The 55529-nt window shown below is 71.6% G+C and carries 52 protein-coding genes and 4 pseudogenes (2 of these 56 cut by a window edge); 20 read left to right on the plus strand and 36 right to left on the minus strand.

Annotated elements, in window-relative coordinates; translation table 11 throughout:
• On the plus strand, positions 1-167 hold the 3' portion of the coding sequence (locus tag GA0070606_RS27085; protein ID WP_091105849.1) for a hypothetical protein. 268 nt of this gene lie to the left of the window's left edge; only the last 167 of its 435 coding nucleotides appear in the window; its start codon lies off the left edge, out of view; its stop codon occupies positions 165-167.
• Between the two features lie 86 nt (positions 168-253).
• Here the strand turns inward: GA0070606_RS27085 and GA0070606_RS27090 are convergent.
• Positions 254-1054 (minus strand): annotated as a pseudogene (locus GA0070606_RS27090) (transposase).
• A 413-nt stretch (positions 1055-1467) separates the two neighbouring features.
• Between GA0070606_RS27090 and GA0070606_RS27095 the strand changes: the two are divergent.
• Complete coding sequence (locus tag GA0070606_RS27095; RefSeq protein WP_091105852.1) at positions 1468-2289, plus strand: APH(3'') family aminoglycoside O-phosphotransferase; 822 nt, start codon at positions 1468-1470, stop codon at positions 2287-2289.
• A 355-nt stretch (positions 2290-2644) separates the two neighbouring features.
• Here GA0070606_RS27095 and GA0070606_RS27100 read toward each other — a convergent pair whose 3' ends face one another.
• The 4 genes from GA0070606_RS27100 to GA0070606_RS32210 form a co-directional block, all read right to left on the minus strand.
• Positions 2645-3262 carry a transposase gene (locus GA0070606_RS27100; protein WP_176737434.1) on the minus strand — a complete coding sequence of 206 codons (618 nt, stop codon included), beginning with the start codon at positions 3260-3262 and terminating at the stop codon, positions 2645-2647.
• A complete protein-coding gene (locus GA0070606_RS33790) occupies positions 3226-3711 on the minus strand; it encodes a winged helix-turn-helix domain-containing protein (protein ID WP_342672176.1) in 486 nt (161 codons plus the stop codon). The genes GA0070606_RS27100 and GA0070606_RS33790 overlap by 37 nt, the downstream gene beginning before the upstream one ends.
• A 166-nt stretch (positions 3712-3877) precedes the next feature.
• Positions 3878-4294 carry a hypothetical protein gene (locus tag GA0070606_RS27110; RefSeq protein WP_245724823.1) on the minus strand — a complete coding sequence of 139 codons (417 nt, stop codon included), beginning with the start codon at positions 4292-4294 and terminating at the stop codon, positions 3878-3880.
• Positions 4295-4358: 64 nt separating this feature from the next.
• Positions 4359-4634 carry a hypothetical protein gene (locus GA0070606_RS32210; protein ID WP_141721852.1) on the minus strand — a complete coding sequence of 92 codons (276 nt, stop codon included), beginning with the start codon at positions 4632-4634 and terminating at the stop codon, positions 4359-4361.
• Positions 4635-4695: 61 nt separating this feature from the next.
• Between GA0070606_RS32210 and GA0070606_RS27115 the strand changes: the two genes are divergently transcribed.
• A complete protein-coding gene (locus GA0070606_RS27115; RefSeq protein ID WP_141721854.1) occupies positions 4696-5820 on the plus strand; it encodes a hypothetical protein in 1125 nt (374 codons plus the stop codon).
• 213 nt (positions 5821-6033) lie between these two features.
• Here GA0070606_RS27115 and GA0070606_RS27125 read toward each other — a convergent pair.
• From GA0070606_RS27125 to GA0070606_RS27185, 13 genes and pseudogenes are all read right to left on the minus strand, one after another.
• A pseudogene (locus tag GA0070606_RS27125) lies at positions 6034-6452 on the minus strand (helix-turn-helix domain-containing protein); the annotation flags it as partial.
• Positions 6453-6492: 40 nt separating this feature from the next.
• Positions 6493-7416 (minus strand): LysR family transcriptional regulator, encoded by a 924-nt coding sequence (locus GA0070606_RS27130; RefSeq protein ID WP_091105863.1) that lies wholly within the window; start codon positions 7414-7416, stop codon positions 6493-6495.
• 43 nt (positions 7417-7459) lie between these two features.
• On the minus strand, positions 7460-8482 hold the full coding sequence (locus GA0070606_RS27135; protein WP_245724824.1) for a YeiH family protein: 1023 nt from the start codon (positions 8480-8482) through the stop codon (positions 7460-7462).
• Between the two features lie 893 nt (positions 8483-9375).
• A complete protein-coding gene (locus GA0070606_RS27140) occupies positions 9376-10386 on the minus strand; it encodes an LLM class flavin-dependent oxidoreductase (RefSeq protein WP_176737435.1) in 1011 nt (336 codons plus the stop codon).
• A complete protein-coding gene (locus GA0070606_RS27145; protein WP_091105867.1) occupies positions 10383-10709 on the minus strand; it encodes a TIGR04076 family protein in 327 nt (108 codons plus the stop codon). The genes GA0070606_RS27140 and GA0070606_RS27145 overlap by 4 nt, the downstream gene beginning before the upstream one ends.
• Positions 10706-11083 carry a nuclear transport factor 2 family protein gene (locus GA0070606_RS27150; RefSeq protein WP_091105870.1) on the minus strand — a complete coding sequence of 126 codons (378 nt, stop codon included), beginning with the start codon at positions 11081-11083 and terminating at the stop codon, positions 10706-10708. The genes GA0070606_RS27145 and GA0070606_RS27150 overlap by 4 nt, the downstream gene beginning before the upstream one ends.
• 44 nt (positions 11084-11127) lie before the next feature.
• Entirely contained in the window at positions 11128-12774 is a 1647-nt protein-coding gene (locus tag GA0070606_RS27155) for a DUF885 domain-containing protein (RefSeq protein ID WP_091105872.1), read from the minus strand.
• The gene (locus GA0070606_RS27160; protein ID WP_091105874.1) at positions 12771-14009 is read right to left on the minus strand and encodes an amidohydrolase family protein; all 1239 of its coding nucleotides are present in this window, start codon (positions 14007-14009) and stop codon (positions 12771-12773) included. The genes GA0070606_RS27155 and GA0070606_RS27160 overlap by 4 nt, the downstream gene beginning before the upstream one ends.
• A 10-nt stretch (positions 14010-14019) precedes the next feature.
• Positions 14020-15003 (minus strand): ABC transporter ATP-binding protein, encoded by a 984-nt coding sequence (locus tag GA0070606_RS27165; RefSeq protein WP_091105878.1) that lies wholly within the window; start codon positions 15001-15003, stop codon positions 14020-14022.
• The gene (locus tag GA0070606_RS27170; protein ID WP_091105881.1) at positions 15000-15977 is read right to left on the minus strand and encodes an ABC transporter ATP-binding protein; all 978 of its coding nucleotides are present in this window, start codon (positions 15975-15977) and stop codon (positions 15000-15002) included. The genes GA0070606_RS27165 and GA0070606_RS27170 overlap by 4 nt, the downstream gene beginning before the upstream one ends.
• A 3-nt stretch (positions 15978-15980) precedes the next feature.
• Positions 15981-16898, minus strand: a complete 918-nt coding sequence (locus tag GA0070606_RS27175) for an ABC transporter permease (RefSeq protein WP_091105884.1) — start codon at positions 16896-16898, stop codon at positions 15981-15983.
• Positions 16895-17983: an ABC transporter permease gene (locus GA0070606_RS27180; RefSeq protein WP_218106063.1), complete on the minus strand. Its 1089-nt coding sequence runs from the start codon at positions 17981-17983 to the stop codon at positions 16895-16897. Before GA0070606_RS27180 ends, GA0070606_RS27175 begins: the two co-directional genes overlap by 4 nt.
• A 7-nt stretch (positions 17984-17990) precedes the next feature.
• Positions 17991-19598: an ABC transporter substrate-binding protein gene (locus tag GA0070606_RS27185; RefSeq protein ID WP_091105886.1), complete on the minus strand. Its 1608-nt coding sequence runs from the start codon at positions 19596-19598 to the stop codon at positions 17991-17993.
• Between the two features lie 300 nt (positions 19599-19898).
• Here GA0070606_RS27185 and GA0070606_RS27190 point away from each other — a divergent pair, with 300 nt between their 5' ends.
• The 7 genes and pseudogenes from GA0070606_RS27190 (at position 19899) to GA0070606_RS27220 (ending at position 27168) form a co-directional block, all read left to right on the plus strand.
• Positions 19899-20435: a helix-turn-helix domain-containing protein gene (locus GA0070606_RS27190; protein WP_089000224.1), complete on the plus strand. Its 537-nt coding sequence runs from the start codon at positions 19899-19901 to the stop codon at positions 20433-20435.
• Between the two features lie 73 nt (positions 20436-20508).
• A complete protein-coding gene (locus GA0070606_RS27195) occupies positions 20509-21429 on the plus strand; it encodes a dihydrodipicolinate synthase family protein (protein WP_091105888.1) in 921 nt (306 codons plus the stop codon).
• Positions 21426-22613 carry an NAD(P)/FAD-dependent oxidoreductase gene (locus tag GA0070606_RS27200; RefSeq protein ID WP_091105891.1) on the plus strand — a complete coding sequence of 396 codons (1188 nt, stop codon included), beginning with the start codon at positions 21426-21428 and terminating at the stop codon, positions 22611-22613. The genes GA0070606_RS27195 and GA0070606_RS27200 overlap by 4 nt, the downstream gene beginning before the upstream one ends.
• 43 nt (positions 22614-22656) lie before the next feature.
• Positions 22657-22917: a (2Fe-2S)-binding protein gene (locus GA0070606_RS27205; protein ID WP_091105895.1), complete on the plus strand. Its 261-nt coding sequence runs from the start codon at positions 22657-22659 to the stop codon at positions 22915-22917.
• Positions 22914-24380, plus strand: a complete 1467-nt coding sequence (locus tag GA0070606_RS27210; protein ID WP_091105899.1) for an FAD/NAD(P)-dependent oxidoreductase — start codon at positions 22914-22916, stop codon at positions 24378-24380. The genes GA0070606_RS27205 and GA0070606_RS27210 overlap by 4 nt, the downstream gene beginning before the upstream one ends.
• Positions 24381-24414: 34 nt before the next feature.
• Positions 24415-24705: pseudogene (locus GA0070606_RS27215) on the plus strand (transposase); the annotation flags it as partial.
• Positions 24706-24858: 153 nt separating this feature from the next.
• Positions 24859-27168, plus strand: coding sequence for an ATP-binding protein (locus tag GA0070606_RS27220; RefSeq protein WP_176737436.1), 2310 nt, complete (start codon positions 24859-24861; stop codon positions 27166-27168).
• A gap of 6 nt (positions 27169-27174) precedes the next feature.
• On the opposite strand, the gene GA0070606_RS27225 is transcribed toward GA0070606_RS27220, so the two are convergent.
• Positions 27175-28143 (minus strand): TauD/TfdA family dioxygenase, encoded by a 969-nt coding sequence (locus GA0070606_RS27225; RefSeq protein ID WP_218106064.1) that lies wholly within the window; start codon positions 28141-28143, stop codon positions 27175-27177.
• Positions 28144-28167: 24 nt separating this feature from the next.
• Complete coding sequence (locus GA0070606_RS27230; protein WP_091105908.1) at positions 28168-28530, minus strand: cupin domain-containing protein; 363 nt, start codon at positions 28528-28530, stop codon at positions 28168-28170.
• A 99-nt stretch (positions 28531-28629) separates the two neighbouring features.
• Between GA0070606_RS27230 and GA0070606_RS27235 the strand changes: the two genes are divergently transcribed.
• Positions 28630-29673 carry a pyridoxal-phosphate dependent enzyme gene (locus GA0070606_RS27235; RefSeq protein WP_091105910.1) on the plus strand — a complete coding sequence of 348 codons (1044 nt, stop codon included), beginning with the start codon at positions 28630-28632 and terminating at the stop codon, positions 29671-29673.
• A 146-nt stretch (positions 29674-29819) separates the two neighbouring features.
• On the opposite strand, the gene fxlM is transcribed toward GA0070606_RS27235, so the two are convergent.
• Genes fxlM through GA0070606_RS27250 form a run of 3 tightly spaced genes read right to left on the minus strand, consistent with a single transcriptional unit; the run spans position 29820 to position 32433 of the window.
• Complete coding sequence (gene fxlM, locus GA0070606_RS27240) at positions 29820-31058, minus strand: methyltransferase, FxLD system (protein ID WP_091105914.1); 1239 nt, start codon at positions 31056-31058, stop codon at positions 29820-29822.
• A gap of 34 nt (positions 31059-31092) precedes the next feature.
• Positions 31093-32118 (minus strand): protein-L-isoaspartate O-methyltransferase family protein, encoded by a 1026-nt coding sequence (locus GA0070606_RS27245; RefSeq protein WP_091105916.1) that lies wholly within the window; start codon positions 32116-32118, stop codon positions 31093-31095.
• Between the two features lie 9 nt (positions 32119-32127).
• Positions 32128-32433 (minus strand): hypothetical protein, encoded by a 306-nt coding sequence (locus GA0070606_RS27250; protein WP_091105919.1) that lies wholly within the window; start codon positions 32431-32433, stop codon positions 32128-32130.
• 258 nt (positions 32434-32691) lie between these two features.
• On the opposite strand from GA0070606_RS27250, the gene GA0070606_RS27255 reads away from it, so the two are divergent.
• Positions 32692-33954: a phospholipase D-like domain-containing protein gene (locus GA0070606_RS27255; RefSeq protein WP_091105922.1), complete on the plus strand. Its 1263-nt coding sequence runs from the start codon at positions 32692-32694 to the stop codon at positions 33952-33954.
• A gap of 341 nt (positions 33955-34295) precedes the next feature.
• Here GA0070606_RS27255 and GA0070606_RS27260 read toward each other — a convergent pair whose 3' ends face one another.
• Entirely contained in the window at positions 34296-35489 is a 1194-nt protein-coding gene (locus GA0070606_RS27260) for a DUF418 domain-containing protein (protein ID WP_245724825.1), read from the minus strand.
• Positions 35486-35851 carry a hypothetical protein gene (locus tag GA0070606_RS32220; protein ID WP_141721856.1) on the minus strand — a complete coding sequence of 122 codons (366 nt, stop codon included), beginning with the start codon at positions 35849-35851 and terminating at the stop codon, positions 35486-35488. The genes GA0070606_RS27260 and GA0070606_RS32220 overlap by 4 nt, the downstream gene beginning before the upstream one ends.
• A 101-nt stretch (positions 35852-35952) precedes the next feature.
• Between GA0070606_RS32220 and GA0070606_RS27265 the strand changes: the two genes are divergently transcribed.
• Positions 35953-36840, plus strand: a complete 888-nt coding sequence (locus GA0070606_RS27265; RefSeq protein ID WP_091105926.1) for a TetR/AcrR family transcriptional regulator C-terminal domain-containing protein — start codon at positions 35953-35955, stop codon at positions 36838-36840.
• A gap of 365 nt (positions 36841-37205) precedes the next feature.
• Here GA0070606_RS27265 and GA0070606_RS27270 read toward each other — a convergent pair whose 3' ends face one another.
• Positions 37206-37751, minus strand: coding sequence for a glycosyl-4,4'-diaponeurosporenoate acyltransferase CrtO family protein (locus tag GA0070606_RS27270; RefSeq protein ID WP_091105929.1), 546 nt, complete (start codon positions 37749-37751; stop codon positions 37206-37208).
• Positions 37752-37768: 17 nt separating this feature from the next.
• The gene (locus GA0070606_RS27275; RefSeq protein WP_091105931.1) at positions 37769-39145 is read right to left on the minus strand and encodes a CoA transferase; all 1377 of its coding nucleotides are present in this window, start codon (positions 39143-39145) and stop codon (positions 37769-37771) included.
• Positions 39146-39277: 132 nt separating this feature from the next.
• On the opposite strand from GA0070606_RS27275, the gene GA0070606_RS27280 reads away from it, so the two are divergent.
• The gene (locus tag GA0070606_RS27280) at positions 39278-39802 is read left to right on the plus strand and encodes an HAD domain-containing protein (RefSeq protein WP_091105934.1); all 525 of its coding nucleotides are present in this window, start codon (positions 39278-39280) and stop codon (positions 39800-39802) included.
• 104 nt (positions 39803-39906) lie between these two features.
• Here the strand turns inward: GA0070606_RS27280 and GA0070606_RS27285 are convergent, their stop codons facing one another.
• Entirely contained in the window at positions 39907-40989 is a 1083-nt protein-coding gene (locus tag GA0070606_RS27285) for a bifunctional NAD(P)H-dependent oxidoreductase/GNAT family N-acetyltransferase (RefSeq protein ID WP_091105937.1), read from the minus strand.
• A 56-nt stretch (positions 40990-41045) separates the two neighbouring features.
• Between GA0070606_RS27285 and GA0070606_RS27290 the strand changes: the two genes are divergently transcribed.
• On the plus strand, positions 41046-41495 hold the full coding sequence (locus tag GA0070606_RS27290; RefSeq protein WP_091105942.1) for a MarR family winged helix-turn-helix transcriptional regulator: 450 nt from the start codon (positions 41046-41048) through the stop codon (positions 41493-41495).
• A gap of 90 nt (positions 41496-41585) precedes the next feature.
• Positions 41586-42248: an HAD family hydrolase gene (locus GA0070606_RS27295; protein ID WP_091105944.1), complete on the plus strand. Its 663-nt coding sequence runs from the start codon at positions 41586-41588 to the stop codon at positions 42246-42248.
• On the opposite strand, the pseudogene GA0070606_RS27300 reads toward GA0070606_RS27295, so the two are convergent.
• The 3 genes and pseudogenes from GA0070606_RS27300 to GA0070606_RS27310 form a co-directional block, all read right to left on the minus strand.
• Positions 42232-42742: pseudogene (locus GA0070606_RS27300) on the minus strand (transposase). The gene GA0070606_RS27295 and the pseudogene GA0070606_RS27300 sit on opposite strands and share 17 nt — an antisense overlap.
• Before the next feature lie 34 nt (positions 42743-42776).
• Positions 42777-43451, minus strand: coding sequence for a response regulator (locus GA0070606_RS27305; protein ID WP_091105946.1), 675 nt, complete (start codon positions 43449-43451; stop codon positions 42777-42779).
• Positions 43448-44788 (minus strand): sensor histidine kinase, encoded by a 1341-nt coding sequence (locus GA0070606_RS27310; protein WP_245724826.1) that lies wholly within the window; start codon positions 44786-44788, stop codon positions 43448-43450. Before GA0070606_RS27310 ends, GA0070606_RS27305 begins: the two co-directional genes overlap by 4 nt.
• A 206-nt stretch (positions 44789-44994) precedes the next feature.
• Here GA0070606_RS27310 and GA0070606_RS27315 point away from each other — a divergent pair, with 206 nt between their 5' ends.
• Both GA0070606_RS27315 and GA0070606_RS27320 read left to right on the plus strand, forming a co-directional pair.
• On the plus strand, positions 44995-45699 hold the full coding sequence (locus GA0070606_RS27315; RefSeq protein WP_091105951.1) for an ABC transporter ATP-binding protein: 705 nt from the start codon (positions 44995-44997) through the stop codon (positions 45697-45699).
• 29 nt (positions 45700-45728) lie between these two features.
• Positions 45729-48056, plus strand: a complete 2328-nt coding sequence (locus tag GA0070606_RS27320) for an ABC transporter permease (protein ID WP_245724827.1) — start codon at positions 45729-45731, stop codon at positions 48054-48056.
• 80 nt (positions 48057-48136) lie between these two features.
• Here GA0070606_RS27320 and GA0070606_RS27325 read toward each other — a convergent pair whose 3' ends face one another.
• From GA0070606_RS27325 to GA0070606_RS27345, 5 genes are all read right to left on the minus strand, one after another.
• Positions 48137-49051 (minus strand): nitroreductase family protein, encoded by a 915-nt coding sequence (locus tag GA0070606_RS27325; RefSeq protein WP_091105957.1) that lies wholly within the window; start codon positions 49049-49051, stop codon positions 48137-48139.
• Positions 49048-50217: a hypothetical protein gene (locus GA0070606_RS27330; protein ID WP_091105960.1), complete on the minus strand. Its 1170-nt coding sequence runs from the start codon at positions 50215-50217 to the stop codon at positions 49048-49050. The genes GA0070606_RS27325 and GA0070606_RS27330 overlap by 4 nt, the downstream gene beginning before the upstream one ends.
• Positions 50214-50660: a DUF4188 domain-containing protein gene (locus GA0070606_RS27335; protein WP_091105963.1), complete on the minus strand. Its 447-nt coding sequence runs from the start codon at positions 50658-50660 to the stop codon at positions 50214-50216. The genes GA0070606_RS27330 and GA0070606_RS27335 overlap by 4 nt, the downstream gene beginning before the upstream one ends.
• Positions 50657-52195, minus strand: coding sequence for a phenylacetate--CoA ligase family protein (locus tag GA0070606_RS27340; RefSeq protein ID WP_176737585.1), 1539 nt, complete (start codon positions 52193-52195; stop codon positions 50657-50659). The genes GA0070606_RS27335 and GA0070606_RS27340 overlap by 4 nt, the downstream gene beginning before the upstream one ends.
• Before the next feature lie 160 nt (positions 52196-52355).
• Positions 52356-53063, minus strand: a complete 708-nt coding sequence (locus GA0070606_RS27345) for a TetR/AcrR family transcriptional regulator (protein WP_091105966.1) — start codon at positions 53061-53063, stop codon at positions 52356-52358.
• A gap of 100 nt (positions 53064-53163) precedes the next feature.
• Between GA0070606_RS27345 and GA0070606_RS27350 the strand changes: the two genes are divergently transcribed.
• Both GA0070606_RS27350 and GA0070606_RS27355 read left to right on the plus strand, forming a co-directional pair.
• The gene (locus GA0070606_RS27350; protein ID WP_091105969.1) at positions 53164-54147 is read left to right on the plus strand and encodes an NAD(P)-dependent alcohol dehydrogenase; all 984 of its coding nucleotides are present in this window, start codon (positions 53164-53166) and stop codon (positions 54145-54147) included.
• Positions 54148-54622: 475 nt separating this feature from the next.
• Positions 54623-55529, plus strand: partial view of a winged helix DNA-binding domain-containing protein gene (locus GA0070606_RS27355; RefSeq protein WP_091105971.1) — the 5' portion only. The gene runs 188 nt beyond the window's last position; the window shows 907 of its 1095 coding nt (coding positions 1-907); it begins with the start codon at positions 54623-54625; its stop codon lies off the right edge, out of view.

Genomic DNA, 55529 nt, shown 5'->3' on the forward strand with positions numbered 1-55529 from the left:
CGGTCAACACAGAGTTCGAAGGCCGCCCGCTGGAGCGGGTCAAGATCACGGTCAGTCTCGCTGAGTTCTGCGAGGAGCACCACTCCCGTATGCCGAACCAGTATTGGCGCGACCCGCTTCCTCGTGCTCGCGAGTACGTGAGCCGGTACATCCCACCGTGGGCGTAGCGCCTCCAGTGCTCGCCTGTTGGTGGAAGCAAGCGCGTCACCTGATCTCACTAACGGTCTGCTGCACCGATAGGTGACAGTCGTAGTCACGCGGCCTGACTGGCCGGTGGGGTCATGATGGTCTCGTACTCGATAGGGGTCAACCGGGACAGGGATCGTTGGCGTCGGCGGCGGTGGTAGGTCCGTTCGACCCAGGTCACGATCGCGGTCCTCAGCTGCTGCCGGGTCGTCCAGGTTCGGCGGTCGAGGACGTTGTTCTGCAGCAGGCCGACCGGCCGTGCCGCCCTTGCCCCGACGCTTGCGCTTGCTGAACGCGCTCCACCAGCCCATGCCAGAGCAGATTCTCCAAGCGGTGCGCTCGACCATCGGCTGGCCGGCAGCGCGGGCCTCGTCGGCCAGGAACCGGTACCCGAACTCCGGGTCGTCGCGATGGGCGTCGAAAAAAGTGTCCGTCCGATACGCCTCAGCCAGTTCGGCGTCGGTGACACGGTGGGCACGCCACCGGTAGTAGGGCTGACGAGCGATGTTCAGTACCCGGCACGTCACCGCCACGGGGATCCCGTCGGCGGCCAGCTCGCTCACGAGCGGGTAGAACCTTTTCCCGGCAGATGCGCCTGCGACAAGTAGGCAGCAGCCCGCCGCAGGACCTCGTTCTCCTGCTCCAACAACCTGATGCGCTTACGCGCCTCCCGCAGCTCCGCCGACTCGCTGCCGGCCGCCCCGCGGGCCGAGCCGGCGTCGACGTCGGCCTGGCGCAGCCACTTGAACAACGTCATCGGGTGCACCCCGAAGTCCTTCGCGATCTGCTCGACCGTCACGCCTGGCTCGCGGTCACGGGCCACCCGCACGACGTCATCGCGGAACTCTCGGGGATAGGGCTTGGGCACAGCGACATCCTTCCAGCCCGCCCGCAGGGCAAGCCATCTCAGATGTCATCTATCGGTGCAGCAGACCCCTCGTCGGTGCGTTGCTTGTTCCATACCCGTCGCCCGGTGTAGCGGGGTCAGCGCTGATCCACGCTTCGTTCGAAGCGGTGATCAGGTGCGATGGCCGGATCTCGGGACATCCGGACATCCGGTTCTTGGTTCGGTGGCAGCCGGGGTGTCGTGGGAACAGGAGGTGGATCGTCGTGAGCGGCGGCGTCTGCCGAGAAGGGCGACCAGCGGTGGTGACAGCGCGGAGTCGGCCGGCCAAGGATGCCGTTTCGTCGGGATCGCGCCCTGCCGCACACCGGATACGAGGCAGAGGCGGGGATCGCGCTGCCATGAGCCCGGTGCGCCGGGCTCGCTAGAGTGGTCGTATGAGCGATCACCCCGACCCTCACGCCGGATCGCCGGCGCTACTCGGCCTGTGTGGCGGTGACTGGTTGCCTGTAGCAGCAGGCGAGTCGGGAGCAGCAGTCTTTCGTAGCGCGGACGCCACCCGGTACGCCAAGTGCGTACCCGCTGCGGACGTAGCCGACCTGAAGGCCGAGCGCGACCGGATCGTCTGGGCGAGCGGTCAGGGCGTGCCGGGCGCTCGGGTGCTCGACTGGCATCTAGGTGACGCGGGCGCGTGCCTGGTAACGAGTGCCGTACCCGGCGTACCTGCCGATCAGGTGCCCGCTGAAGACCTGCGGGCCGCTTGGAAACGCATCGGGGACGCGGTCCGCCACCTGCACGAGGTGCCCGTATCACAGTGTCCATTCCGCCGGGACCTGGACACGATGGTCGCCGTGGCGCGCGACGTGGTCGCCCGTGACGCCGTCAACCCGGACTTCCTCCCCGTCGAGCAGCAGCAGACGCCCGGCACCGAGCTGCTAGCCCGCCTCACCCGGCAGATTCCGCGGCGACGGGAGCAGGAGGTCGCCGACACGGTCGTCTGCCACGGGGACCTATGCCTGCCCAACATCATCTTGGACCCGCAAACGCTGGACGTGGCGGGCTTCATCGACCTGGGTCGCCTCGGGCTGGCCGACCGCTACGCCGACCTGGCGCTGCTGCTCGCCAACGCGCGAGAGACATGGTTGGACGAGGAGCGGGCGCGGGCCGCGGACGCGGCGTTCGCCGAAAGCTATGGCATTGCCCTCGACCACGACCGCCTGCGCTTCTACCTCCATCTCGACCCGCTCACCTGGGGCTGAGCGGCCGTAGGGATCACCGGGCGGGCCAGACGCCCGACCGGCTGATCCGAACGGAACCGCCCTCAGCGTGATCTCGTCCGGGTGCGCGGGGGCCGTCTACCAGCGCATTCAGGAGCACGCCACGGTCGAGGATGGACGCCGGGTCTGTCGCGAGCCGCTCTGTCCGTGGATGATGGAGGAATTTCGCCTGGGCGGGCGCGACGTCAAAGGCAATACGTACCGCAGCGGTGAAAGAACTGGAACGTCGTGGTCTCGTGCATCGTCCCAATCCCAGGAGCGTCCTGCTGATTCTGGCAGATCGATCTTGTGGCTCGCCTCGCCGGAGGAACTCATCGCCATTACAGATATTGAATGGTCAGGTTGAGTCGTCGAGGGTCAGGCCGGTGTGGGTCAGGAAGCCGTCGAGTAGGTCAGGGCGGTATTGGATGCGCTTGAGTCGGTTGCGGATGATCGTCAGGAGGTGGTCGACGCCGTGGACGGCGAGGTTTCCGATGCTGCGTTTGAGGTGGGACCAGACCTGCTCGGTGGGGTTGAGGTCGGGGGCGTAGGCGGGCAGGCGGATCACGTTCAGCCAGTCTCGGGCGGCGATCATCTGCCGCATGGCGGCGCTGATGTGGGTGTTGAGGTTGTCCCAGACGAGCACGATCGGCCCGCCGAGTTGCTGGTGGGCGGCGTCGAGCAGGCTGATGTAGTCGCGTTCGCCGAAGCTGCGTCGTTCGTTCTTGCGGCCACGGTGGGTGATGGTGCGGTAGATCAGCCGGGGACGCTGGCCGGGTTTGTAGCAGGCCAGGCCGGCGATCGAGACTCGCCCGGATCCCTTGCCCGACACCGGGATCTGTGGAGTGTGGCCGCGTCGGCCCCAGGTGCGGGCCTTCGGTGGGCGCAGCGTCTGACCGGCCTCGTCCTCGAAGCAGATCCACGCCTGCCGCTGCGCCGCTACCGTTTTCCCGCCGGCCACACCTCCCGCCGCCACGTCGCGACCGCGGCCTCGTCGCGTTCGACGGGCCGATGCGACGGGACCTGCACCGACCAGCCGATGCGGTGCAGCAGGTACGACGTGCCGCGCAGCGTGTAGCGGGTACGGAACATCCGCGCGATCAGGTCCGACACCCGAGCCAGGGTCCACCGCTGATCATCACCGAAGCCGTGCGCCGCCGGCCCCTCGTCCAACGCGTCGGCCAGCCGCCGCAGCCGAGCCTCATCCAGCCGGCAGCGAGATCCACCAGGCCCTTTCGACGCGAGGGCGTCTTCGCCACCGTCCCGCCACCGCTTGCGCCACCCGTACACCGCAGTCTGCGACACCCGCAGCCTGGCCGCGACCTCCGGCACCGACACCCGTCGCAGCGAACCACCCCGCCGCCTGCCGCCGCACCGCCTCACGCTTGGCCCGCCCCCGCGCGGACAACCCACCTCCATCGGCATACCTCATCACCCCGGCCTACAACGATCACCGGCGAAGATCACGCCGACACGCCGAGCCACAGTGGACGAACTCGCCCCCGTAAAGATCTGTGGTGGGCGGTCGTCCTTCCGCCTCCCGCAGTCGGTGGAGCGCCGGCTGGCGCGCAGGCTGGGAGAAGGCCCAGAGTCAGCTGGATCTGCGAAGACCCTCGGTAATGGCCGCGCGCAGTTGCTCACCATATGCACCTGCCGGCAAGACATCGACATGCGCGGCCGCCTGCTCGAAGGCGGCGTGCGCGGCGGCCGTGTTGCCCAGCCGCTCGTTGGCCATCGCCACACCCACATGCAGCGAGGGGTAGAAGGCGGCGACCCTGTCATCGCCGACGGCGTCGGCATGCCGCAGCGCCTCCTGATTCCACCGCAGGATCTCCTCGGGGTCGTCCTGCTGCCGGGCCAGATAGTGCGCCGCGACGCACGCCTCGTAGTCGTCCGTACGCCGCGCCCAGGCCTGTTCGAACAACGCCTGCGCGTCAGCCGGCCGCCCCTCCGCCTCTGCCCGCATCCCGTCCTGGCACAGCTGCAGCACCTGATTACCAATATCCATCATCACTCCCACTGATCGCCGACTGGCTGGCCCGACGATCTTCGAGGCTCAACCAGGTCGAGGGTCAAGCAGGCGCGACAAAACGGACGCCTCGACGGGTGTCTTGAGCATTCAGCCCGGCCCACTCGACAACCACCCGACCGACACCGGCCTGGCCTTTCAACTCAGCTGAACCTAACCTTTCAAGATCTGTAGCCGTTCCGTCGGTCTCGGCCTTACCGTTCACACCGGTACGGAAAATCCGGGTCGCCGCATCGCCGCCGCGGTCTGAGGAAACGAACGACATCAATTCGACGGGTGTGGGCGCGGCGCCCGCCTCTTGCCTGCCGTGGTCCAGCATGTTCTACCTTGTACGTGACGCGAGCATTGTGGACCTTCGGGTCTCCTGCTAGGGTGCCCGGATGCAGGCCGCCCTGTATTTTCCGTTCATCAACGTTCCACCGACCGCTTGGTGGACTCGAACTCTGCTGTACTGGGATCGTGTCGGCACCATCGTTCCGCGGTCGTACTGGCATGATCCTGACAGGCTCGGCCGGTTCACCCTCGAGCTCGTTCGCGAGGGCTTAGTCGACCAGTTTCGCCCTGAATGGGCGGGCAGATCCCTCGGAGATAACTTCGCGCGCTATCTAGATCGGCTGGGCGCGGAGGAAATTGATGAACGCCGACGGCGCCTTCGTAATGGCCAAGTCGTCTTCGTTCACCGAGACAAGTGGCTCATGTACGCTTCAGGGCTGCGCGAGGTTCGGCAAATGGGTCTAGCCCTGGGCGGCGACCATTTCATGCATCGCGGCGATGAGTGGGTAGCGCTCGAGCAGTTGACGGCCAACGAGTTCATGGCTGCGCTCACATTGGCACTCTGTCAAAGGGCCAGCGCCGCTGGCGAGGGCTCCGGGAGGGGCGCAATGCCGACGGGGACCTGGGTGCCGACGACTGACTTGGTCGAAGCTGTCCAAGTTATGCTCTCCGGGCTTGAACCCAAAGCGGCGTGCGGTGAAAGTCGGAAAATGAATCTCCGGGTTCGAGGCGAGGTTGCCGCAGCAGAGATCCGAACGGAGTTGCTGAGCGAACTACTGCCGGTGCCGACCACCCCACTCGATGTTAACCAGATTGTCGCCTTCCGCAGAAGGCATGGCGACCTTCTGCCAAACCTTCGTCGGCACCTGGAGTCGAAGATCGACGAAGCGCTCACTGTTGAAGATGAAGTTCTCCGGTTCCGCCTGCTGGACCGCATAAGGGATGAACTGGAGGATCGAATTGCAGAAGCGGAAGCGTACCTGCGCGAGCTTCCATTGAAGTCCGTATCCCGATCCTCAATTCTCAAACTGTTGAAATTCGTGCCGTTCTTGAAGGATCCGATCGAAGCGGGCCAGGATGCTGCGGAGAGCTTCCGGTCCAATCCGAATTTCGAATCCGAACCGCTTGCGTACCTCGCCTTCGCGCGGGCCACTTTCGCGTCCGCGCGACGCTTCACTCCCAAGCAAGAGGGAGATGTTCCCTTCGTTGAAGCGATCTCGGGTATGGCTTGACCAGGTAAGCGCGAGGTGCAGGCACGCCTGGTAGCGCCAGAACGCCACCCGCGACACCGACCGCCGTCACGGTCGCCGCGAGATCCGCACTCTCAAGATCCTGACGATCTCCACCGCCGCGGCGCGCTGCGCACCGCCGGAATCACCAGCATCGCCGCCGGCACCCGCCACCACGCCCGCGACAGCACCCGCCCACTGGCACTCCTCGGCGTCACCTGACAACTTTGCCCGGGCCCGGTTGGTGGCCGGGTAGTCGGCGAGCTTGCGCACGCTCCAATGCGTGAAGGGACGACCCAGCGTCCTCGGTCGGGTCGTGGCCGTCGCGACGATGAACTGCCGGTCATCATCGGTGATCAGGCGGGGAGGCCTCCCGCCCCCTGAGGGTCCAGAGCGCGTAGTCCGATCTCGTTGAACCGGTGGATCACATCCCGGACGGTGTCCTTGTGCACAGCGACCAGGCGGGCGATCGCCGGCACCGGGGTACCCGACGCCGACGCCACGACGATCAACGCTCGGCGGACCCGGATCGATTCGTGCTTGCCACGCCGCACGATCTGCTGCAGCCTGCGGCCTCCGACGTCCACCACGACGGCGCCCTCGGCGGCGAAGCCCGCCAAGTTCACCTCTCGCATGTCCGCGCAAGCCTTCCCGCTGGGAAACTGGCCGAACCCGCTATCGCCGGGTGGCAGGAGCGGCGGCGATCGCCAGCAGTTCCGTCGCGAGGGCGGTCGGGCTACGACCCAGCCACAGGGCGTGCAGCGGGCGTGTCAGCGGGAGGCCCTCGACGCGGAGCTCGACCAGTTCTCCCGCTGCCACGGCGGGCGCGGCCGCACGCGAGCTGACCACACCGATGCCACCCCCGGCACGGACCGTGGAGAGGATCGTGGTGGTCGAGCCGAGGCTGATGGCATGCGGCAGCGACGGTGCGAAGCCGAAGGCGCACTCGACCGCGTTCAGGAACGTGTCGCGGGTGCCGGAGCCGGGCTCGCGCAGCAACAGGGGCTGATCGGCGAGGTCGGTCGGCCGCAACGCGCGCCAGGCGTGCGCGGCGAGCGGGTAGTCGGCGGCGACGACCAGGGCGAGCCGGTCGTCGCCCACGAGGCGGGCGCCCAGGTCGGGCGGAATGTCGGGTGACTCGACGAACCCCACGTCCACCGCGCCCGAGCGGACGGCCTCGACGACGCCGTGGCTGTTCGCGACGTCGGCCGAGATGCCCAGTTCGGGATGGATGCGGCGCAGCGTCAGCAGCCAGGTGGGCAGCAGGTACTCGGCGACGGTGAGGCTCGCCGAGATACGCAGTCGCGCCTGCCGGTCGGCGCGCAGCGTCAGAACTCCGTCGGCCAGGTTCTGCGCGGCGTCGATGACGGTACGCGACCAGGCGACGACCGTCTCACCAGCGGGCGTGAGAAGGCTGCCGCGCCGCGTACGCACCAGCAGCGGTACGCCGAGCCGGCGCTCCAGCCTGGCAAGCCGAGCACTGGCGCTTGGCTGGGTGATCCCGTGGGCCCGCGCCGCGCGTCCGACGCTCCCCGTCTCGGCGACGGACAGCAGCAGGTCGAGCGCCGGCAGGTCGCTTATCCAGGGAGGCAGTGGCATCCCGCGCAGTCTGTCACAGGCAGCTCGCCGTACCGCCCTCTCGTCAGCGGGTCAGCAGATGTTGCGACGCCAGGCTGGTCGAGCTGACCGCGACCCAGAGCATCAGGCCAAGCAGCAGCGGCCGGGCACCGGTGCGCCGCAGGGCGACCACGTCGGTGGAGAGACCGACGGCGGCGAGGGCGATCGCGATGAGCAGCAGCGCCACCTGGTGCACGGCGGCCTGGACGGCGGCGGGGATGAGCCCACCCGTGTTCAGCGCGGCCACGACGAGGAACGCGACCAGAAACCAGGGCACGAGAGAGACCGCGAGCCGGACCCTCGACGTCTCCGGCCGGACCTCGCGGCGGTGGTTCAGGATCGCGAGGACCAGGACGATCGGGATGATCATCAGGGTACGGGCGAGCTTGACGACCACCGCGTATTCCGTGGCGTCCTGGTGGTACGCGCTCGCCGCGGCGACCACCGAGCTCGTGTCGTTGACGGCGGTGCCCGCGAAGAGACCGAACGCGTGCGCGCTCATCCCCAGCGCGTGCCCGAGCGGCGGAAAGATCAGCACGGCGGCCACGTTGAAGAGGAAGATCGTCGAGATCGCGTACGCCACGTCGTTGCTCTTCGCCCGGATCACCGGGGTCGTCGCCGCGATGGCGGAGGCGCCGCAGATGCCGGTGCCGACACCGATCAGGGTGCGCAGATCGCGGGGAACGCCGAGCACCCGGCCCGCCAACCAGGCCAACAGCAGGCACGGCCCGAGCGTGCCCAGCATCACCGGCAACGATCCCGCGCTCACCGACAGCACCTCGGCGAGCGACAACTGAGCGCCGAGCAACACGACTGACACCTGAAGCAGCGAGCCCCTGGCCAGGTGCAGCCCCGGCGCCATCGCCTCGGACCGGCGCCGCGCAAGCGGGCTCAGCAGGACCCCGGCCACAACGGCGAAGACGGGCGCGCCGACCACGGGGACCAACGTGCCGGCTACCGTCGCGGCAAGCCCCAGCGACACCGCCGCGCCGAGCCCGGCGGCTCTGGGTGCGCGGCGACGGCCGGGCAGGTCAGCGAGAACGATCACCCTCTCAGGCTTCGCGTACGCTGCGCCTCCCGGTAGTGAGCATTCCCGGACTTCCGTCATAGCCAACGCCTATGGCTTGCCTCGCTTGCCGACGGGTCACGTCCGCGCGAGTGGTGTGAGGAGACGGCCATCGCGGGATCCGGTTTGACGTCGGGTGGCGATCGGGGGCGGCTCTGGGTTGTCGGTGTCCTGTTGGTCGTTGTAAATGGTGATCAGGCGGGCTGCGGCGAGGAGTTCCAGCCCATGTAGCGGCTCTGGCCCCGGCGCGTCGACGAAGCTGACGCTGGCCGGCCGCTACACCGGGAGCAACACGCTGCCTGTGGAGTTCACGCTCGGCGACAGCACCCGCGGCGTGCAGGTCTCCGGCGTCGCCGGGGCGGCGTCGACACAGTGCCGCCGGTCAAGACGCCGGCCGAACCGGCCACCACGACGCGGGACAACGTGAGGAACGATGGACTGCGGAGCAACTCTCGGCCGCACCACCGGCACGATGGGGAGGAAGATGATCAGGGGGACGACGACTGAGAGTCTTCGGAACGGCTGGATCGACATCGCCGTCGGCTGCCGGCCCGTCCAGCGGTAACGGCGTTACGGTCGTCCGGTGGTTCCGTTTTCGAGAGCCGCGCGGGTTGTTCCAGGTGACGAAAGAGGCCGTCTGCGGTTGCCCACCGACCGCGGTCCCGTCCCATCTCGCTGGCGGGGGAACGGAGAAGCCCGTGGCGGGGGCGGGCCGGTTATGCCCACCCCCGCCACGGCGTCACCCCCGCCACGGCGTCACCCCCGCCACGGCGTCACCCCCGCCACGGCGTCACCCCCGCCACGGCGTCACCCCCGCCACGGCGTCACCCCCGCCACGGCGTCACCCCCGCCACGGCGTCACCCCCGCCACGGCGTCACCCCCGCAGCAGCGGCAGCACCCGGCGGCCGAGCAGGTCGACACCGCCCGCCGGGTTCAGACCGTGCGGGGTGCCGAACTCCACCCGGGTGGCCCCGGCATCGAACACCGCCGCGGCCTGCGCCGCGACGTGTTCCGGGGTGCCGGAGAAGGCGAACAGGTCGAGCAGGTCCCCGCCGATCAGCGCGCCGGCGAGGTCGTGTTCATGGCGGGCGACGTGCTGCTGGATCCGCGACAGCAGCTCCGGATCGATGTCGACGTTCGGGTCGAGGGCGGCGACCACGGCGAGGTACATGGCCACCTCCGTACGGGCCACCCGACGGGCCAGCGCGCCGTCCTCGTCCACCACGGTCACGGCGCCGAGCACCACGCCGACCTGGTCACCGGCCCGACCGGCGGGCGCGGCGTCGTCCAGCCAGGCCCGCATCGTCTTGGCCATCGCCGGGTTGGCCGAACCGCCGACCTTGATCTCCGAGGCGAACGCGGCGGCCGTCCGGGCGGTCTGCTGACCCCACGTCCCCACCAGGACGGGCACGTCGGCGCGGACCGGGGTGTAGCGCAGGGCGGTACCGGGCGCCACGGTGAACTCCCGGCCCTGGAAGCCCCCGTCGTCGCGGGACAACAGCAGCCGGACCACGTCGACGGTTTCGGTGATCCGCCGCAGCGGCCGGGCCTGCGGCACCGCGATCTGATCCAGCCAGGTGCCTCGGGCCAGCCCGAGGTAGGCCCGCCCGTTCGACGCCAGGTCCAGCGCCGCGACCTGCCCGGCGATCTCCACCGGGTGCATGGTGAACGGGTTGAGGCAGGCCGACCCGAGCCGGATCCGTCGGGTGTGCCGCGCGGCCACCAGCAGCGGGAAGAACGGCGGCTGGTACATCAGGTCACCGAAGACCGACAGCACGTCGAAGCCGTGCCTTTCGGCGAGCTCGGCCAGCGCGGCGTACTCGTCGGCGCTCTTGTCGGACTGGAGTCCGATGCCGACCAGCCGGCGTCCTTCGTCGGTGCTCACGTGAGTTCTCCAGTCGGGATCTGTCGCCGGGCGGTCCGCTCGATCCGCAGGATGACCCGCTCGTCCGGATCCGGGCAGGCCACGTGGCAGTCCCGGGCCAGCCAGTCCTCCGGCGGCAACGGACGTTGCTTGGCCGGCAGCAGCGGTAGGCACGCCGCGAGGGCGTAGAGGCAGAAGTGCCGGCCGGTGGGGATGGTGAGCCGGCTCGACTCGGTCAGGTCGATGTGGTCGCCCGGCTGGAGGCCGCAGACGGAGCGGCCCTCGATCCGTTCCACCACGACCCGCAGGTCGTACAGGTCGGTGACCGGTTCCTCGGCGCTCATCGAAGGGCCTCAGCGTGATGGTGCACGATCCGCCAGCCCTGTTCGTCGCGGCGCAGCACGTCCGTCACCCGGAAACAGTCGTCCGGCTGCCCGGCCGCGTACCGGGCCCGCAGCACGTAGCGGACCAGGCCCGTGTCCTCCCACGCCTCGGCCCGGAACTGCTCGGGGGCGACCGAGATCGGGGGCGCGGCCGGTCCCCGGGCCGCCGCCCGGCGGGACCGCAGGTCGTCCAGGGCGGCCAGGCCGTCGAGCAGGTCGGGTGCGTCGGACTCCCAGATCGTCAGGTCGGGGTGCAGCCGGACGTCGAACGCCGCCCGGTCGCCCAACGACCGGTACATGTCGGTGATGGCGGCGGTGAGATCGTCAACGGTCATCGGGGCTCGCTTCCGGTCGGGGCGGACAGGGGTGTCGGGGTGGATCAGGAGAGTTCGGCGAGGCGGGCGCGCAGCGGATCGAGTCCCATCGGCCCGAGCCGCAGGGCCCGCTCGTGGAACCGCTTGCGGTCGAACCCGGCGCCCTCGCGGCGCTCGACCTCCCGGCGGGCCTGCTGCCACAGCCGCGCCCCGGCCTTGAAGGCCAACGCCTGCGCCGGCCAGCCGAGGTAGCGGTCGACCTCGAACCGCGCCGTCGCCGCGTCCAGTCCGGCAACCCGGACCAGGAAGTCCACGGCCAGCTCGGGGGTCCACCGGCGCGCGTCGGTGACGCCGTTCCCGGCCGGGATCGGCACGTCCAGGTGCAGGCCGAGGTCGATGACCACCCGGGCCGCGCGCCACATCTGCCCGTCGAGCATGCCGAGCCGCTCGGCGGGGCCGGCGTAGAGGCCGAGTTCGTCGGCGAGGCGTTCGGCGTAGTGCGCCCAGCCCTCGGCGTAGCCGTGCACCTGGCACAGCGACCGCTGCCACGGGTGCAGCTCGGCGGTGGTGAGGGTGATCGCGTGCTGGAGGTGGTGCCCGGGCAGCCCCTCGTGGCAGAGCGTGCCGACGTGCCGCCACACCGGCACCGTCGACTCGCCGGGGGGCGTCGACCACCAGATCCCGCCCGGCCGGGTCAACCCGGCGTCGGGCGGGGTGTAGTACATGACGCCGGAGGCGGCGGGGCTGATCCGGCACACCACGCGGCGGGTGGCGGCCGGGATGTCGAAGTGCGCACCGTCCAGGGCGTCGGTGAGCCGCTCGGTGCGCTCGCGCAGCCACCGCTCCAGGTCGGGCCCGACCGGCACCCGGCCGGCGGGGTCGGCGTCCAGCGCGGTCCGCGCCGACGCCACGTCCGGGTGGCCCAGCTCGGCGGCGACCGCCCGCTGCTCGGCGGCGGTGCGGGCCAGCTCCTCCCAGCCGTACGCGTACAGCTCGTCCAGGTCGACGGTCGCGCCGAGGAAGCTGCGCGCGGTGACGGCGTACAGGTCGCGGCCGACGCCGTCGACCTCGCTCGCCCGGGGCGCCAGCTCGGTACGCAGGAACGCGGCGAAGTCCGCCGTCGCGGCGGCGGCCGAGCGGGCCCCGGCGGCCAGCTCGCCGGTCAGCGGCCCGTCCGGACACCCGGCCACCAGCCGGCCGTAGAAGTCGTCGGAGGTGACCCAGGCGGTGCACTGGTCGGCGACCGCCAGCACCTGCCGGCGGGCGACGAGCTGCCCCCGCTGGGCCGACCAGCGCAGCGTCTCGGCGTACTGGCCGAGGGCCGTGGGCACCCGGCGCAGGTGCGCGGCGAGGACCGCCCAGTCCCGCTCGCTGTCGCGTGGCAGGTTGTCGAAGACCTGCCGGACCAGGTGCACCGGCGTCGCCAGCGGGGCGAGCAGCCGGGTGGTGAAGCCCGCGTCGTAGAGGTCGACCTCGCTGGCCAGCCGGTCGGTCAGCGCGCCGGCGAGGGCCCGCTGGGCCGTGCCGTCGACAGCGGCGCCGGCCGCCGCCGCGGCGGTGCGGCGGGCCAGCTCCGCGCGGGCGGCGAAGCCGTCGGGGGAGAGGTCCGCGAAGTGCGACTCGGGCGTACGCCCCGCCGCCTCGGCGGCCTCCGGATCCAGCCCGGCGAGCACGTCGAGGTACCTGTCGGCGACCTCGACGATCGTGGTCATCGCGCGTCCCGCAGGCGGCCGTGGTCGTCGCGGTACGACACCCCGCCCTTGAGTACGGCGTGCAGGGTGCGCAGCGCGGACACCGAGCGGGTGGGGTCGTCGCGCAGGACCAGCAGGTCGGCGTGCTTGCCGACCTCGACGCTGCCGAGCGTGTCGGCCTGACCCAGCCACTGTGCGGGGCGGATGGTGGCGGACTTCAGCGCGTCGGCGACGGGCATCCCGGCGTCCACCATGAACTCCAGCTCCCGCACGGTGGCGGTCGTCTCGTCGTAGCCGGCGTGCGGCGGCATGTCGCTGCCCAGCGCGATCGGCACGCCGTTGCGGATGGCGTGCTGGAGGCTCTCCCAGTGCCGGGGCCCGGCCGACAGGGCGCGGTCCATCAGCCAGCCCGGCACGCCGGCGTCGCGGAAGAACTGCTCGCAGCGGCTGACCACGATGGTCGGCACGTACCAGACGCCGCGCTCGGCCATCAGCCGGGTCACCTCGTCGGTCAGCTCGTAGCCGTGCTCGACGCAGTCCAGGCCGAGTTCCACGGCACGGCGCACCGACTCGGCCGGGCCGGCGTGCGCGGTGACCTTGCGGCCCCAGTCGTGCGCCACCCGGATGACGGCCGCCAGCTCGTCGTCGAGCAGTTGGGGGGTGTCGATCGACTCGAACTCGCCGGCGATGCCGCCGGAGATGCACACCTTGATCAGGTCGGCGCCGGCGCGGATCTGCTGCCGGGTGAGCCGGCGGAACCCGTCCGCCCCGTCGGCCTCCAGGGCGTCGGCCTCCCAGCCGTGCCCGCCGGTGCAGCAGAGGGCGTGCCCGGCGGTGAAGATCCGTGGGCCGTCCACCGCGCCGCGCTCGATGCCCTTGCGCAGGGCGAAGTCGGCGTAGCGGCTCTCGCCGACGAGCCGGGCGGTGGTGACCCCGGAGTGCAGGGTCCGGCGCGCCGAGTCGGCCATCAGCAGCACCAGCTCGGCCAGGTTCGACCGGTGCACCTCGTCGCCGAAGTGGCCGGGCAGCCCGAGCGAGAGGTGCACGTGCATGTTGGTCAGGCCGGGCATGACGTGGTCGCCGTGCAGGTCGACCACCCGGGCGTCGCCCGCCTCGGTGAGGACGTCGTCGACCGGCCCGACGGCGCGGATCGTGCCGTCGGCGCCGACCCAGATGCCCTGGTCGCGCTGGAGGTCGTCCCGGACGCCGTCGTAGAGCGCGAGGTTGACCAGGACCTGTTCGGTGGGGATGTGCATGCGGAGTCCTCTACGCGGCGGGCACGGTGGTCGGCGCCACCGTGGGGTCGTTGAGCCAGCAGGCGGCGGTGCGGCCGCCGAGGTCGAGCGTGGGCGGCTGCTCGCCGCACGGCGCGAAGGCGTGCGGGCAGCGCGGCCGGAAGCGGCATCCGACCGGCGCGCTCGCCGGGTCGGGCACCTCCCCGGCGAGCGTCCTGGGCAGCTGCGGCTGCGCCGAGATCTGCGGCACCGCGTCGATCAGCGCCCGGCTGTACGGGTGCCGGGGTGCGCGCCACAGCTCGCGGGTGGGCGCGGTCTCGACGATGCGGCCCAGGTACATCACGGCCGTGACGTCGGCGATCTCGTGTACCAGGGAGAGGTCGTGCGAGATGAACAGCATGCCCATGTCCAGGTCCCGGACCAGCCCGACGAGCAGGTTGACCACCTGCGCCTGGGAGGAGGCGTCCAGCGCGGTGACCGGCTCGTCCGCGATGATCATCCGGGGTTCCGGCGCCAGCGCCCGGGCGATGGCGAGCCGCTGCCGCTGGCCGCCGGAGAACTGGTGCGGGTACCGCTCCGCGGCCCCGGCCGGCATGCCGACCCGGTCCAGCAGGTCGGCGACCCTCGCCCGGCGGGCGGCGCCGGTCACCGTGTCCGGCACCCCGTCGAGGAGCTGGGCGCCGATGGTGCGCCGGGGGTTCAGCGACGCGTACGGATTCTGGAAGACCATCTGGAGCCCGACCTCCGGCAGCGGCCGGCGCCGCCAGCCGAGCGGGGTGATCGGGCGGCCGGCGAACCGGATCGTCCCGGCGCTCGGCGCGGCCAGCCCGACCGCCACCCGGGCCAGCGACGACTTGCCGCAGCCGGACTCGCCGACCAGGCCGACGATCTGGCCGGGCGCCACCTCCAGGCTCACCCCGGCCACGGCCCGGACCGGCCCCCGGCCGCGCGGCTTGTACTCGACCTCGACGTCGCTGATCTCGAGCAGGTTGCCCGACCCGACCGGCTCGTTCATGCCGCCACCTCCAGGTGCGGACGGACCACGCAGGCCACCGACCGGTCGGTGCCGGCGGGGGACAGCGGGGGAGGCGCGGTGCCGCAGGACGGCTCGGCGTACCCGCACCGGGGTTGGAACGGACATCCGGGCGGGGCCTGCCCCGGCGCGGGCGGCCCGCCCGGGATGGGACGCAGCGTGCCGACGGACTGGGTGCCGTGCGGGCGGGCGCCGAGCAGCGCGGCCGTGTACGGGTGGCGCGGCGCGGTGAGCAGCGCCCCGGTGGGGCCGGTCTCCACCACGCGCCCGGCGTAGAAGACGTAGCCGCGGGTGGTGAGTGCGCTGAGCACCCCGAGGTCGTGGGTGATGAACGCGACGGCCAGCCCGGTCTCGGCGCGCAACTGCTCCAGCAGCGCCAGGATGCCGGCCTGCACCGTCACGTCGAGCGCGGTGGTCGGCTCGTCGGCGATCAGCAGCCGGGGGCGGGCGGCGAGGGCGATCGCGATGGCGGCCCGCTGCCGCATGCCGCCGGAGAACTGGTGCGGGTACGCCCGTACCGCCCGCTGCGGGTCGGGGATGCGGACCTGCTCGAGCAGCTCCACCGCCCGCCGGTCGGCCGCCCGCCGGTCCAGGCCCAGGTGGACCTGCATGTGTTCGGTGAGCTGCCGGCCGATCGTGAGCATCGGGTGCAGCGCGGCGGTGGGGTCCTGGAAGACCATCGCGATGCCGGCGCCGCGTACCTTCTGCCAGCGCTTCGTGTCCAGGCCGAGCAGCTCGGTGCCGGCGAAGCGGGCCGACCCGGTGACCTTGGCGCCGGCGGGCAGCAGCCCGAGCAGGGTCTGCGCGGTGAGGCTCTTGCCGCACCCGCTCTCCCCGGCGATGCCGACCATCTCGCCCTCGTCGACGGTGAACGACACGTCGTGCAGGATCGGCAGCGGCCCCGTGGGGCCGGGCAGGGTGACGGCCAGGGAGTCGACCTCGAGCAGGGGTGCCATCTCTCAACGTCCCTTCGCGTAGCGGGGGTCGATCCGGTCGCGCAGGGCGTCGCCGAGCACGTTGAAGGCCATCACCACGGTGAGGATGGCCAGACCGGGGAACACGCTGACCCACCACATGGAGAGGTCCTGCGAGCCGAGCGCCACCATCGAGCCCCACTCGGCGGCCGGCGGGCGGGGGCCGAGGCCGAGGAAGGACAGCGCCGACAGCAGCAGCACGGCGTTGCCGAGTTCCAGGGTGGCCAGCACGATGGCCGGGCCCACGCTGTTGGGCAGGACGTCGCGGCGCAGCGCGCGCAGCGGCCCGATGCCGAGCAGCCGGGCGGCGCTGAGGTAGTCCTCGCCGCGCATGGTCAGCACGGCGCTGCGGATGACCCGGGCGTAGACCGGCCAGGACACGATGACCAGCGCGAGGACGGCGTTGCGGGTGCTGGGCCCGAACGCGGCGGTCACCGCCATCGCCAGGATGATCTGCGGGAACGCGAAGACCAGGTCCGTCAGGCGCATCAGCGCCTCGTCGACGAACCGGCCCACGTAGCCTGCGACCAGGCCGAGCAGGCCGCCGATCAGCAGGGCGAGCGAGACGATGGCGAGCGCGAGCGGGATCGACAGGCGGGCGCCGTGGACCACCCGGCTAAACACGTCCCGGCCGAGGGAGTCGGTGCCGAACCAGTGCGTGCCCGACGGCGGGGCATACGCGTCCGGGCTCTGTGCCAACGGGTCGTACGGCGCGACGACCGGGGCGAACAGCGCCACCAGCAGCCACCCGCCGAGGATGACCAGGGCCGCCACGGCGATCGGCTGCCGCCAGATGGGCCGCCCCGTGGAGCGACCGCGCAGCCGGCCCAGGAACCGGCGTCGAGCCAGCGCGTCGGTCGCCTTCGGGTCGGGCGCCACGGGATCGGGTGCGAGTGTGGTCATGACAGCCGGATCCTCGGGTCGATGAGCCCGTACAGCAGGTCGACGGCGAGGTTGACCAGCGTGTAGACCAGCGCCACGAACAGGCTGACGCCGAGGATCGCGGGCAGGTCCAGCGCCGTCGCGCTGCGGTACGCGTACTGGCCGAGGCCCGGCCAGCCGAAGATGTTCTCCACCAGCACCGTGCCGGAGAGCAGCGAGGCGAAGGCCAGACCGGAGACGGTGATCACCGGGACCAGCCCGGCCCTCAACAGGTGCCGGCGGAACACCACCCGGGCGGGCAGGCCCTTGGCGTACGCGGCCCGGATGTAGTCCTGCTGGAGCACCTCCAGCATCGACGAGCGGACGAACCGGACGAGCATCGCCACGGTCAGGCTGGTCAGCACGAGCACCGGCAGGACCAGGTGCTGGGCGGCGTCCCAGGCGACGTCCCACTGGCCGGCGAGGGCGGCGTCGACGGTGTACATCCCGGTCACCGTCGGCGGCGGGCTGAAGTCGGTCGACAGCCGTCCGCCGCTGGGCGCCAGGCCGAGCTGGTAGAAGAACACGTAGAGCACGACGAGCGACAGCCAGAACGGCGGGGTGGACAGGCCGAGCAGCGCGCCGACGCGGATCAGCTGGTCGGTGATCCGGCCGTTGCGGACGGCGGCGAGCATGCCGATCCCGGTGCCGATCAGCAGCGCCAGCACCATGGTGGGGATGGCCAGTTCCATGGTGGCCGGCACGTACTGCAACAGGTCGTCGGTCACGGTGCGGCCGGTCTGCTGGGAGATGCCGAGGTCGCCCGTCAGCAGGTTGCCCAGGTACTGGAGGTACTGCACGTACAGCGGCTGGTCCAGGCCCCACTTCTCGCGGAACGCGGCCACCGTCGCGGGGTCGTTGAGCGCCTGGTCGGAGAGGTTGGCCGTGACCGGGTCGCCGGGCACCACGGTGACCAGGCCGAACGTCACGATCGTGACGCCCAGCAGCAGGCCTGCCGTGATCGCCACCCGCTTGGCCAGGAACACCAGCAGCGACCGGTGCGGCCGAGGCCGGGACGCGGTCGTGGTGACCCCGCCCGGCTCGGCGTCGTCGACTGTCGTCGTCATGAGATGGTTACTCCCGGCCGACGGCGGCCAGGTCGACCTGCCAGCCCGCGGCGGTGTAGTCGGTGCCGGTCAGGTCGCCGCTCGCCACCACGGTGGAGGAGTTGCTGGCCAGGACGATGTACGGCGAGGCGGCGTTCATCGCCCGCTGCCACTCCTGCATGGCGGTGGCCCGGGCGGCCAGGTCGAGGGTCTCGGTGACCTTCTTGCCGGCGGCCACGACGGCCGGGTCGGCCCGCTCCACCGTCCAGCCCGAGCGCAGCGCGGTGGCCTGGCCGGGGGACATGTTGTTGATCAGCGAGTCGGCGACCGGGTAGTTCAGGCTCTGCGGGGTGAACCCGAGCGCCATCTTGCCCGTACGCATCTCGTCGAGGAACGTGGTCAGCGGCTGCGGGGTCAGCTCCAGCTTGATGCCGGCCTCGGCGGCGTCGCCCTGCACCTTCGTCGCCACCGTGCCCAGGTCGACCCCCTTGTAGGTGATGGCCGGGTAGTTGAACTTGACGGTGGGGTTGGTCAGCCCCGCCTCCGCGAGCAACGCCTTGGCCTTCGCCACGTCACGCTTGGACTGCTCGGAGGCCGGCAGCGCGCCCGGGTAGGCGGGGGCCACCAGCCCGGCGCCGGGGGCGGCGCCCTTGCCGTACAGCCCGGCGATGCCCTCGTAGTCGATGGCGGCGCGCAGCGCCTGGTTGAACTTCGCGTTCGAGGTCACCGGAGAGACGGCCGGGTCGGCGTTGAGGAAGAGGAAGTAGACGGTGTCCTGCATGGCGGAGGTCTTCAGGCTGCCCGGCAGCCCTTCCAGCAACTTGCCGGAGATGTCCAGCGCGATCTCGGAGCCGCCGGCCCGCTGCATGGTCAGCTTCTGGGTCTGCACGTCCATGTTGCGCAGCACGACCCGGCCGAACTCTGGCTTGGTGCCCCAGTAGTTGGGGTTGGCCTCCAGCACCACCTGCGCCGACGGGTCGTACGACTTGAGCACGTACGGGCCGCTGCCGATGGAGTTCTTGTCGAGGTACTGCTGCGCGGTGTCGCTCTTCGCGGCGTCGGCGGCGTCCGTCGCGCCGTTCTCCTTGGCGACCTTGGAGTTGACCACGCCGGTCGAGGGCATCGCGAGGACCACGGGGATGTTCGGGTCGGCGGTCGCCGAGGTGACCACCACGGTCCGCTCGTCGGTCTTGGCGACCGTGAGGCCGCTGACCATGACCGCCGGGCTGGCCTTGACGTTCTTCAGCCGGTTGAGGGAGAAGACCACGTCGTCGGCGGTCAGCGGGCTGCCGTCGGAGAACTTCACCCCCTCGCGGAGCTTGAAGGTGAAGGTCTTCGCGTCGGCGGAGGCCTCGTACGACTCGGCCAGCGCCGGGACGGGCTTGCTGACGTCCGAGCCCTTGAAGGTCAGCAGGGTGTCGTAGAGGGAGTGCACGGCGGTGAGGCCGGTCGCCTCGTAGATCCGGCCGGGGTCGAGCGTCTTGAGGACGAACGAGGTGTTGATGGTGAGGGTCTTGGCCGTACCACCGTTACCGTTTCCTCCGCTGCCGCCCGCGCTGCACGCGGTGCTGGAGGCTGTGACCAGCGCCGCCAGAGCGATTGCTCCGACGCGGAGCCGGCGAGGGGACACCGACATGCTGTTCCTACCTTCGTGTGGGCCGGCCCGCACGGGACGGGCTCTGGGGGTTGTCGCGCCGACGTCGCCGGTGACGCCGAGGCCGGGGGCCGGTGCCAACCGATGGCGGCTCGCGGGGCTTCGCCCGTAGACCGTCATGAGGTTGGATGTATCCGGACGGGACTCCTGTCCGGTTCGTGCCCCGACGTCGCTTGTCTAGTTACGCCAAACACGTTCGCCTTGTGTTTGACCATGCTAGACAGGGGCGTATAGTTGCGTCAAACATTTCTAGCCACACTGTTTTGGAACGAGGAAAGACGCATGCTCGGTGACCAGCTCCGCGACCTGCGCCAGCAGCACTCCCTCACGCTGCGCCAGCTCGCGGCCGCGGCCGACGTCTCGCCCGCCCTGCTCAGCCAGATCGAGAACGGCGCCACAGACCCCAGCCTGGCCACCCTGCGTAAGCTCGCCAAGGTCTTCGACACCTCCATCGCGGCGCTGTTCTCCGAGCCGGACGCCCCGCTGGTACACATCAGCCGGCCCGGCTCGCGGTCCCGGCTCGCCGCGCCCCCCGGGCAGATCGCCTATGACCGGCTCACCCCGGGGCGGGGCGACCTGGAGGTGCTCGAAGCCGAGCTGGCGCCGGGCGACGCCAGCTCCACCGAGCCGTGGGCACACCCCTCGACCGAGTGCGCCATCGCCGTCACCGGCGAGGTGGTGGCCGAGATCGGCGGCGAGAAGTACGTGCTGAAGACCGGCGAGGCGATCACCTTCGACTCCCGGCTGCCCCACCTCTACCGCAACGCCAGCGACCAGCGGGCCCGGCTCATCATCGCGGTCACCCCGCCGACCCCCTGACCCACCCGGCACGTCACCCGGCCCGCGTCGCGCACGTGGGCGGTACGACGCCGCCCGTCGAAAGGACCCCGCAGTGGACCGCGACAGCGTCGACTGGTTCGGCTACCTGCCGGCCGTCACCACCCCGTTCACCGCCACCGGCGAGCTGGACCTCGTCGCCTGGCCCGTCCAACTGGACTGGCTCGCCGCCGAGCGGCTGCACGGGATCATCGTCGGGGGCACCACGGGCGAGTGGTTCAGTCTCAGCGAACAGGAGCGGGCCGCGCTGTTCCGGGCGGCCGCCGACCGGGTCGGCGACCGGCTCACGGTGCTCGGCGGCTGCAACGCGTACACCCCGGCGGAGGCCATCCGGCACGCCGAGGCCGCTCGCGACGCCGGCCTGCACGGCATCCTGCTCACCCCGCCGCCGTACGTGGTGCCCACCCGGTCGGAGATCGTGGCCTTCTACCGGACCGTCTCCGAGGCGGTCGACATCCCGCTCTGCGTCTACAACTGGCCCCGCGGCACCGGCGTCGACCTGGACGCCGACCTGCTGCTGGAGCTGAGCGCGCTGGACACCGTGGTGGCGGTGAAGAACTCCACCCCGGACTTCGGCGGATTCGTCCGTGGCCTCGTCGCCCTGCGCCACCGCGTGCGCTACTTCGGCATCCCCACCAACGAGGTGGGCATCGAGCTGATGACCACCATCGGCGGCGACGGGCTGATGGGCGCAGGCGCCGTGCTCGGCGCCGACCACCCCGACTTCTTCCGCGCCCTGCGCGCCGGCGACCTCGACCGGGCCCGGGTCCTCGGCGCGCGCGACCGGGTGATCATGGAGGACTGGTTCGGGCCGGACTACGGCGCCAGGTTCGGCAACGCGCAGGCGATCATGAAGTACGCGCTCACCCTGCGCGGCGTGCCGGCCGGGCACGTCCGCGCGCCGCTGCTCCCGCTGACCCCCGCCGAACAGGACCGTGTCCGGGCCACCATGACCCAGCTCGACCTGCTCCCGTGACCGCGTACGACACCGCCGTCATCGGCGGCGGCCTGCTCGGCTGCGCGACCGCCTGGCACCTGGCCCGCGCCGGCAGCCGGGTCCTGCTCGTCGAGAAGGACCAGGTCAACCGGCACGCCTCCGGGCAGAACGCGGGCAGCCTGCACTTCCAGCTGGAGTTCCGGATGGTCGAGCACGGCGACGACGCGGCCCGCGCGGCGGCCCGCGCGCTCCCGCTGCACCTCGACGCCATGCGGGCCTGGGCCGGCATCGAGGACGAGCTCGGCGAGCGGTGCGGGGTCTCCCGCACCGGCGGACTGATGCTCGCCGAGACCCCGGCGGAGATCGCCGTGCTCGACCGGAAGGCCGCCCTGGAACGCGAGTACGGCCTCGACGTCGCCGTGCTCTCCGGCCCGGAGCTGCGCCGGTTCGCGCCGTACCTGGCGGACACCGTGCTCGCCGCCGGCCACGTGCCCGGCGAGGGCAAGGCCAACCCCCGGCTGGTCACCCCGGCGCTGGCCCGGGCCGCCGGACGGCACGGCGCCGTGCTGCGCACCGGCTGCCGGGTCACCGGGCTGCACCGGCGCGGCCGGCACTGGGAGCTGCGCACCGGGACCGGCCCGGGGGACACCGCCGGGGAGACCCACCTCGCCGACACGGTGGTGCTCGCGGGCGGGGTGTGGACCGCGGAGCTGGCCGCGATGGCCGACGTGCGGCTGCCGGTCTTCCCGGTCGGGCTGACGATGAGCGCCACCGCCCGCAGCCGGCCGTTCCTGCCGCACCTGATCCAGCACGTCGGCCGGCGGCTGTCGATGAAGCAGACCGAGGACGGCAACGTGCTGATCGGTGGCGGCTGGCCGGCCAAGCTGGTCAGCCGGGCTGGACAGGTCGACCTGGAGACCAACCCGGAGTTGCGGTACGAGTCGCTGGTCGGCAACGCCGACGCCGCCCGGGTGGTTCCGGCGGTGTTCGACCTGCCGGTGATCCGGACGTGGACGGGCATGACCACGCTCACCCCGGACCACCTGCCGTTGCTCGGCGCGATCCCGCGCCGGCCCGGACTGTTCGTCGCCACCGGCGGCTCGGCCTTCACCCTCGGCCTCACCTACGCCCGGCTCCTCGCCGGCATGGTCGTGACCGGCGAGACCGACCGGTCGATCGAGGACTACTCACCCTTCCGCTTCGGAGCGCTGAACTTTGTCTGAACACCGCCCGTCGAGCCCTCCGGACACGCCGAGGCGCACCCCGATGGGCCGACCCGAGCCGGTCACCATCGAGGTGGACGGCCGGACCGTTCCCGCCCACCCGGGCGAGTCGCTGGCCACCGCGTTGCTCGCCGCCGGTGAGCGGTCCGTCGGCACCACGCGCGGCGGTGCCCGCCGGGCGCCCTACTGCAACATGGGGATCTGCTTCGAGTGCGTCGTGACGGTGGACGGCGTGCCCTGCCAGCGTTCCTGCCTGATCCGGGTGCGGGCCGGCATGCGGGTCCGCACGGCGGTGCCCCGGTGAGCGCGCCCGACGTGGTGGTGGTCGGCGCCGGCCCGGCCGGGCTGGCCGCCGCCGCCACCCTCGGCCGGCACGGCGCCGCCGTCACCGTCGTCGACGAGCAGGAGCAGCCGGGCGGGCAGATCTACCGCCAACCGCCGGCCGGGTTCACCCCGCCGGCCGGATCGTCCTCCGCCGGTCGGGCGCTCCTGGCCGAGGCCACCGCCGCTCCCGGGGTCCGGTGGCTCGCCGACACCACGGTGTGGGGCGTCCTCGGCACCCGGGCCGGCCTCGACGGGTACGCCGGCGACCAGCCCCCGCCGGGCCGCTACCGGGTCGCCACGCACGGCCCGACCGGGGTGCGCCTGCTCGAACCCCGGGCGGTGCTGCTCACGGCCGGCGCGTACGACCTGCCGGTGCCGTTTCCGGGCTGGACCCTGCCGGGAGTGCTCACGGCGGGCGGTGTGCAGACGTTCGTCAAGGCACAGGGCCTGCTGCCGGGCGGCCGGTTCGTGCTGGCCGGGGGCCACCCGCTGCTGCTGGTCGTGGCCGCCCAACTGGTGCGGGCCGGCGCCCGGGTGGCCGAGGTCGCGCTGGTCCAGCGCCGCCGCGACCTCCTGCCCGGACCGGCCGGGCTGGCCGCCGTGGCGGGCGCGGGAGGCAAGATCGCCGAGGGCGTCGACGCGCTGCGCGTCCTACACCGGGCGGGCGTGCCCGTCCGGTTCGGCACGGTGGTCCGCCGCGCCGCCGGCGACCCGGACCTGACCACGGTGACCCTCGCCGAGGTCGGCCCCACCGGGCTGCCGGTGCCCGGGACCGACCGGGACGTTCCCTGCGACGTGCTGGCGTTGGGGTACGGCTTCGTCCCCTCCGTCGAGCTGGCCCGGCAGGCCGGGTGCGCGGTGACCTGGGATTCCCCCGCAGGCGGCTGGGTGGTCCGGCACGACGAGTGGCTGCGTACCTCGGTGCCGCGGATCGCGGTGGCCGGCGAGTTGACCGGCGTCGCGGGCGCCGAGCAGGCGGCGGTCGAGGGCCGGCTGGCCGCCCTCGGCGTGCTGCGCGACCTGGGGCTGCTCGACGAGCACCGAGCCGTCACGCTGGCCCGCCCGGTCCGCCGGGAACTGCGCCGCCGGCGACGCTTCGTCACACAGGTGCTCGACCGGTTCGCGCCGGACCGGGCGGCCCTGGGCAGCCTGGTCACCGACGACACCGTGATCTGCCGGTGCGAGGAGGTGCGGGCCGGCGACGTGCGCCGCGCGCTGCGGGTCAATCCGCACCTCGGCACCGCGAACGCCGTGAAGCTGGTGACCCGCGCCGGGATGGGCCTGTGCCAGGGGCGGTCCTGCCAGCCGGGCCTCTGCCAGCTCATCTCCACGCTGACCGGCCGAGGGCCGGAACAGGTCGGCGCGTTCACCGCTCAGGCGCCGGTCAAGCCCGTCCCCCTGCGCGCCCTCGCGGTCGGCGACAGACCGCCCGCCGCGGACTGACCGAGGATCAACCCAAGTCGAAGAAGGGACGGAAATCCGGCTCTGGCGAACCTCCTGGCCGCAGTTCGTGCCGTTCATCGACCACGACCACGAGGTCCGCACGGTCCTCCACACCACCAACATCATCGAGTCCCTCGACGCCCGGTTCCGCCAAGCCGCCCGCCGACGCGGGCACTTCCCGACCGAGCAGGCCGCGATGAAGGTCCTCTACCTCGTCGTCCAGCCAAGACGTAAGGACGGCGGGAGCATCACCGGCCGGGTCTACGGTTGGGTCAAGGCCCGCAACGCCCTGATCCTCGCCTACGGCTACCGGATCACCATCTGACGACATCGATCACACCGCAGGCCCGAATGCGGAAATCGACACACTCCCCGCCTCGACGGCATCGTCTAGTTTGGCCAGTGTTCCTTTGCGATGTCGTGTCGGGCGGCCGAGCCGAGGGGGCAGGAGATGTGGCGGTCCAGAGCCGTGTGGTGGATGTGGTCACGGCTGGCGGTGCTCACCGTTGCCGCCGGTGCCTTCTGGCTGGCGTACGTCCTGGCGAAGGCATGGCTTGATGATGCCCTGACATGGATAGACGGTCACCTTCAGTTCGCGATGGGCCGTGACGTCACAGAGGCGATCCGGCAGGCGGGCGCGGTCAGCGTCGCAGCAAGTATCGGCGGATGGCTACTCCTTCAGGGCTTGCGGCAGATCAAGGCCGCGGAGGCACGATATGCGTCGGCGCGCACCGGCAACACGTCCTCCGGCGTGAACAGCGTGCAGAGGCGGACCATCCCCAGGCAGCTACCACCCGCACCGCGGCAGTTCGCCGGGCGGTCGGCCGAACTGGCGATGCTGACCGATGCCCTGGACCATGCGACGCGAGCTGGCACGACCGTGGTGATCTCGGCGATCGGCGGAGCAGGCGGAATAGGCAAGACCTCGCTGTCGGTGAGCTGGGCCAGACAGCACCTCGATCGTTTTCCGGACGGCCAGCTCATGGTCGACCTGCGGGGATTCGCACCGACCGGCGAGCCGATGTCTGTCGCCGAAGCCGTCCGCGGCTTCCTGTACGCGCTCGGCGAGGATCCGACCAAACTTCCCGCTGACCTCGACACCCAGATCGGTCTGTACCGGAGCCTGGTGGAGGACCGACGCATCCTGATCGTGCTCGACAACGCCCGCGACACCGCGCAGGTCGCACCGTTGCTGCCCGGCGGGCCCGGTTGCACCGTACTGATCACGAGCCGACGCCGGCTGGCAGGCCTGGTGACCCAGCATGGCGCCCAGCTTGTAAACCTTGCACCCCTCTCCGAGCCGGAGGCACGCCAGTTGCTCGCCGGCCACCTCGGAGACAGGAGGCTCACGGCTGAGCCGGAAGCCACCGCGGCGTTGCTCGCCATGTGCGGAGGGTTGCCCCTCGCGCTGAGCATCGTCGCCGCCCGGGTGATCGCCCAACCGGCCCTCCCACTGTCTGGATTGGCCGACGAACTGGCCGATCAGAGGACCCGGCTCGGGGGGTTCGACGCCGGCGAGATCCCGCTGAACCTCGAGTGCGTCTTCTCCTGGTCGCATCAGGCATTGACGGGATCCGCCGCCCGGATGTTCGGGTTGCTCGGGCTGTCTCCCGGGCCAGACATCAGTCTGCCGGCCGCGGCCGAGTTGGCCGGGTTGCCGACGACGCAGGCGAGGCTCCTGCTGCACGAGCTGGAAACCGCCCATCTCGTCGTGCAGCAGGTCGCCGGTCGCCATCGCATGCACGACCTGCTCCGGCTCTATGCGACCAAGCAGGCTCACGAACACCTCTCCGACAGCGACCGCGAGGAGGCAGCCCGCCGGGTCATCGACTTCTACCGGCACACGGCTCACCGCGCCGAGCGTCTGCTCGACCCGCACCGGCACCCGGTCGAGATCGACGCGCCTGCATCCGGCTGCCACCCGCTGCCTCTGGCCGACCCGGCTGAAGCGGTGGCGTGGCTCGAGGCTGAGCACGCGAACCTGATGGCCGCGCAGCAGCTCGCGGCCGAGCTCGGCATGCATGACCACGTGTGGCAGTTGGCGTGGTGTCTGGATACCTTCCACTACCGGCGCGGCCACCTGCGCGAGTGGCGTACGGTCTGGCGGACCGGCCTGGAGTCGGCCCTGCGGGTCGGAGACCCCGCCGTCATCTCCCTGGCGCACCGGCTGCTTGGCGACGCCAACCTCAACCTCGACGACCACGAGGAGGCACTGGCACAGCTCACGCGCTCCTTGCAGGTGGCGGAGAAAGCCGGCGACCTGTCCGCTCAAGCGCATGCGCACCGGATCCTCACGTGGGCTAACGGGCGGGCCGGCAGGGACCGGGCCGCGCACGGGCACGCCACCGAGGCACTCCGGCTCTACAAGGAGCTGGGCCTGCGGGTGCGGGAGGCGGCGATGCTCAACGCCGTCGGCTGGTTCGAGGCGCGGGCCGGCGACTACGACCAGGCCCGGGCCCGCTGTGAGGCGGCGCTGGCGTTGTGTCGACAGCACGACTATCGCGTGGGTGAGGCGAACACGTTGGCCAGCTTGGGATACATCGCTCAGCACACCGGGCGGCTGGATGACGCGCTGACCCACTATCACCGCGCCCTCGCCCTCTTCCGAGGGTTGAACAGCGTCTACTACCAGGCGAACACCCTCGACCGGCTCGGTCAGGTCCATGTCGCGGCCGGCCGGGCCGGGCAGGCCCGAGAGGTCTGGTCTCAGGCGATCCAGTTGTACCGCGGGAAAGGGCGCCCGGTCGACGCGGACCGGGTCCAGCAGGAACTGGACGCCCTGGGCTGAGCGGGGTCAGACGCGGATCACCCGGTCGCTGGCCGAGCCACGGAGATGCCGTGACCGCTTGAGGTCCGAGGTGATGTTGACACGCTTCACCCATCTCTCGGTCCCGACATAGGTGGCCTGGAACGAGGCCCGCCCGTGGACGGCCCGCCTGTTGTCGAGGAACAGGAAGTCTCCCGAGCGTAGGGAGAGATGGATCAGGTTGACCTCGATCGCGCGGCGCAGGCAGGCAACCGCGTCTTCGACTCCCGCCACGTCGGCCGGCAGGTCGATGTAGTCCTGGTCGAACCGCAGGTACGGGTCAGCGGAGTCGCCGTACAGGATGCTTCCCCTGTCGGGCCCGGGGAAGGGCTCGGCGTCGGAGACGAAGTAGGAAGGGTCGGGCTTGAATGTGAACACCGGCTCAGCGAGCATCCGCCGGTCGGCGTCGCTCAGCAGGCTGATGTCGAGGAACCCGATCGTCGTCGGCACCTGCGCGGGATTGCGGACGCACAGAAGGCCGACATAGTCGGCCCGGCACGGGTGGAACGAGTCCTCGGTGTGCCAGTTGATGTGCTGTCGGCTGCCCGTGCCAAGACCCGTGTCCTCGTGCTCAGGTCGCGGCGCCAGGTCGTGTATCAGGAGACCGTCGTGCTGCAAGCGCCAGCCGAAGACATCGCCGAGGCATGAGCTCAACAGAACGGCGACAAGCTCTGCGCGGATCTCGCTGGCTGCCTTCGACCGCCGACGGCCGGCGACCACGGGCGTGGGTCCCATGCGTTCGCTGTCGACCGGCAAGCCTGCGACGCGGCAAGCTGGGGAACCCTCGGTGGCCCGGAAGTCCTCGAGGAACGCACGGAGGTTACGTGGCAGCTCGCCGGCCCAAACCGCCGCCCGGGTCAGGAACCGTTCATCGTCCACGCTTCCCACGTCGAGCGATTCGGCCAGGCTCTGAATGTGCTCGGCCTCGGTCGACGACAGCGTGTACTCGGCTACCACCGGAGGGCGCATGATGTCTCCGTCTCAGCCGTCGTCCGCATTGTCGTGTGGCTCCTCCCGCGGCCACCAGACGGAGAAGAAGGCGAAATCCCGGTCAGGGTCGGCGTTGCTGAAGGTGTGCTCGACATTGCGCGGTATGAAAACCACATCGCCCTGGCTTACGTGCCACGCCTCCCCGCCGACGATGATCTGTCCGTCGCCGCGGTAGATGAATGCGATCTCGTGTTGGTTGTGCTGGTCGGGCTCGCACTCCTCGCCGGGTGAGATGCAGCAGGTCATCGCCCCGAAAGGGGGAACCGCGGCCTCCGGCCAGGGGAAGACGTAGCCCTCGGCGAAGGGCCCTGTCGGGCTCTCGTTCACGAGTCTCTTTCGTGCGACCGGAGTCATGTACGGATTCTGGCTATCCGATCGGTACGCGTCAATATTGCTGTGGGCTCTGCCTCCTGGGCTATCCTCAGTGCACGCTCAATACCCAGGGAGGCGGCGATGCCCCGTCCGGTCGTTGACTTGTCATGCTTTCCCAGGGTCGCGCTGGGCCATTGGCCGACGCCGTTGGAGGCGTGCCATCGCCTGACCGAGGAGATCGGTGGGCCGCGGATTCTGGTCAAGCGAGATGACATCAACGGACTGGGCGTCGGCGGGAACAAGCTGCGAAAGCTCGAGTTCCTTCTCGGTGCCGCCGTTGCCGGCGGTGCTGACACGATCATCACGTTCGGCGGCCTGCAGAGCAACCACGGCCGACAGACCGCGGCGGCCTGTGCCCGGCTCGGCCTTCGCTGCGAACTGGTCCTCACCAAGCAGGTGACCCACATCGCCGGATCCTCCGCCCCGGCCGCGCCACGGTCCGACGAGGCGTACGAACGATCGGGAAACGTCGCGCTCGATCTTCTCTACGGCGCCCGAGTCCACGTCTGCGAACGCGATGAAGAAGCGATCACCACTCACCGACAGATCGTCGCTGAGGCAGCGAAAGAAGACCGGCGTGTCGTCACCCTTCCGGTGGGCGGATCCAACCCTCTCGGGGTGCTCGGCTACCTGACCGCCGCCGCAGAGCTCAAGGAGCAGAACGAAGGCGTCGACCGGATAGTCCTCCCGATCGGGAGCGCGGGCACCGCCGCCGGCCTGGCGATCGGCGCGGCCCTGCTGGACTGGCCGGTGAGGATCGACGCCGCTTCGGTGTCCGAGTCGGCGGCAGACGCGTCAGCCGCCGTCCACAAGCTCGTCGGTGAGGCGGCGACGATGCTGGGCGTCCCGACGCCAGCACTGACACGCGTCCACGTGACTGAAAGAGCTCTGGGCTTCGGTTACGGACTGCCGTCGCCGGCGGTATGGGAAGCCATTCGCCTGTTCGGGCGCACGGAGGGCATCACCCTCGATCCCGTCTACACGGGCAAGGCTGCGGCAGCGCTCATCGACGCGGCGCGCTCGGGCGACATCGCCGCGACAGAGACGGTGGTGTTCCTGCACACCGGAGGGCTTCCCGGCCTTTTCGGCTATGCACCCGAGTTGATCAAGGAAGCCGAGGGCTGATCGATCCGTTGATGACCGGTGAGAGGAAACCAAATGGGCAACTGCCGGTGTGCGGTGGCGGTCCTTCCCGAGCCTGAGTTGCCGCGTATCACGACCAAGCAGGGAGCACCGCGGGAAGTCACGTTCGGTGCGCGACGAGTCGGTGGTCACCGCGGTTCCCCTGCGTCGGGCCAGGCGATGCAGACCGTGGCGTGGCGGCGGGTGACGAGCAGGTGGGGTCGGTCTGGTACGGGCGAATGTGTGCCGGTGGGGTGCACGGTGATCTTCGGGCCGGGGCCGTGCCGGTGTTCGCGGTCCCAGACGGTGATGAGGTCGAGCATGTCGGCGGTGAGGGTGTGGGCAGCGGGTCCGAAGCCGTGGGCGCCGAACTGCCAGGTGGTGTCGTCGAGCCTCCGTACGGCGAGGTAGGCGAAGCTGTCGGCGATGAGCAGGGTCGGGCAGACAAACCGGTCTTGAGGGTCGAGCAGGCCGACGGTGCGCTCGCGGTCTACGGCGAGAACGCCGAAGGGGCGGGACTGACTGGCTAACCACAGGTGCAGTGACTCGAACGCGGAGCCTTCCTGCATCGTGATGGTGGCCGGCGACCAGGCTTCCAGCCGTACTGAGCGCAGCGCCGAGGCCAGTGCGTCCGGATTCACCTCGGTGGTGGTGTCGTCCAGGAACAAGACGACGTCGTCGCCGCGTAGCGCCAGACGGCGGGTGGGAGTGCACCCGTCGCCCCGCATCGGCACGAACCCGCACTGCAGCGCCGTGGTGGCGCGAAGGTGATCCTCGTGGCGTCGCAGGGTGAGGCAGCGGGTCATGTTGCGGATCCGCAGCGGCACGATGAGAACACCGGCCGGGGCGAGTTGAGCGAGCCAGGCCGGCGGAAGGTCTGCTGCCTCGACGGTGACGATGATCGCGTCGTACGGGGCCCTGGGCTGGTATCCGTACTCGCCGTCGCCGTGCACCACCGTCACCTGCCGGTAGCCGGCACGGTCGAGGCCGGTACGTGCGCGGTCGACGACGTCGGCGTCGATGTCGACAGTGACGACGGTCCCGTCCGGGCCGACGACCTCGGCGATCAGCGCCGCGTTGTAGCCGCCGGAGCCGATCTCGAGGACCCTGGCGCCGGGCCGCAGGGCAGCCTGCTCCAGCATGTGGGCCTGCAGCCAGGGCGCCGACACCGAGCTGGTGGCTCTCCCGCCCGGATCGCGCTCGGTGATCACGACATCGTCGGCGTACGCCGCTGCGAGGGCGACGGTGGCCGGCACGAACAGATGCCGCGGCACGGTGCGGAACGCCGCGCGCGCCGCCGGCGTCCGGATCCATCCCGTCTCCGACAGGTGCGTCGCCAGGGCGGCGCGCAGTTGCTCCGGCGACGTGCTCGCGACAGCAGAATCCATGAAAGCTCCTTCTCGCCTTCTGACGGTTCATCGTTCAGCAGGACGCCCGCAGGTCCCAGCCGGGAAGGTCGACGCCCTGGTGGGGGACGAGGGCGGTGGTGAAGGCGTCGACAGCGGGACGGCCGGCGCGTTCCCATCGATCGAGCCAGCCCCGCAGGACGCTCAGCGACGGTGAGTCGGGGCTGTCGGCGACGAGGGTGGCGTCGGTCATGATCACGGCGGCCGAGGTGGCGGTGGTGTGGCCGAGACCGCGGATCTGGTTGCGCAGGGATGTGAAGCTCAGGTGCGGGTCGCCGAGAGCGGCCGCGAATGTGTGCCACGACCGCCAGTCCAACGGTTGCCGCCTGTAGATTTCGGTGTGTCCGGGGCGCAACAGTTGGTCCAGCGCTGACCGGGCGCCGGTGCGTTGGGCGTCATCGTCGGCGCGCCAGCCGATGGCGATCCAGGACGGATCCGGCTGGTTGTCGCACCAGTCGACCCAGCGGCCGGGGACGGTCAGGGCGTCGTCGACCGCCGTGGTGGTGCTCTGGGCGTAGCCGCCGTCGGTGACAGCCTCGACGCGGGGCTGCCCGGCCTCGACGGTGATGGTGGCGATCAGCGTGGTGGACGGCAGTCGCGCGATCGGCAGGCAGGCGACGATCCGCCCACCGTCGACAACCTGCTCTGTCCACGTTCGTGGAAGCCGTGGGGGCGCGCACCAGGCCACGGCACGGTGGTAGGGCTCCCTGGCCGGGTAGCCGGCGAGGCCGTCGGCGACGTGGCAGTCGACACCGGTGACGCCGCGTTCGGCGTGGATCGCCGTAGCGCGGCGGACGAGATCATCGCTGATGTCGATGCTGGTGACCCGTCCGCGCGGCCCGCAGAGCTCGGCGAGAATGGCGCCGCTGTAGCCGGAGCCGGTCCCGATCTCCAACACGCGGTCGCCCGCACGTACCTGCAAGGCGGCCAGTTCACGACGGATGGACTCCGGCTGGGATCGGTGCACGGTCTCCCCGTACCGCTCGTGGTGGGTGTAGACCGCGACTGGCACGGCGTCGAAGGCGTCATCGAGATCGGTCACGGCTCCTTGTCACCGGTCGGGCCGCCGTGAGGCGGCTGTACAGAGGCGGGTACGGGCTGTGCCGCGCGCACCGGTATCGAGCGCGGCGGCATCGGCCGGCCGCTCGACCGTGCTGACACTCACACCGATCTGCTCGGACTGATAATGCGCGAAGTACTGCCGGGCGTCGGGGAGCCACGCCGGCGGATGCAGGTAGCGGAATCGGGACAATGCGGCTGCGATGCAGTCGACGTCGGTTCGTCGGGCGACCAGGATGTCGATGTCACCTGCGGAAAGTTCGACGCCCTGTAACAGGGCGGCGCTGATGCCGACCAACCGGTAGTGCAGTCCTGTGGCGTCCGGATCGAGCTGGTCGAGAGGATCTCCGGCAGCTCTGCCTTGTCTCGTAGTGGTCGTAGCTGGCTTTCGTCCATGGTGGGACAGTGCCTCAGCGGTCCGACAGCGACACCGAACGACACTGGCGCCTCCGAATGCGGGAATCACGTAGGGACCGCTGACGAAGTTCCGCCAGCGACTTCATCGAGATCGGCGACTGGCCTTGATCGCTTCGCCGGCATGCCATACAAACCATGAATGAACCTCCGACGGTGCCTGCTCGCCGCTGCGCTTGCGTTCCCCATCCTCGCCGTCGCCCCCGCTGCGCCGGTGGTGGCCGTGCCGGGGGCGGGAAGCGCCGTGTCGGCCCCCGACCTGACCGACGACACGACCGTGACGTCGACGTTCCCGGCGTACACGCGGTTCAACGTGCCGGCGGAGGACGGCAGCCGCGACCGGGTCATCGAGGACGAGATCGTGGCGCTGGCCGACGGGGTGCCGGCCGGCTCCTACATTCGCGGCGCGATGTACAGCTGGACCTCCCCGGTGGTGGCCGACGCCCTGGCCCGGGCCGCGGCCCGGGGCGTGGTGGTGCGGGTCGTGGTGGATCGGGAGGGCGAGGGCGGAGTCAACCTCGACTCGGCCAATGCGGCGATCAGGAAACTGCGCGTCGCCAACCTCGACAACCTGGTCTTCTGCGGCGCCTCGTCGGCCTCGGTCGCCGGATCGAGTGCCTGCATCGCCAACCAGTCGAACTCGATCAACCACAACAAGTTCTTCACTTTCTCCACTTCGGGCACGATGAAGCGGGTCGTGCTGATCACCTCGCAGAACCTGACGTTCTCGCAGAACAACCTGTTCAACAACGCGTTGGTCGTGCACGAGGACTACGACCTGTACGACCACTTCACGCGCTACTTCAACCTGATGCGCGCCGAGGACAAGGACAACGACTTCTTCGCCGCCCCGGACGGCTACTACAAGTCGCCGAACACGGGGGTGACCGTCTACCACTCGCCCCGATCCAGCGGCGACACGGTGAAGAACGTGCTCAGCTACGTCACCAGGTACGAGAGCGGATGCGTGGTGGAGGTGGCGCAGGCAGCGTTCACGAATCCGCGTACGGCGGTCGCGAGCGAACTGCTGCGCATCGCCAAGCTCGGCTGTCAGGTCCGTGTCGTCTTCGGCGAGATGGGCGACCGGGTGTACGGCATTCTGCGCGGATCATCGAACGTCCAGATGAAGAAGTACTGGGACGCGGAGGCCAGCAACTACGACGGCCGGGTCGTCACCGTGCACTCGAAGTACCTGGTGGTGAAGGGCAACTACAACGGCACCGGCGGACGGAACATCGTCTTCACCGGATCACACAATCTGACCGGGCCGTCCCTGCTCGCCCACGACGAGACCTTCGTCAAGATCGAACACCCGACCATCTCGGCGAACTACCGGGCCAACTTCGCCACCCTGTGGAGCCGGGCGAAGTGCGTCAACCCGGACAACGGCACCTGCGCGTACTGACACTCGAACGTCACCTGACCCCGGCGTGGGGCGTGGCGCGGGTGTGCGGACGGCCACCGCATGATCATCGATAATTGGTGAGGACATCCGAAGATCGTGCGGTGGCCGTGGGCCACAGGGTTGACGCGGAGCGGGCCGACAGCGCATCCGTTCGTCACCCGCACGCGCCTGGCTGTGCTACGACGAGAGCCGTGCCCCGCTGAGCCGACAGATCCTCAGCCGGTCAGTCGTGGGCCAACCCGAGGCCCGCCGTCTCCTGTCTCCGCCACCACGACCGTCGACGACGAGCCCGGCCACGCAGCGCGCAGCCGGGCTCGTCGATCTACTCAGGGCGGAAGTAGCTATCGCCGCATGACGGGCCACCTCCGGTGGGTCCATGCGCGCAACGCCCATTCGAAGGGGCCGTACCGGAACCGTCGAATCCACCACGCGCTGGCCGCCATCTGCACCGCGAAGATCGTCAGTGCGATCAGCAGCGTCTGCGCCGGCGAGGTGCGGCCGGCCAGGCCCAGCCCGACGCCGGTGAAGACGAGCAGGCACATGAGCGACTGGCCCAGATAGTTTGTCAGCGCCATGCGTCCGGCAGGCGCCAAGGCGTCCGCGACGCGCGGTCGCCGTGCGAACAGGCGCAGCAGGGTCGCGGCGTAGGCCGCCGCGAGGAACGGCGCGGTGACGGCGCTGACCATCAGTCCGGTCATGCTCGCTGATCCGCCGCCGATCGCGAACACGGCGGCGCCCGCGAGACCGACCGGATAGCCGACCCGCTCGCATCGGCGCAGCATGTACTCGTGGTTGTGCGCGGCGGCGAGCATCCGGCGCTTGCCGGCGGCGAGACCGACCAGGAACGCGGCGAAGGCCAGCGGCCCTTGTACCGCCAGCGCGCCGAGCATTGCCGGCAACGAGCGCAGGTGCTCCAGGACGACGTCACCGAACCCGCCGCGCAGGGCCTCCGTCGAACGCGCACCGGCGGCGATCGCGGCGGCCTCGTCCGGGACCACCGTGGCGCCGAGGACCGCGGCCAGACCGATCACGGTCGCGATCACGCCCACGATGACCGCCGCTGCGAGCAGGGCGGCGCGCGGTTCGATCCGCCGAACGGCGAGCAGCACGAGCCCGAGCAACGCGTACGTGGTGAGGATGTCGCCGTGGTACAGCAGTACCGCGTGCAGCGCCCCGAGCACGAACAGCCCGGACAGCCGGCGCAGGAACGACCAGCCGAAGGCCACCCCACGCCGGGCCGCCGAGTCGAGTTGCAGGGTGAAGCTGTAGCCGAACAGGAATGAGAACAGCAGGTACGCCTTCATCGCGAACAGCAGTTCCGCCGCGCCTGCGACCAGCCGGTCGACCGTGCCGTGCGCCGGATGGTCGACCAGGTGGAACTCGTATCCGGAGCTGAAGTACCACACGTTGGCCAGCAGGATGAGCAGCAGCGCACTTCCGCGCAACGCGTCCACGACGTTGATCCGGTCGTCGCCGTCGTTCTGAGCGGCCATGTCCAGGGCAGGGCCCCGCCGATCAGGTCGGAGCGCGCTCATGGCATCGATCCTCGGGAGACCACGGTGTGGGCGTCCGAGGCGGCGACCGGTCCGTGGGTCACCATGACCAGGGCGCGGCCGTGCCGGTCGACGACCGAGCGCAGGAGGGTGGGCACGCGGCTCTTGATGGCGGCGTCCCGGTGGCGGTCAGCTCGGTGCCGTCGACGAACACCCGCCCGGCGGCGGGCCGTTCCGGGCCGGCCGCGCACCGCGGCAGGGATGCTCGTGCCCGAGCCCGAGCCCGAGGGACCTATGACCGCCGTGAGACTACCCGGGGCGAAGCCGATGGTGACGCCGCCGAGTGCGGTCACCGGGCCATCGTAGGTTCTGAGAAGCGACTCCAGACGAATGACGTTTGTCATGCTGTACAGCGTACGAGTGCACTATCCATCCGCGATAGTAGTGCTGTCCACCGTATTCGTCCTCGGGGTATCGTCACCGCACTAGTGCACGGGAGGCTGCTGTGGAGGAACCGCCATACCGCCGGATCGCCGCCGATCTCGCAGACCGGATCGCGTCGGGCGAGTTCGCGCCCGGGACGAGGATCCCGTCGACCCGGCAGCTCATGGCCGAGTACGGGGTGGCGATGGCGACCGCGACGAAGGTCCTGGCAACTCTGCGCGAGCGAGGCCTTGTCGAGCCCGTGCGGGGCGTCGGCACCGTGGTCGCCGCGGCCGGTGTGGGTAGAGCACCCAGCCCGGACCGTGAGCAGGTGGTCGCCACAGCGGTGGCCACCGCCGACGCCGAAGGGCTGCACGGCCTGTCGATGCGCCGGCTCGCCGGCCAGCTCGGCATCCCGACGATGGCGATCTACCGGTACGTGGCCGACCGCGATGAGCTGGTGATGTCCATGATTGACAGGGTCATGGCCGACAACCCGCCCCCGGACCTGACCCCGGAGCGCGACGGCTGGCGGGCCTGCCTCGAGGCCATCGCCCGGCTGCACTGGGCGATGTACCGTCGGCACACCTGGCTGGCCCAGGCGGTCTCCTTCACCCGGCCGCTGCCGGCCCCGCACGCGATGGCCCACACCGAATGGATGTTGCGGGCCCTGGACGGGTGCGGGCTCGACCTGGACGCACAGTTCACGGCGGCGGTGACGGTGGCCAACTACGTGCGCGGCACGGCGGTGAACCGTGCCGAGGAGGCGCAGGCCGAGCAGGACAGCGGCCTGACCGACGCCCAGTGGTTGGAGGCCCAGGAAGGGCGGATCGTCGCAGTCCTGGCCGACGGACGGCTCCCGCTGATGGCCCGCTTCATCGCCGCCGACGACGGGACCTGGAATCTGGACATGCTCTTCGAGTTCGGCCTCCAGCGCCTCCTCGACGGCCTCGCCCCGCTCCTGCGATGACGCACTCCGCTCGCGCTGTCCACCATGGCCCGTCGGACGAGAGGGCTCGTGGAGCCCTCCATATGCATCCGTACTCATGTCCGTCGAGCGTCCGGACGGACGGCAGCCACACCGTCCGCACGCCGAACTCGGTGATCGCTGGGCACTGCTCGGCCCACGTGCCTCGGCTGCCGGGGCGGAGCTGCTGGCCGTCGCTCGCACGACTCTCGGTGAACGCGTCGCGATGCTGCACCCGGCCGACGAAGGCGCTGGGGAGGTGACGATGCTCGTCGGCCCGGACGACACCTCGTCCGCGGTTGGTCACGGTCGTGCGTACCGTGCCCGTCGACGACCAGCCGGGCGTACCCCGGCTGGTCCAGGCCCCGTCAGATCCGCTCGGCGGCGGTGGCGGCGGCCCGCTCGACCCGAGCCCGCAGGGCCCGCTGAAGCAGCACCGGGTAGACGTGCAGCAACACGGTGAGGACCGCGAGCCACCCCGCCGCGCCGCGGGCCCCCAACAGCAGGGCGGCGCCGGCCAGGCCCAGCCCGAGGAAGGCGAGCATCTGGTGGGCGAACTCGGAGCGCCGGGTGTCGCGCGCCAGCGCCGCGAGACCCGAGCGGCCGCCGTCGAAGGAGCGCTGGTCGCGGACGACCCGTTCCCAGCCCAGCCGGCGCAGCAGGCGCGCGTACCACCAGACACCGAGCCGTCGGTAGAGCGCAGGCTCCCAGGGGCGGACCCGCCAGTGACCGCCCGACAGCGCGGGCTGCGCCTGCCGGATCCACCCGGTGATCCAGGCCATCGACGCGAAGTGGACGACCCAGGCGAACGCGAACCCGTAGCCGAAGAGGGCCCCGGCGGCCGCGCCGGCACCGATCACGGCCACCGCTCCGAGCAACAGCAGCAGCGTCGCCCGACGGTTGCGGGGTTTCACCCCGGCGAGCCTACCGTTCAGCTCCATTCGGGCGGCGCCGAGGCGTAGGCCGGCGGCAGGTGCGGCCAGCTCAGCGGGCGGCCGTCGAGTTGACCCGGCGGGCTGATCGCGCTCCACCCGTTTCCGAGAGCCGTCCGGTAGGCGTCGGCCCTGCGCTTCTGGTCGTCGTCGGCGCGGTGCCCGGCCGCCGTGCTGCCCTGATCGAGCAGCCACTGTGCCGTCCTGGCGAGGGATACGGAGACATGGGTGGCGTCGCCGGTGCGGGCGCGTCGGCGCAGTGCGGCCAGTGCGCCAGCGGCGACGAGATAGCCGGTGGCGTGGTCGAGCAGTTGGCAGGGCAGCGCCCCGGGTCTGCCGCCGTCCGTGCTCGTGGCCCAGCCGATGCCGGTGGCGACCTGCACCAGGCTGTCGAAACCGCGCCGGGTGCCCCAGGCCCCCTCCGTTCCCCAGGCCGACAGCGTGACGACGATGGTGCCGGGGTGCTTGTCGGCGACCTGGTCGGGCTCCAGACCGAGCCGGCGCAGCGCCCCGGGCCGGTAGCCGGTGACGAGGACGTCGGCCTGGTCGAGAAGGCGGTGCAGAGCCTGCCGGTCGCTCTCCGTGCGGGCATCCAGGCTCGTGCTCGCCTTGCCGATCACTCCCTCGACGGCGTGCAGCGGCAACTCCGGGCGATGCGGATCGTCGACCCGCAGCACGTCGGCGCCGAGCGCGCCGAGCATGCGGGTGCCGACGGGGCCGGCGATGACCCGTGTCAGGTCGAGCACCTTCACCCCCGACGCGGGAAGCCGGCCCGGTGCGGACAGCGGCAGGGACCCGCGACCGAGCGGCGCCATGCCCACGAGCGGGGCCGTTCCGGTCGCGGCGGGCTGGCCGTCTGCCCGCCACTGGGCTTGCGTACGCGCCGCCACGGCCAGCCCGCCCGCGGCGTACACGATGCGCTCGACCTCCACCGCCGGGCGCGCGGAGATGGCGTCGGCCAACTGCCCCTGGACGTCGGCATCACGGCCGTCGGGCACACCGAGGGCCGCCAGCAGTGCCGCCCGATGCCACGGGTAGTTCCCGTGTGTGCGCACCCAACCGTCGGCGGCTTGCCACAGGCGCGACAGCGGAGCGAAGCCGTCGATGCCCCGCCCGTCCGCGTCGCGAAGCCAGACCTCGCTGCGCATCGCCGCCGCCACGTGTTCGGTGTCGAGCGCGATGTCGGGCCGGCGACCGGTGCGCACGAACGCCAGCTCGGCGGCAGCCGCGAGACAGGCCGCCACGGACCCGATCGCGCATTCGGCGACCGCGAGCGGCGACGCCAGCACCGCCGGCTGCGGATCTCCGACCAGCCGGGGCCCGGCGACGTCCCCCAGCCCGAGGTCCGCCAGCACGCCGTCCAACAGAGTCAGCATGCACACATCCTCCCCGCCTCCGCCGACCCGCATCGACCCGCCCGGCGGACAGGTCCGAGAGGTACGGGTCAGGCTGCCGAAGCCGTCGGAGCATCGCGGCCGGCCCACCCTCGCAGGTACGGTGCGGAGGCGATGACCGGCATCACCAACGTCCCCCTGCTCTTCCTCGACGTCGACGGGCCGCTGATCCCGTTCCGCGCCCGACCGGCCGGTCGGGCGCGCTTCCGGGGCGGTGGCGTCGCGCGGGTGCGGGACAGGGCCGGCAACCCCCTGCTCGATCGCCTCGACCCGGACGACGGGCGGAGGCTGTCGGCGCTGGGCTGCCAGTTGGTCTGGGCGACGACCTGGATGGCGGAGGCGAACGAGGTCGTCTCGCCACGGCTCGGGCTTCCGGACCTGCCGGTCGTCGGCTGGCCGGACGACGACGAGGATTCGGGGCCCGGCCTGCACTGGAAGACCAGGTTCCTCACCGGGTGGGCGGCCGGCCGTCCCTTCGCCTGGCTCGACGACGAGGTGACCGACGCCGACCGGCGATGGGTGGCGGCGCACCACCCGGCGCCGGCGCTGCTGCACCGTGTCGACCCGTACGTGGGCCTGACCGAAGCGGATCTCTCAGCCGTCCGTCGATGGCTCGGGCGGATCGCCGACACCGCGTGAAGATCCGCCCGGTCGACCGGGTCCCGCGTGGTCGCGGCCCGTGCCGGTCAGCCCGGCCGTCGCCCGGTCACGACTGCGCTGGGTCACCCGACGTTGGCGGCCGGCTATCGCTTCTTGATGAGGCGGACGCTGCCCCGCGGGGTGTTCTCGTCGTTGGCGAGGGCGTAGCCGGCGCGTTCGTACCGCTTGATGTTGCCGGTGCTGCCCTCGCCGGTGAACAGCTCGTAGTGCGTGGTCTCCTGGGGGGCCTGCTGCTCGACGTGGGAGAGGAGCCAGCCGCCGATGCCCTGCCCGGCCTGGTCGGGGGCCACCATGAGGCGGCCGATCAGCCACGCGCCCTCGTGCAACCGGGCCCGGACCGCCGCCACGAGACGCCCGTGCCGGCGTACGCACCACACCTGCCAGGTCGACAGCGACTCGCGCAGCTCGTCGAGGGTCTCCCGCAGCGGCGGCAGGTCGAGGGTGTCGTTGGCGATCGCCTCCTGCACCCAGCAGCACCGCTGGAGCACGAGCAGCTCGGCGAGGTCGTCAGGCTGGGCTGCGGCCAGCTTGAGTCCGTCGACCGGCCCGGTCGTGACGGCGGCCTCGCCCTCGGGTGCGGTGCGCAGGGGCCGCATCGCGGTGGCCACCCGGGTCAGCTCGAGCAGCATGCCGCGGGCCGTGTCGTCGAGCCTGGTGGAGCGCAACACCTGCCCGTCCTGGACGCTGTCGGCGAGGCGCAGGGCGACGGTGGCGCCGATGGGCATCATCTTCAGGGTGGTGACGACCTGCTTGGCCATCTGCACCGAGCGGGTGCCGGCCGAGGTGTTGCCGTAGCTGACGAACGCCACCGGCTTCCACGCCCACTCGTGGTAGAGGAAGTCGAAGGCGTTCTTCAGCACCGCCGGCATGCCGAAGTTGTATTCGGGGGTCACCACGACGAAGGCGTCGGCTGCGGCGACCCGTCGGCTCCACGCCCGGGTGTGCTCGTGTGCGTAGACGCCGCTGGAGGGGTGCTCGGGCTCGTCGAGCAGCGGCAGCCCGATGTCGGCCAGGTCCGCGACGTCGAGGGTGACCCCGCTTGCCGCGGCTGCCGGGAGGGCTGCCTGGACGAACCAGTCGGCGATTGCCGGCCCCAGCCGGCCGGGGCGGGTGCTTCCGACGATGACCAGCACGTTCAGCGGCGCGTTCGATGCGTTCGATGACATGTCACATACCTTAGGCGAGGCTTCTGTGACGTGTCAACGAGGGGTAGAGTGATCGTGTGGACACTCCCTGGCTACGTGAAGACGAAGAGCACGCGTGGCGTGCGTTCCGGCGCCTGCTGATCGCGCTGCCGGCCCGGCTCAGCCGGGACCTGGCCCGCGACTCAGGGCTGTCGCCGGCCGACTACGAGGTGCTGAGCACGCTGTCGGAGAAGCCGAACCGGCGGTGGGCGCTCAAGGACCTCGCCGCCAAGATGGAGTGGTCGCGCAGCCGGCTGTCCCACCACGCGTCCCGCATGCAGGCTCGGGGCCTCGTCGACAAGGAGCCCGACCCCCAGGACGCCCGGGGCTGCATCCTGTGCCTGACCGACGCCGGCTTCACCGTGCTCGCCGAAGCCGCCCCGCACCACGTCGTCTCCGTACGACAGCGCTTCCTCGACCACCTGACCCCCGACGAACTCGCGGTGCTCCGCACGATCTCGACCCGGATCGCCGACCTGCCCGACTGACACCGACGACCAGCGGGCCAGGGCCTGTATCGGACGTGCGCGGGGCGCTCCCGTATCTGGCGTCTAGCGTGACGGTGACATCCTTGGCCGGTGTTCTCATCCGATCATGTGGGCGTCGTGTTCTTCGATGTCGATGGCACCCTCGTTCCAGCCACGAGTTCGTCGCTCTTTCTGGCTGACTTCCTTGGCCATCGGGACGAGCTGGTTAAGGCCGAGGACGCCTACGCCTCTGGCGACCTGGACAATCGGCAGGTCTCCGAGCTGGACGCCAGGGGCTGGGCAGGCGTGCGCGAAGAACAGGTCTCTGGCTGGCTCGATGGGCTGCCCTTGGTCTCGGGCATCGCGGAAACCGTGGGGTGGTGCCGGCGGAACGGTTTGGTGCCCGTGCTGGCAACTCTCGCCTGGTCACCGGTCGGCAGCTACCTGGCTGACCGATTCGGCTTCCACGCGTTCAGCGGGCCCCGGCTGGAGACCACCAGCGGCCGGTTCACGGGCCGCGTCGCCTGCCACTTCGACGAGTACAGCAAACGAGACTTCGCCCTCGCGAAGGCGCGGGAGTCGGGGGTGGCTCCCGGCTCGTGCGGGGCCGTCGGAGACAGTCGCTCCGATCTACCCCTGTTCGCTTCCGTTGGGCTGAGCGTGGCGTTCAACGCCTCGGCAGGAGCGCGGGCGGCTGCAACCGTAACGGTGGACGGCGGCGACCTACGAGGCGTGCTCCCTGCGCTGAGTCGCCTGGTCACAGCCACTCGTTGATGGCGGCGACGAGGACGGTCGCCTTGTAACGGACCGCGAGCTTGTCGTAGTGCGTAGCGACAGCCCGGTGCCTCTTGGGGCGGTTGATCCCGCACTCGACCGCATACCGCTCGCGGTAGTTCGACCGGGCCGAGGCGCGGTGGCCGGCCGTCACCACGATTGCCATGGGTTGCTGACCCTGCTCGACGGCCAGATGCAGCTTGGTGGTGAACCCGCCGCGCGAGCGGCCCAACCCGTGATCGCCCGGCTCGGCGAACTGGCGACGGGTCAGGATCCGCTGCCAGGTGCCGTCCCGCTGCCACCGGCGGAACAGGTCGTAGATCCGGCCCCAGGGCCCGTACTCGACGGGCGCATCCCGCCACGGAACACCGGTCCGGACCCGGAACCGTATGCCGCCGACGAGGCCAGACGGGCGGCCGTCCTATCCTGGCAGCCTTCGGCAACAGCGGCTCCCGCACCACCCACTGCTCGTCCGTGAGATCTCCCCGCCCCATGAACCGTGATCATTCATAACCGACGACCAGCGGACTAGGGCGACGTCGGGCTGACCAGTCCCGTCCGGTAGGCGAGGACGACGGCCTGGACGCGGTCGCGAAGTCCGAGTTTGGCGAGGATGTGGGCGACGTGGGTCTTGACGGTCGCCTCGGAGACGGTGAGGCGGCCGGCGATCTCGGCGTTGTTGAGGCCCTCGGCCAGCAGGCGCAGCACCTCGAGCTCGCGCGCGGTCAGGGCGGCCAGGTCGCGCGGAGCCGTGCGCGTCCCACCGTCGTGACGGCGGGCGAACCGCTCGACGAGGCGGCGGGTGATCGCGGGCGCGAGGAGCGCGTCGCCGGTGCGGACCAGCCGGACGGCGGCGAGCAGGTGTTCGGGGCTGACGTCCTTGAGGAGGAATCCGCTGGCTCCGGCGGTCAGCGCCGCGTACACGTACTCGTCGAGGTCGAAGGTCGTCAGCATGATCACGCTCGGCTGGTGGGCGTCGGCGGCGGTGAGGATGCGCCGGGTGGCCTCCAGGCCGTCGAGTTCGGGCATGCGGACGTCCATGAGGACCACGTCGGGGCGGGTGCGCCGGACGGCGTCGACCGCCTCGCTGCCGTTGGTGACCTCGGCGACCACGTCGATGCCGTCGCTGTTGAGGATCATCCGGAAGCCGGCCCGGACCAACGCCTGATCGTCCGCGATCACGACGCGCAGCGGCGAGGTCACCAGGCCTCCAGGGGAATTCTCACGTGGACGCGGTAGCCGCCGGTGGCCAGTGGCCCGGCGTGCAGGATTCCACCGTAGACGGCCAGCCGTTCCCGGAGCCCGACCAACCCGCGTCCGCTGCCGGTCGCTGCCGGCGCCTGCTCCGCGCCGCCGGTGTCGACCACCTCCACGCCCAGGTGCGCGGACTGGTAGTCGACGACGACGCTCGCGGACGCGCCGGGCGCGTGCCTGACCGTGTTCGTCAACGCCTCCTGCACCACCCGGTAGGCCGCCAGCTGGATTCCCGACGGCACGGGTCGTGGCTGCCCGGCCACGCGCAGTTGGACCGGCACGCCGCTGGCCCGTACGCCCGCGACGAGCGCGTCCAGGCGATCGAGGCCGGGCTGGGGTGCGAGATCGGCGGCGCCGGCCGGGTCGGAGCCGTCGGTGCCCATCGTCAGCAGCCCCATCACGTGACGCAGCTCGGACATCGCCGCCCGGCCGCCGGCCTCGACCGCGAGCAGCGCCTCGCGGGCCTGCTCCTGGTCGGCGGCCATCACCCGGCGGGCGGCGCCGGCCTGGATGACCATCATGCTCACGTTGTGGGTCACCACGTCGTGCAGTTCCCGCGCGATGCGGGCGCGTTCCTGTTCGGCGGCGCGGCGTAGCGCCTCCTGCCGTTCGCGTCGCAGCGCGGCCGCCCGCGCGCGTTCCTCCTCCGCCCGGCGTCGCCACCTGCGCAGTCCGTCCGTCGCGATGGCGATGGGGATCAGCACCAGGAACGGGACGGCGTCGGTGGAGACGGTGGGCAGCGTCGACGACGACTGGAGCTTGCTGTACAGCAGGGCCGCCGCGGCCTGGCTGGCCAGCGCGGGCAGCCGGTACGGGCTGTAGACCGCGGCGCTGTACGCGGCGAGGACGCAGGCGTAGAACGAGAATCGCAGCGTGGCCCGGTCGTCGGTCACCGCGGCCACCGCCGCGGCCGTGCCGATGACGATCCACAGCGCCGCCAACGGATAGCGGCGCCGTACCGCCAGTGGCGCCGCGATGAGCAGCATGACGACCGCCCAGACGAGGTGGTGCTGGGCCAGCGCCGGCGCGAGCGTCTCGACGGTCTCCGCCGGCCCCGACGACACGGGCGGTTGCGGGGGATCCGGCCGGTGCGGCACCGCGAAGTCGCCGGCCGGAGCGGGGAAGGGGACGCCGTAGCCGGCCTGGATCGCGACGAGGGCGAGGCCGAGCGCGAGGACCGCGTCGAGGACGAGGCTGCGCCGGGAGGGTCGGGGCAACGGACCCGACGGTCGCAGCAGCCGGCTCAGCCACGGCCGCGGATGCGTCGTCGTCGCCGCGTCGGTCACCCGGCCCATTCTGGCCGTGCCCCGAGGCCGACGGCATCGGTCTGAAGATCCAGTGGGCTCACGCCGGAAGCGTAGGCCGGAAGGATGACGCCCGTCCCCCTCGTCCCCGCCGCGCCGCCGAAGATCGACCACCGGGCCGACGCGTCCGGCCGCCGGCCGCGCCTAGCGTCGTCCACCAGCGAAACAGCACGCCGAGGGGGACGACCATGAACACGCCAGCCATCGAGCTGCGCAGCGTGACGCGCCGGTACGACGACGGGCCGCCGGCGCTGCACGAGACGACGCTGAGCATCGCGCCCGGTGAGGCCGTCGCCATCCTCGGGCCGTCCGGCAGCGGCAAGTCCACGCTGCTCAACCTGATCGCGGGCCTGGACCGGCCCAGCGGCGGCACCGTGACGGTGGACGGCGTACGCGTCGACAAGCTCAACGAGGCGGGCTCGGCCCGCTACCGCCGCGACAAGATCGGCATGGTGTTCCAGTTCTTCAACCTGCTCGACGACCTGACCGTCATCGACAACGTCGTCCTGCCCGCGCAGCTGTCCGGCACGGCGCGCGGCGCGGCCCGCCGCCGCGCCGGGCAGTTGCTGGACTCGCTCGGCGTCGCCCGGCACGCCGCCGCCTATCCCGGCCGGCTCTCCGGCGGCGAACGGCAGCGCGTGGCGGTGGCCAGGGCGCTGATGAACCGGCCGGCGCTGCTGCTGGCCGACGAGCCGACCGGCGCGCTGGACACCGCCTCCGGCGCGGAGGTCAAACGGTTGCTCAACGACCTGCACGCCGACGGCCAGACCATCGTGCTGGTCACCCACGACCTCGCCCTGGCGCAGGCGTGCGCGACCCGCACGATCCGGCTCGTCGACGGCCGGGTCGTCGCCGACGACACCCGGGCCGTCGCGGCGGGGCGGGCCCGATGAGCGCGATGGGTCGCGTGGTGCGCTCGGGCGTGACACGCCGACGGGTACAGACCGTGGTGATCGGGCTGGCCACGATGATGGCGGTGACCGCGTCGGTGCTCGGCGGGTCGCTGGTGGCCGCCTCCAGCGGACCGTTCGACCGCGCGTTCGCCCAGCAGGACGGCGCGCACCTCACGGCGCAGTTCGACGCCGACGAGACGACGGCCGCGCGGCTGACCGCCTCCGCGCGGGCGGACGGCGTCGCCGCGTCCGCCGGCCCGTTCCCGACCGTGACCGCCACGCCGCGCAGTACCGCCGACGTCGACCTGCCGCCGCTGACGGTCGTCGGGCGCGCGACGCCCGACGGAGACGTCGACCGGGTGCCGCTGAGCCAGGGACGGTGGGTCAGCGGCCCCGGCCAGATCGTGCTCTCCGCCGACCATCCCGCCGCGGCGTCCCCGCTGAACACCGTCCTGCGCTTTCCCGACCTGCCGGGGCAGCCGACGCTGACGGTGGTCGGCGTCGCCCGGTCGGTCAGCCGCACCGCCGACGCCTGGGTGTCGCCGTCCGACGTCACCACGTTGACCGGGCCCGGCGCGGCCGGCGGCTACCAGATGCTCTACCGCTTCGCCGAGGCGGACACCGCCGCGCACGTCGACCGGGGCCGGGCGGCGGTGGTCGCGCTCGTCGGACCGCGGGCGCTGGTCGGCGCGCAGTCGTGGCTCACCGTCAAGGACGCCAACGAGCGCGAGACCGCGTTGTTCGTGCCGTTCCTGGTCGCGTTCGGGGCGCTGGGGCTGGTGATGTCCGTGCTCGTCGTCGGCACCGTGATCGCCGGCGCCGTCGGCACCGCGACGCGACGGATCGGCATCCTCAAGGCCGTCGGGTTCACCCCCGCGCAGGTCGTGCGGGCGTACGTGGCCCAGGCGCTCGTTCCGGCCGGGGTGGGTGTCGCGGCCGGGGTCGTGGCCGGCAATCTCCTGGCCATCCCGGTGCTGGCCGACGCCGACCAGCTCTACGGCACGACCGACACCGGCGTCACCTGGTGGGTCGACGCCGTCGTGGTCGTCGGCGCGCTGGGCATGGTGGCGCTGACCGCGTGGGCCGCGGCGCTGCGGGCCGGCCGGCTCCGCACCGTCGACGCGATCGCCGTCGGCCGTACGCCCCGCCCTGGCCGTGGGCAGTGGGCCGCCCGGCTGACCGCCCGACTCCCGCTGCCGCGGCCGGTCAGCCTCGGACTGGCCCACCCGTTCGCCCGGCCCGGCCGCGCCGCCGCGGTGCTCGCCGCGATCACGTTCGGCGCCACCACGGTCACCTTCGCCGTCGGCGCGGCGGCCTCACTGGACCGGGTGCAGACCGCCAAGGACCACGCCGCCGCCGACGTCGTCATCGACACCTTCGCGCCGCCGCCCGGAACCGCACCTGCCCCCAACGCCGCGCCGCGCGCGTTGAGCGCCGACGAGGCCGCGACGATCACCGCGGCGATCGAGGCGCAACCCGGGACGGGCGGCTACTACAGCGTCGCCACCACCCAGGTCGCCGTCGCCGGGACGACCGGCTTCGCCCGCCTCGACGCCTTCACCGGCGACGCCTCCTGGGGCGGCTACGAGATCGTCTCCGGCCGGTGGTTCGCCCGCCCCGGGGAGGCGGCGGTGCCCAGCACGTTCCTGACCGCGACCGGCACCCGGATCGGCGACAGCGTCGTGGTGACCGACCGCGGCAGGGCGGTGTCGGTCCGGATCGTCGGCGAGGTGTTCCACCCGACCAACAACCTGCTGATGTTCGCCGACGCCGCGACGTTCGCCGCCACGAAGCCGAACCTGACCGCCGCGAGCTATCACATCCGCCTGGCCGACGGCGCCGACGTGACCGGGTACGTCGCCGGCCTGAACGAGACGCTGGCGACCTCGGGCTTCACCGCGGCGCCGCAAGGGCCCACCGACAGCAGCGGCACCATCGTGCTCCTCGACGCGTTGGCTGCCCTGCTCACCCTGATGCTGGTGGCGGTCGCCGCCATGGGCGTGCTGAACATGGTCGTGCTCGACACCCGCGAACGGGTCCGCGACCTCGGTATCCACAAGGCGTTGGGCATGACACCCCGGCAGACCGTCGCGATGGTCGTCGCGTCGGTGGCCGTGACCGGGCTGGCCGGCGGCGCGATCGGGGTCGCGGTCGGCGTCGCCGTGCACCGGGCGGTCATCCCCGCGATGGGCCACCGCGCCGGCGTCAACCTGCCCGCCTCCGTCACCGACGTCCACCAGCCGACCACGCTGCTGCTCCTCGGTCTCGGCGGCCTGCTCATCGCCGTCGCCGGCGCGCTCCTGCCGGCCGGTTGGGCCGCCCGCACCCGCACCGCCGTCGCCCTGCGCACCGAGTAGTCGCCTCGTCGCGGCGGCGGGAGGGGGAACGCGGGCACGGCTCCCGCGTCGAGGGCGCCCTTCCGCCGCCGCCGGTCGCGCTACGCGGCCCGGCCGCGCGCGGGAAGCCGGGCCGAGCGGGGCGGCTCGGTGCGGGGCCGGCCGACCCGGAACACCGCGAGCGGCTGGCCACCCACCCGCCCGGCGAGCCGGGCGGCGGTCACCGGGCAGTCGATGAGCTGGCTGAGCGGATGGACCGCCAGGCCGTGCCGGGCCAGGGTCAGCCAGGCGCGCAGGAGGCGCCGTCCCGCGGTGACGTGGTCCTCGCCCTCCGCCCGCATCACCAGGACGCTGCCGTCGTACCGCAGGAGGTTCCGGCCGCTGGCGGCCAGCAGCGCCGCGAGCCCCAGCCGTCGGGTGACCGGATACGCGCGCAGCGCGGCGGCCAGGAACCGCGCCTCGAACCGGGACAGGACGAGGGCCCGGTCGGTGAGACCGTCGAGGTGGTAGCGCGGATGGCGCGGGTCGAGGCGCAGCCAGTCGCGCAGCTCGACCGCGACGGCCGGGGTGTCGAACTGCCAGCGGTCGGCGACCGCGAGGTCGCGCGCGAGCTCCCGGGCCGGCAGGTGGACGAAGCCGGATTCGAGGTCGGCGAGCGCGGCCGCGTCGAGTGGCCCGGCCGCGTACGGGCCGCGGGCGACCCGCCGGGCCTCGATGTCGGCGATCGTGAACGGGGTCGGGTACCGGTGCGTCGCGGCGACCAGGCGGGGACCGGGCACCGCCGTGACGTCGAGGCCGAGGTCGGCGGCGACGACGAGGCACGTTTCGACGAACGCGCCGATCCCGAGGCCGAGGTCGCGCCCGGTCGGGTCGGAGTCGGGCAGCGAGCGGGCCGGGTCGACGTCGATGACGATCTGGTCGGCCTCGTACCCGGGCCGCCACGGCTGCGTGTTGTGCGCGCTCGGCGCCCGGCGGCAGACCGCCTCGTGCGCCCGTAGCCGCTCGACCCAGGTCATGCCGGCGCCCGCTCGTAGAACGTGTACCCGTGCAGCGGCCGTCCGCCGGCGCGCCGGTACTGGGCGGCCGAGGCGGCGTTCTCGCGCTCGACGAAGGTGCTGCGCAGCGTCCGGTAGCCACCGGCGGCGAGGTTGCGGTGCAACTGCCGCGACAGCAGGGTCAGGTATCCCTTGCCCTGTTCCTCGGGCACGGTGCCCTTGATGATCAGCACGGCGTCGCGGCGGTACCGGGCGCGGGTGGCCAGCAGACGAAGCTGGTTGAGCGGGCCGAGCCGGCCACCGACCGCCATGAGGAACTCGGAGATGTCCGGCACCGCCACGACGAACGCGATCGGCCGGCCGGCCTTCTCCAGCCAGAGCAGCAACCCCTCGTCGAGCAGGTACGCGAGGCCGTCGGTCTGCTCGGCCAGCTGCGCGGCGGAGATCTCCGTGTAGTAGCCGAGCTGCGCGAAGCTGGCGTTGAGCAGCTGCCGCAGGATCGGCAGCTGCCGGCGGAAGTGCCGCCGCGAGCCGTGCCGGACGACGAGCCGTTCCGCGGCGATGCGGGCGTCGTCGAAGCGGAACCCGTGATCACGGTCGGCGGGATCCGGGGCCGGTGTTGGGGCGGTGACCGGCGCCGACGCCGGGGCGGGGGCCACGGGGAGCGCGGCGGCGGTCGAGCCCGGCGCGAAAATCCCGCCGCGCAGGTCGACCAGCCAGGTGTCGGACTCGAAGCGGCGCCGGAAACCGTGCCGCTCGTACGTCGCGGGATAGTAGGCGGGGTTCCAGGCCGAATCCACGAAGCCGCGCTCGGCGAAGCCGGAGGTGATCACCCCGCCGGTCTGGTTGGGCAGCAACGCCACCGGGCCGAACAGCGGCCGGCCGTCGGCCCTGGCCTCGACCGTGTCCAGGATGGCGGCGAAGACCGCGTCGTCGTCGACGAACTCGGTGTGCCCGAACAGTTGCCGCGGCCCGACCTTGGCGTCGAAGGCGGCGCTGCGGTGCACGCTGGTCCGCCCGACCACCGCGCCGCGCGCGTCGCGGACCAGGAACAGCTCGGCGGTACGGCGGTGCGCGGCGATCACCGACGACAGCAGCGGCACGTACCGGTCGCTCGGGTGCAGGCGGAGCGGGAGGTCGACGAACGCCCGCAGGTCGGCCCGCGACCGCACCGGGGTCACCCTCATCGGCGGTGCACCGGCGGGCCGGCCGTCTCGGTGGACAGCGGGGTGAAGGTCGGGATGTGCGCCATCGCGTCGCCCTCGGCGCGCCAGACGCCGTTGCTGTAGCCCTCGGGCTCGGCGTTGTAGAGCCGGATGTAGCCGCCGGTCGCGTTGCGCGTGCCGTGGTCGGTGACCCAGCACATGAGGTCGCGGTGGTGGCGGCTGCGGGCGAACTTCAGCAGCGCGTCGCGGTCGCTGAAGAACGCGATGGTGCCGAGCGTGAACGGGAACTGGTAGTACACGGTGTGCCAGCGGTATCCGTCCATCCGCTTCATCTGCCGCACCATCCGGAACCAGGTGCGGGTGAGGGTGAGGATCGAGCGTGGCCCCCGGTAGCGGGTGGCGCCGACGAACATGGCGGTCGCCTGGCCGACGGGCGGCGCGGCGGAGAAATCGGAGGTCCTCACGTCGTCGCACCCTTCACCAGGTACACATTCTTGATCTTGGATGCCGTGCCGGCGAACGGCCCGGTGCCGTGGTCGTGGACCCGGACCCGCAGGTCGGCCGCGGACGGGTCCTCGGCGAGGGACTCGGCGAAGTCCCGGCTGGCCTGGGAGAGGTGGCGCAGCACCCCGGCCCGGCAGGTCTCGGCGAGGGCCAGCCGCTCGTCGGGGCCGAGCGCGGCGTCCTCGCGCAGTTGCAGGTTGACCACCGGCCGGCTCTCCAGGTCGGCGTGCTCCGCCAGCTCCAGGCAGAAGCTCTGCAGCAGGTGCGCGAGGGGATTGCCGGCGTAGAGGCCGTACTCGACGTCCTGCGGGTAGATGTTGGCGCCCATGTAGGAGATCGTGCTGTCCTTGCGGCCGAACAGGAACAGCAGCGGCAGCCGCATCCGGTCGGTCCGCGCGGCGCGTTCGGCGTCGCGCCGCGCGGCCGGGTCGCCGATCGCGGCCAGCACGTCCGGGTACGCGACCAGCCGGCCCTCGTCGCCGATGTTGTAGCGCACCTTGGGGTTGAGCACCGCCGTCGAGTTGATCGTGCAGATCACCTCGTGCTCGGCGTTGGTCTCCAGGTACGTCTCGAGCGGGTTGTACTGGAACACCATCGGCAGCCGGTGCTCGTCGGGGCCGAGCAGGGCGGCCCGCAGGGCGGCGTCGGTGCGCAGCCGGCGGCGGACCCAGACGGTGAGGTCGGTCTCCCCGGCGATGCCGATGGTCAGGTCGCTGGCGCCGTAGCCGGAGCGCACCTTCAGGAAGCGTTCCTCCAGGTAGTCGCGCAGCGCCTCGGTCATCCCCTCGCCGCCGACCAGACCGCTGATCCGGTACTCGCCCCAGGGGAAGTCCTCGGCGTCGAGCTTGTCGCGCAGGTGCTTCAGGAACGGCGGGTACGCGGTGACGATGTACTCGAAGCCGGGCCCGAAGTAGCGCAGCGTGTCGGCGATCTTCTGCAGGTCCGGGCCGGTGTTCTTCACCATGGCGATCTGGGCCATCGCGATGCCGGTGTTGGTGCCGGTGGCCCAGGCGCCCATCGAGTACGCGTTGATGACGAAGCGCCGCTTCGACGGGAACACCATCGTCGCGTAGCCGGCCAGGTTCTTGTGCACCGAGCGCAACTCGCGGCGGCTGCGGATCCAGTTGAACGGCTGACCGGACGAGCCCGACGACTCGTCGACCACGCTGCCGGCGATCTCGATCTCGCCGTGCCAGCAGCGCTGGGCCTCCGGGTACGCCTTCACGTACGACTGCTTGTCCGTCGGCGGGTACGACGACAGGTCGAACCAGCGGAACCGCCACCCGTTGCGCCGCAGGAAGTCGCCGTACGCGGGCACGTCGATAGCGGCGAACTGGCAGGTCATCCACGCGTGCAGGCGCGCGAAGCGACCCATGTACGGACGGTAGTTGCGCGCCATGAACCGCCACACCGCCGGATGGACCTGGTGCAGCGAATAGAGGCCGGTCAGCGAGAAGCTCGCGAACCGCAGCGTCCACTGGCGCAGGAAGGTCATCACCACGCGTCAAGGGTAGGAACGTCCGCAAGTCGTCACCTGGTCACGGATACTCAGCGGCCCTGGGTACCCCGGCCCACGAACGTCCGCCGGGGGCCGGGCGACGGCCGCCGTCCCGCACCTGCCGGCCGGAACCCGCCCGGCGTCCAGCCCGACCGTCTCACCCGGGCCGGCGCGACGACGTCCAGCCCTGGCGGTGCAGCCGTTCGATGCCGTCCAGCAGCAGGTCCAGCGCGAACTCGAACTCGAACTGGTCGTCGCAGCCCTGCCCCACGACCGACTCGTCGTCGTGGGACGCCGCGGCGGCGATCTCGGCGAGGCGCGGGAACCGGGCGGCGACCTCCGCCGGCAGGGCCGCCGGAGGACCGGGATCGGTCCCGCCGGACCGGCCGGCGCGCCGGGACGCGTCGAACAACTCCTGACTGAAGCCCAGGATCCGACTGCCCATCGCGTGCATCACGTGGTGTGCGAGATCGGTGGAGAACCCGCCGGCCAGGAGCGTGCCGACCGTCGAGTCGAGGTAGGAGAGGATGGCCGGCGTCGCCATGTTCCGCGACTCGATCGCGAGCGGCGCCCAGGGGTGGCGCCGCAGCACCTGCCGCGCCGAGAGGACGCGCCGGCGGAGGGTGTGCTTCCAGTCGGCGTCGGCGGCGGGCGGGTCGATCTCGCCGACGACCACGTCGATCATGCCGTCGAGCAGCTCGTCCTTGTTGGCCACGTGCTTGTAGAGGGCCATCGGCACGACACCCAGATCCTGGGCGAGGTTGCGCATGCTGAGGGACTCGATCCCGGCCTCGTCGGCGAGCGCCACGGCCGCGTGCAGGATCCGGTCCCTGCTCAGCGGTGCCCGGCGCAGCGTCTCGGCCATCTCGTCCCCGTCTCTCGGCAGCGGATTGAACCCTATCCGCCTTGACGGGTGTACGCCGTACACCTACCCTCAGGTGTACGGCGTACACCAGGGAGGGATCATGAAGGCGATCGTCCAGGACCGGTACGGCCCGCCGGAGACCCTCGCACTCGCGGACGTCCCCACGCCGGCGCCCGCCGCCGACGAGGTGCTCGTGCGGGTCGAGGCGGCGGCGCTGAACGCGTACGACTGGCATGCCATGCGGGGCGACCCCCGACTCGCCCGGCTGACGATGGGCCTGTCGAGGCCCCGGGCCCGCATCCGCGGCCGCGACTTCGCCGGCCGGGTCGAGGCCGTCGGCGCCCACGTCCGACGACTGCGCCCGGGCGACCCCGTCTTCGGCGACCTCGGCGACGCCAACGGCGCCTTCGCCGAGTACGTGTGCGTGCCCGAGACCACGGTCGCGCCGATGCCGGCGAACCTGACACCGCAGCAGGCCGCCGCCCTGCCGTTGGCCGGCACCACCGCACTGACGGGACTGTGCGACGTCGGGCGGGTCGGGGCTGGGGACCGCGTCCTCGTCAACGGCGCCTCCGGCGGCGTCGGCACCCTGGCGGTGCAACTGGCCAAGGCGCTCGGCGCGACCGTGACCGGGGTGTGCAGCACCCGCAACGTCGACCTGGTCCACTCCCTCGGCGCCGACCACGTCGTCGACTACACCCGCGAGGACTTCGCCCGCGACACGCGCCGCCACGACGTCGTGTTCGACCTCGTCGGCAACCGTTCCCTCACCGCGCTCCGGCGGGCGCTGACCCCGACCGGGACGCTGGTGCTCTCCGGCGGCGGCGTGTACCGCGGCGGCAGCCTCATCGGACCGGTCTGGCTGCTCGCACGCGGCCGGCTGATGGCGCCCCTCGCCCGGCACCGCATCGTCACCCTCACGGCGACACCCGACCGGCAGCACCTCGACACGCTTCGCGCCCACGCCGAGGCCGGCCGGCTCACCCCGGTCATCGACCGGACCTATCCGCTCCACGAGGTGCCTCGGGCCATCCGCTACCTCGAAGCCGAACACGCACGGGCGAAGGTGGTCATCACCGTCTGACGTCGCGGCCACGCCCGCCGGCCGGCCCGCTGCGGCGCGACACGGACGGCGCTGGCCGGAGCGTGCGCGGGCCGGCCGGCCGGCTCCGGCGCCCGCGCCGGAGCCACCCTGCCCGCCCCGGGTCGTGGGGCGGCCCGCCGGAACCGCGTGGTGCGGCGGCGACCACCTCGCCACCCTGACCCTCTCCAGGACGAGGAGATGCTCGCCGCGCTGGTGCGGCGCCGCCTGCGCCCGCTGTCGAAGGTGCGCGACAGCCAGCGGGAACCGCCGGCCGGCACCCCGCTCGCCCTGCTGCAGGAGAACATGAACGCCGACGCCGACGCCGACGCCGACGCCGACGCCGACGCCGACGCGGTCGAGCTGCACCTCCATCCGCAGACCGTCCGCCGCCGGCTGCGTCAGCACCCCGCCGGTCTGGCGGATCCACCGGACTACCTCGGGGAGAGTGTCCGGGGTGGGCGATATCGTCGCCGCCATGAGCACGCTCGACCGCCGCGCCCTCAACCGGGCGCTCCTGGCCCGCCAGCTCCTGCTGCGGCGGCACGACATGCCGGTCACCGACGCCCTCGAGCACCTCGTGGGGTTGCAGGCGCAGGAGCCGCTGGAGCCGTACGTCGGGTTGTGGAGCCGTCTGGCCGGCTTCCAGCCGCCGGCACTGGCCGAGCTGCTGGTGAGCCGGCGGGCGGTCCGCACGCTGCTGATGCGTCGCACCCTTCACCTGGTCACCGCCCGCGACTGTCTCGCCCTGCGGCCGGTGCACCAGGCGATGCTGGTCAAACGCATGTGGTCCACGCTGCGTCGGATGCTGCCCGGCGTCGACCTCGACGAGCTGGCGAAACTGGGCCGGCCGGTGTTCGAGGAGCGGCCGCGGATGCTGACCGAGGCGGCCCGCGAGATCGCCGACCGCTGGCCGGGAGTGGAGCCGCGCTGGCTCGGCGACGCGCTCAGCACACTGGTGCCGCTCGTGCAGGTGCCACCCCGCGGCGTCTGGGGCCAGCGCGGCGCCGCGCACAACACGACGGTCGAGGCGTGGTTGGGCCGCCCGTTGGAACCCGAGTCGCCGGCCACCGTCGACGCGCTGGTCCTGCGCTACCTCGCCGCTCACGGCCCGGCGGCCGCCGCCGACATCCGTGCCTGGTCGGGGCTGAGCGGGCTGCGGGAGTCCGTCCAACGGTTGCGCCCGCGGCTGCGGACCTTCCGCGACGAACGCGGCCGCGAGCTGCTCGACGTGCCCGACGGCGCGCTGCCCGACCCCGAGACCCCGGCGCCGCCGCGATTCCTGCCGGCTTTCGACAACGCGGTGCTCGGCTACGACGACCGCAGTCGCGTCATCGACGACGAGCATCGCGGGCTGAGCGTCACGGGCGCCCGCTTCCTGCTGG

Source organism: Micromonospora citrea, assembly GCF_900090315.1.
In the GTDB taxonomy this organism is placed as follows: domain Bacteria; phylum Actinomycetota; class Actinomycetes; order Mycobacteriales; family Micromonosporaceae; genus Micromonospora; species Micromonospora citrea.

Bases quoted from the DNA above. Each gene is read 5' to 3' on its own strand.
- GA0070606_RS27095 (WP_091105852.1), top strand. From the start codon at position 1,468: ATGAGCGATCACCCCGACCCTCACGCCGGATCGCCGGCGCTACTCGGC.
- GA0070606_RS33790 (WP_342672176.1), bottom strand. From the start codon at position 3,711: ATGCCGATGGAGGTGGGTTGTCCGCGCGGGGGCGGGCCAAGCGTGAGG.
- GA0070606_RS27110 (WP_245724823.1), bottom strand. From the start codon at position 4,294: ATGGATATTGGTAATCAGGTGCTGCAGCTGTGCCAGGACGGGATGCGG.
- GA0070606_RS32210 (WP_141721852.1), bottom strand. From the start codon at position 4,634: ATGCTGGACCACGGCAGGCAAGAGGCGGGCGCCGCGCCCACACCCGTC.
- GA0070606_RS27115 (WP_141721854.1), top strand. From the start codon at position 4,696: ATGCAGGCCGCCCTGTATTTTCCGTTCATCAACGTTCCACCGACCGCT.
- GA0070606_RS27130 (WP_091105863.1), bottom strand. From the start codon at position 7,416: ATGCCACTGCCTCCCTGGATAAGCGACCTGCCGGCGCTCGACCTGCTG.
- GA0070606_RS27145 (WP_091105867.1), bottom strand. From the start codon at position 10,709: ATGAGCGCCGAGGAACCGGTCACCGACCTGTACGACCTGCGGGTCGTG.
- GA0070606_RS27150 (WP_091105870.1), bottom strand. From the start codon at position 11,083: ATGACCGTTGACGATCTCACCGCCGCCATCACCGACATGTACCGGTCG.
- GA0070606_RS27155 (WP_091105872.1), bottom strand. From the start codon at position 12,774: ATGACCACGATCGTCGAGGTCGCCGACAGGTACCTCGACGTGCTCGCC.
- GA0070606_RS27160 (WP_091105874.1), bottom strand. From the start codon at position 14,009: ATGCACATCCCCACCGAACAGGTCCTGGTCAACCTCGCGCTCTACGAC.
- GA0070606_RS27165 (WP_091105878.1), bottom strand. From the start codon at position 15,003: ATGAACGAGCCGGTCGGGTCGGGCAACCTGCTCGAGATCAGCGACGTC.
- GA0070606_RS27170 (WP_091105881.1), bottom strand. From the start codon at position 15,977: ATGGCACCCCTGCTCGAGGTCGACTCCCTGGCCGTCACCCTGCCCGGC.
- GA0070606_RS27175 (WP_091105884.1), bottom strand. From the start codon at position 16,898: ATGACCACACTCGCACCCGATCCCGTGGCGCCCGACCCGAAGGCGACC.
- GA0070606_RS27180 (WP_218106063.1), bottom strand. From the start codon at position 17,983: ATGACGACGACAGTCGACGACGCCGAGCCGGGCGGGGTCACCACGACC.
- GA0070606_RS27185 (WP_091105886.1), bottom strand. From the start codon at position 19,598: ATGTCGGTGTCCCCTCGCCGGCTCCGCGTCGGAGCAATCGCTCTGGCG.
- GA0070606_RS27190 (WP_089000224.1), top strand. From the start codon at position 19,899: ATGCTCGGTGACCAGCTCCGCGACCTGCGCCAGCAGCACTCCCTCACG.
- GA0070606_RS27205 (WP_091105895.1), top strand. From the start codon at position 22,657: ATGGGCCGACCCGAGCCGGTCACCATCGAGGTGGACGGCCGGACCGTT.
- GA0070606_RS27220 (WP_176737436.1), top strand. From the start codon at position 24,859: ATGTGGTCACGGCTGGCGGTGCTCACCGTTGCCGCCGGTGCCTTCTGG.
- GA0070606_RS27230 (WP_091105908.1), bottom strand. From the start codon at position 28,530: ATGACTCCGGTCGCACGAAAGAGACTCGTGAACGAGAGCCCGACAGGG.
- GA0070606_RS27235 (WP_091105910.1), top strand. From the start codon at position 28,630: ATGCCCCGTCCGGTCGTTGACTTGTCATGCTTTCCCAGGGTCGCGCTG.
- fxlM (WP_091105914.1), bottom strand. From the start codon at position 31,058: ATGGATTCTGCTGTCGCGAGCACGTCGCCGGAGCAACTGCGCGCCGCC.
- GA0070606_RS27255 (WP_091105922.1), top strand. From the start codon at position 32,692: ATGAACCTCCGACGGTGCCTGCTCGCCGCTGCGCTTGCGTTCCCCATC.
- GA0070606_RS27260 (WP_245724825.1), bottom strand. From the start codon at position 35,489: ATGAGCGCGCTCCGACCTGATCGGCGGGGCCCTGCCCTGGACATGGCC.
- GA0070606_RS32220 (WP_141721856.1), bottom strand. From the start codon at position 35,851: ATGACAAACGTCATTCGTCTGGAGTCGCTTCTCAGAACCTACGATGGC.
- GA0070606_RS27275 (WP_091105931.1), bottom strand. From the start codon at position 39,145: ATGCTGACTCTGTTGGACGGCGTGCTGGCGGACCTCGGGCTGGGGGAC.
- GA0070606_RS27280 (WP_091105934.1), top strand. From the start codon at position 39,278: ATGACCGGCATCACCAACGTCCCCCTGCTCTTCCTCGACGTCGACGGG.
- GA0070606_RS27285 (WP_091105937.1), bottom strand. From the start codon at position 40,989: ATGTCATCGAACGCATCGAACGCGCCGCTGAACGTGCTGGTCATCGTC.
- GA0070606_RS27315 (WP_091105951.1), top strand. From the start codon at position 44,995: ATGAACACGCCAGCCATCGAGCTGCGCAGCGTGACGCGCCGGTACGAC.
- GA0070606_RS27325 (WP_091105957.1), bottom strand. From the start codon at position 49,051: ATGACCTGGGTCGAGCGGCTACGGGCGCACGAGGCGGTCTGCCGCCGG.
- GA0070606_RS27330 (WP_091105960.1), bottom strand. From the start codon at position 50,217: ATGAGGGTGACCCCGGTGCGGTCGCGGGCCGACCTGCGGGCGTTCGTC.
- GA0070606_RS27340 (WP_176737585.1), bottom strand. From the start codon at position 52,195: ATGACCTTCCTGCGCCAGTGGACGCTGCGGTTCGCGAGCTTCTCGCTG.
- GA0070606_RS27345 (WP_091105966.1), bottom strand. From the start codon at position 53,063: ATGGCCGAGACGCTGCGCCGGGCACCGCTGAGCAGGGACCGGATCCTG.
- GA0070606_RS27350 (WP_091105969.1), top strand. From the start codon at position 53,164: ATGAAGGCGATCGTCCAGGACCGGTACGGCCCGCCGGAGACCCTCGCA.